This window comes from Stenotrophomonas sp. WED208 (assembly GCF_040984485.1).
GTDB classification, from domain to species: Bacteria; Pseudomonadota; Gammaproteobacteria; order Xanthomonadales; family Xanthomonadaceae; genus Stenotrophomonas; species Stenotrophomonas riyadhensis.
The window spans coordinates 336,162-377,595 of record NZ_JAZARB010000002.1 but is presented as its reverse complement, the minus strand read 5'-3'; the positions used below and the strand labels follow the sequence as shown (position 1 = coordinate 377,595).

Below are 41,434 nucleotides of genomic sequence, written 5' to 3'. Positions count from 1 at the left end.
TTCTGGCAACGTATCGCTTGCTTTAAAACAATTAATAGTTGCTTGATCAAACGTCTGCAAGATGGACAATCATCCTTCCTGCAGGCGCCTTCACAAGATACCTGCGCATACTTTCAAAGATCCGGGGAAGTGGCCTCAGCGCCGTTCCCGTGTGCTGCGAAGTTTCCTTCGTAGCGAGCCGCCCATTATAGCCGGCTTTTCCGCTTCGTCAACACCTTTTTTCAAGGCCGTCTCACCGGAGTGGACGTTGTTGCCGATGCTGCTTCGTCGTTGGACCCGAAGGTCTTTCGTCGTTGCGAGCCGCCTATTATGCCGGACTTTTCGAGTCCGTCAACACCTTCGTTCGATCATCTCGTTCGTCGGTGGTGGCGTTGCTGTTCGCGTGCCGTTTCCGAAGAAGCGGTGCGCTGCAGCAAGGGAGCGAATTCTAGAGATCCTGCAGATTTCGTCAAGCATTTTTTTGCAGGGTGATGACAGAGCCAACGCAACATCACGCATGACGTACGCTCGAAGATCACTGTGGCGTTGACCGCGCGTTGCGCGGTCAACGCCACAAGGGCTATCAATGCACGGATGCACGGTGGAGAGACGGCAATGAACATGCAGGTGCGGCAAGCGTGGTGGCGCGACCTTTCAGTACCGGCCCTCGTTGCCGGCTTCATTACTGTGCTGGTCGGCTTCGCCAGTTCGGCCGTCATCGTGTTCCAGGCGGCACAGGCCGTCGGTGCTGACCAGGCGCAGATCGCCTCATGGATGTGGGCACTGGGACTGGGCATGGGTGTCACCTGCATCGGGCTGTCACTGCGCTATCGGGTACCGGTGGTGACCGCATGGTCGACACCGGGCGCGGCGATGCTGGTGGTCGGTGCCGGCGGCGCATCGCTTTCCGAGGCCACCGGTGCATTCCTGCTCGCCGCGGTGCTGGGCATGCTGGCTGGCTTCTCCGGCATCTTCGCCCGGTTGATGCAGCGGGTGCCGATGGCGCTGGCCGCCGGCATGCTGGCCGGGGTGCTGCTGCGCTTCGGTCTGGACGTGTTCGTGGCCATGAACACCCAGCTGGTACTGGCGCTGGCCATGTTCGCCACCTGGCTGGCCGGACGCCGCCTGTTCCCGCGCTATGCGGTCATCGCCACCCTGCTGGTCGGCATCGCGGTCGCGGCCAGCCGTGGCCTGCTGCACGCACAGCAGGTGCAGCTGCAACTGGCGGTACCGCAATGGGTGACCCCGTCCTTGTCCTGGACCGCCGTGGCTGGCATCGCCCTGCCCCTGTTCGTGGTCACCATGGCCTCGCAGAACATTCCGGGCGTGGCAGTGATGCGTGCGTCCGGTTATGACGCCCCGGTATCACCGCTGATCGGCTGGATCGGTGTGGTCAACACCCTGCTGGCGCCGTTCGGTGCGTATGCGCTGAACCTGGCGGCGATCACCGCCGCGATCTGCATGGGCCGCGATGCACATGAGGACCCGGCACGGCGCTATACCGCGGCCATGGCGGCAGGCGCCTTCTACATCATCATCGGATTGTTCGGTGCCACCGTGGCGGCCCTGTTCGCCGCCTTCCCGAAGGAACTGGTGGCCTGCGTGGCCGGTATCGCGCTGTTCGGCACCATCGCCAACAGTCTGGCCAGTGCGCTGGCGCTTGAGCGGGACCGCGAGGCGGCACTGGTCACCTTCCTGGTGACCGCCTCGGGCGTCTCACTGGCCGGCATCGGCTCGGCGTTCTGGGGCCTGGTAGCCGGTGCGCTGTGCCTGCTGGTGCTGCGGCCCGGTCAGGGCCGCTGACCCGGCCTACCCCGCCAATGCGGCACCCACGATGCTCAGCACCACCGCGATGACGATGGCGACCAGCGTGGCGACCACGCTGGTGCCGCCGCGTGCGCTCAGCTCGCTGCGCAGCCGTGCATCATCGCCGCCGGTCACGGTACGGGCCTGGGCGATCAGGCGCTGGCAGTGTGCCAGGTACCAGCTGTTGCCAAAGATCCCGGTGGTGATGCTGAGCGCGAAGGTGATGACCAGCGACAGGCCATCCGGCACATCCAGCAGGGTCTCGACCACGCTGACCAGCAGCAGCAGGCCAACCCACATCGCCGCCAGGCGGTACATCTTGCGATACATCATCCAGATCAGGCCGAGCAGGAATGCCGGCCAGTGCCAGGTGCCACTGCCCGTGGCGATGCCCTGATCCAACCGCCAACGCTGGCGATAGATCGGGAAGTTGCCACCGACCACACTGGCATACAGCGCCATGTCGCCCTCCAGCCCAGCCGCCGCAGCCGTCTCCGGTGCCGCAACTGGCGCACGATAGGGATCGGACGGATCGCCGACACTCGGCGCAATGCCCTCAGCCGCAGGCGCTGCGTCGATATCCAGGACCGGAGCCACCTCGACCCGCGTTGCGGCCTGATCCAGCTCCGCCAACGGCCGCCACGACGGCATGCCTTCGCACCAGAGCAGCGTGCGCGCCGTCACCGTCCCGTCCTGCTGCAGGCGACGCAGGCCGGCCAGGTCCACCGGTCCTTCGCTCTGCCTGCTGTTGGCATACCACCACTGTGCTTCCTGCATGTTCTCCATCCTTTCGGGTCACTTCTTCAAAACGGGACTGCCGGCCCCCCACTACAGCGGGGTACTGGCCAGGGTCTGTATCAATTGATGGCGCGCGCCCGGCGCAAGCGTGATCTGGTCGGGGCCGGCATTGGCCACCTCCAGGCAGACGTAATCACGCCAGCCCTCGCCGACATCGGCCATTTTCGCTGCCGCCTCCGCACCGGGATTCCAGGCCACCAGCGTCTGGCTGCCTTCGCTGCGGACCTCGATCCGCCGCTGCAGGACCGGATCGCGCAGTACGTAGTGCCCCTTGGCACCGGTATAGATGCGATCACTGCGGCCGGGATCACGTGGATCACGCAGTGACCACGGCCCCTGCTGCTGGCGCGACTGCGCATAGTCCTCGTACTTGTCCAGATACTGCAGGCCATCGAGACCATCGACCTCGACGCGCTCGGCATCGCCTACCCGGAAATAGCTGTGCAGGGCCTGGGTGAAGGTCACCGACGATGTTCCAGCGTTCCCGGTGGTCAACTGCTGGTGCAGCTGGTGGCCGATGCGCAGCTGCATCTGCAGGCACAAGCCGAGATCGGCAGGCAATGGCGGCGCCAGCTGCAGCACCAGCTCTCCCGCGTCGTCCTGCTGTACCTGCTGCAGCTCCCAGCGCGCGGTGCGCACCAGGCCATGCGCGGGCACATCATTGTTCTGGCCCTGGCGGCCAAACCACGGCCAGCACACCGGCACACCACCGCGGATCGGCGTCGGCAGTGCGGCGCGCGTGGGCGACAGCCACAGCAGGTCCGGCTGCCCCTCCGGAATGAACGACAGCAGCTGTCCGCCGAACACGCTGATGACCGCCGTCGCGCTGGGGGTGCGCACGTGCCAGGCCTCCAGCCCGTGATACAGGCCGCTGCTGATGTCCGGATTCGACTGCATGCGATGACGCTCCTTGAAGACCGCGGCGATGATGTCGCGGTCAGCGTGCCTGGGGCAAGGCCTTCTGCGCGCTGGGTGCTGCAGCAGCGGCCTCTTCCTGCAGTGCATGCAGAATGCGTTGCCCGGCACGCCCATCGGCATTGGCCCAGCCGAGGCGCTGCTGCTCGGACTGGATCGCGCGACGGGTGGCAGTACCGATCATGCCGTCGGCGCTGCCGATGTCGTAGCCACGCGCCAGCAGCAGGGCCTGCAGCTGGCGGCGCTCATCGCGGCCCAGGCCCGGGTCGTCGGTCGGCCAGGCGGTGGCCAACCCGCTGCCGCCACGCAGCTGGTCGGCCAGCGTGGCGATCGCCAGCGCATAGCTTTCAGCCGCGTTGTAGCTGTAGATCGCGTCGTAGTTGCGGAACACCAGCAACGCGGGGCCCTTGTTGCCGGCCGGCAGCAGCAGGGCGGCGCGCGCGTCGGCGGGCAGGTTGGCCGGAGCCAGCACGCTGCCGTCCAGCGCGGTCACGCCCTGCGCACGCCAGTCGGCCAGGGCACGACGCTGGGTACGTCCGGCCTGGCTGGCGTTGAAGCCAGCGGGAACGCGAACTTCCATGCCCCACGGCTCGCCACTGCGCCAGCCGGCGCGCTTGAGGTAGTTGGCAGTGGAGGCCAGTGCATCGGGAATGCTACCGACCAGATCGCGGCGGCCATCGCCATCCCCGTCCACGGCAATGCGTGCATAGGTGCTGGGCATGAACTGGGTGTGCCCGAAGGCACCGGCCCAGGAACCGGTGAGCCCCTGTGCCTGCAGGTCTCCGCGGTCGATCAGCTTGAGCAGCGCCAGCAGTTCACCGCGGAAGAACGGCTGGCGACGGCCGGCGCAGGACAGCGTGGCCAGTGACTGCAGCAGGGGACGTTTGCCGAACACGCGGCCGTAGTCGCTCTCCACGCCCCAGACCGCGACGATGGTGGCGGCATCGACACCGTACTGCGCCGACACCCGATCGAGCAGGTCGCGATGCTGCTCCAGCATGGCGCGACCATCAGCCACGCGCTGGCGATCGACCAGCGCGGCCAGGTAGTCCCAGATCGGCGTGGTGAATTCCGGCTGCGCATCGAGCAGGCCAAGCACACTGGGGTCCGGGGTGAGCCCGGCGGTGATTTCATTGAAGCGATCGGCACTGATGCCCTGGCTGGCGGCCGTGGCCTGCAGGCCCGTCAGGCAGCGGCTGAAGGCCGGATCGACGCTGGCATCCGGTGCTGCAGGCAACGCGGGGGGCGAGGCGAGAGCGGCCGCCAGGCCGAGCGTGGTCAGAATGGGCATGGCGTCCTCCGTGTTGCCGTTGCACGGCCATCTTAGGGGCACCGGCGTCGCTGAACCTGAAGCGGCACCCGCTGGCCGTCCGCCCTAGGCGGTGCGCAGCAGGCGCAGGCCATAGGCGGGACTGTCGGCGTCCCAGCGCTGCATGACCTGCAGGCCCGCCTGCTGCAGCAGCGCTTCGAAGCTGTGGTCGGTGTACTTGTGGCTATACTCCACGCGGATCGGTTCGTCGGCGGCAACGTGGAAGCTGCGGCCATCCAGATGCACATCCTGCGCCCAGCGGCTGACCAGATCGGTTTCGATGCGCAGCCGCGCGATGCTGTAACGGGCACGGTGGCGGAAGCCGTCGAGGTCGAAGTCGCTGCCGATCTCGCGGTTGAGCCGGGCCAGCAGGTTGAGGGTGAATGCGGCAGTGACGCCCTGCGCATCGTTGTAGGCCGCTTCGATCAGCGCCGGGTCCTTGTGCAGGTCGATGCCGACCAGGGCCAGGCCGTCGCGGCCCATGGTCTGGCGCATCGCCCGCAGCAGTGCGACCGCGTCTTCGCCTTCAAAGTTGCCCAGCGTGGAACCGGGGAAGAACAGCAGCCGTCGCGCGGGTTCGCGTTCAGGCATGGGCACAGCCACGGGGCGGGTGAAGTCGGCACAGACCGGCAGCATCTCCACCTCGGGCAGCGCCGGTGCCAGATGGTCGATGCTGGACAGCAGCGCGGCCCGCGAGATCTCGATCGGCGTGTAGGCCACAGGGTCGTGCAGTGCGGCCAGCAGCTGCGCGGTCTTGCGTCCGCTGCCGCTGCCCAGCTCCACCACATGCAGGCGTGGTCCAACGGTCCGGGCAATGTCCGGCAGCACACGCGCCAGCAGGGCCAACTCGGTCCGCGTGGGGTAGTACTCGGGAGTCTGGGTGATCTGCTCGAACAGGCGCGAGCCACGCGCATCGTAGAAGTACTTGGACGGCAGCTGCCGGGGCGTGCGCGACAACCCGGCCACCACGTCGGAGAGGATCTGCTGGCGCCCGGGGGTGAGATCGGTCAATGCCTGCAGCGCGTCATGCACGGTGCTCATGTGAGGTCCCTGGCCAGGCGCAGTCCGGAAAACTGCCAGCGCGCCGGCGGCATGAAGAAGTTGCGGTAGCTGGCGCGCACATGGCCGCGGGGCGTGGCGCAGCTGCCACCACGCAGCACCCACTGCCCGCACATGAACTTGCCGTTGTACTCACCGAGGTTGCCGGCGAAGGGGCGGAAGCCCGGGTAGGCGCCATACGCGCTGTGGGTCCATTCCCAGACATCGCCGAACAGCTGCCGCATTCCACTGCCCTGCGCTGCCTGCGGGTGCAGCCGGTCGTCATCGGCGAAATGTCCCCGCAACGGCTGCGACGCGGCAGCGGCTTCCCACTCGTACTCGCTGGGCAGGCGCGCGCCGGCCCAGCGGGCGCAGGCATCGGCCTCGTAGTAGCTGAGGTGGCAGACCGGCGCGTGCGGATCCAGTTCGCGCCAACCGCCCAGGGTGTACTCGCGCTGCAGGACGTCATCCCAGTACAGCGGATGCCGCCAGTCCTCGGCTTCACGCAATGCCCAGCCTTCACTGAGCCACCAGCGCGGTTCGTGGTAGCCGCCGGCGTCGATGAAGGCGCGGTACTCGGCATTGCTGACGGGACGCTCGGCCAATGCATGCGCGGGGAGCAGCACGCGGTGCGCTGGCGCTTCGTTGTCGTAGGCGAACGCGGTGTGCTGCGGCCAGGCTGCGGCGCCGACGGTGACGATGCGCTCGGGTGATTCGACCCAGCCCTGCGCAGTGGCGACGCTGGCGACGGGCCGCAGATCCTCGCGATACGGTGGCTGCAGCGGGTTGCACCAGAACGCATGCTTGATGTCGGTGAGCAGCAGTTCCTGGTGCTGCTGTTCGTGCTGCAGGCCCAACTGCAGGTGCTGCAGCGCCTGCTCATCGAGATCGCCCGCCGCCAACCGCGATTGCACCTGTGCATCGACCTGCTGGCGGTAGTCGCGCACCTGCTGCAGCGAGGGCCGCGACAGCAACCCGCGCTGTGGCCGCGCATGCGCCGGGCCGATGCTCTTGTAGTAGCTGTTGAACAGGTAGTCCCAGGCCGGGTCATGCGCTGGCGCGGTGGCGAAACCCGCCAGCACGAAGCGTTCGAAGAACCAGGTGGTGTGGGCCAGGTGCCATTTGCTCGGGCTGGCGTCAGCCATGCTCTGCAGCATGGCGTCCTCGGCACTGAGCGGCGCGGCCAGCTGCAGGCTGCGCGTCCGTACATGGGCGAACTGGCGGGCGAGATCGTGCTGCGGGGCAGCGACGGCGGCGGGTACGCTGTCCATGTGGGCAGCATCGGCGCAGGGCGGTGAGTGCGATGTCATGGTTCGGCGTCACTTTGTTCACATGGATGGGCCCCCGCATTCAAGATGCAGGCACGCACGCCGCTAACGGCAGTGCTGCGGCCGCGTCGTCACCGCGCTGGAATTCCTGCTTGCCCCTGCATCCGCTCCGCCAGCCTGCGCATTACCTGTTCGTGCTGCCCGCCGTGCTGGTTGCCGTGGTGGTGTGGACCGCATTGGATACCGCGGACGTGGCCAGCTCGGCGCAGCGCGTCCTGCCGTGGCTGCTGGCCTGCCTCGGTGCCGGTCTGGCCCTGCTCTACCACCAGGTGCGCACGCTGTGCCTGCTGCTGGTCGTGGCGGTGATGTTCGCGCTGCTGCACCAGGACGTCGCTGGCTACCTGCGCAGTGGCCATGTCGCCGCGCTGACGCCGCTGCGCTTCCATGCCATCTCGGCCTGGTTGCCGCTGTTGTTCGCCGGGCTGGCGTTGTGGCCGGAGCGCGGGCGCCGACGCCAGGACCTGCTGCTGCGCGGCATTGCCAGCGGCACCGCGTTGATGATCTTCCTGCTGTTGGCCGCGCAGCAGCCACGTGGCATGCACGATCTGCTGTCGAACCGCCACTGGGCGTGGATCCCGGCCGATTGGAACGCGCTCGCGCAGTTGCCGGCAGTGCTGTTGCTGCTGGCCACCGCTGCGCTGGGCTGGCAGGCGTGGCGGCACCCGCGCCCACTGCATACGGCGATGCTGCTGGCCCTGCTGTGCCTGTGGTGGATGCTGCCACGGGTGTTCCTGCACCCGGTGCTGCTACCGGCGCTGAGCAGTGCCGCCCTGCTGCTGATGCTGGGTGCGATGCTGCAGGAGTCCTTCCACATGGCCTTCCGCGATGAGCTGACCGGCCTGCCCGGACGCCGGGCATTCAACGAGACCCTGCAGCGGGCACGCGGCACCTACAGCATCGCGATGGTGGACGTGGACCACTTCAAATCGTTCAACGATACCCACGGCCATGACACCGGCGACGATGTGCTGCGCCTGGTGGCCTCGCGCCTGGCGAAGGTTGGCGACGGTGGGCGGGCGTTCCGCTATGGCGGTGAGGAGTTCGCGGTGGTGTTCCTGGACCGCCTGGCGGCGGCCTGCATGGATGCCGTGGAGGCGCTGCGGCAGAGCATCGAGGAGACCCGCATGCAGCTGCGCGACCGCAGCACCCGCAGCCGCGATGACGAAGCCGGCCGCCAGCAGCGCGGACGCGGTGGCAGCGGCCAGGTGGTACAGGTGACGGTGAGCATCGGCCTGGCCGACAGCCATGTGGATCCGCGCCCGATGGCGGTGGTCAAGGCCGCCGACCAGGCGCTGTACGTGGCCAAGGACGGGGGTCGCAACCAGGTGCACGCGCATGCCGGCCAGCGCGTGCTGGCCATGCGTGGCGGCTGAGGCTCAGACCGCGTCGAGGTAGTACCAGCGGCCGTCGATGCGCTGGAAGCGGCTGTGTTCGGTCATCTTGACCGCACTGCCGCCGCCGACGCGATAGCGCGCGGTGAAGCGGACGTCGGCGCTGTCGGTACCGGTGACGGTGTGCTCGTGTACGGTCAGGCCCAGCCAATGGGTACGCTGGCCGGGCGCATCATCCAGCGACAACTCGGCCGGACGCGTGTCCGGATGCCAGCTCTGGCGCAGGTAGTCGGCCAGACCGCGCACGTAGGCGCTGTAACGCGAACGCATCAGGCGCTCGGCATCGGGCGCGGCCTCACCGGCATGGAAACGGCCGCAGCAGGCAGCATAGTCGGCGGGCAGGCCACAGGGACAGGGATCGGCGGGTTTTCGGCTCATGCCGGCATTGTCGCCGGGTTGCGCGGATTGATCCACGCGCGGCACGGGCCAGCTGAAGCAGGACAGGCGTATGCTGTCGCGCCCCCACCTTGATTGATCGCCGTGCTGGAACTGGTTCCCCCTGAGTTGTGGTGGCTGGTGGTGATCGCCTTCATCGCCGGTCTTGTGGATGCCGCCGTGGGTGGCGGTGGCCTGGTGCAGCTGCCCGGCCTGTTCACGGTGCTGCCGCAGCAGACGCCGGCGATGCTGTTTGGTACCAACAAGTTCAGTTCGATGTTCGGCACCGGTGCGGCTGCCTGGCGCTATGCGCGCAACGTGCGCTTCCCGTGGAAGCCGGTGCTGTTCGCGGCCGGCACCGCCTTCGTCTTCTCCTTCGCCGGGGCCACTGCGGTGAGCCTGCTGCCCAAGGACGCGGTGCGCCCACTGGTGCTGGTGCTGCTGATCGCGATGCTGGCCTACACGTTGTGGAAAAAGGACTTCGGCGCGCTGCACCGGCCGCAGGAAATCGGCCGCCGCGAGCTGGTGATCGCGCTGGCGATCGGTGCAGCGATCGGCTTCTACGATGGCTTCTTCGGGCCGGGCACCGGCAGCTTCCTGATCTTCCTGTTCGTGCGCTTCTTCGGCCTGGATTTCCTGCGCGCCTCGGCGGCGTCGAAGGTGGTGAACCTGGCGACGAATGTTGCAGCGATCTCGTTCTTCGTGCCGACCGGCAACATCCTGTGGCTGTTCGCGCTGCCGATGGCGGCGGCCAACATCATCGGTTCGGTGGTGGGCACGCGGCTGGCGCTGAAGGGCGGTACGCCGTTCATCCGCAAGCTGTTCGTGGGGCTGGTGGTGGTGCTGATCGCGCGGATGGCGTGGGATACGTTCCGCGGAGCGTGAACGAGCGTCATGATCCGGTAGGTGCCAACCTTGGTTGGCACACGGTTTCCGATCGCGAAGAGCAGCCGAGCATGGCTCGGCTCTACAGGTCGCTGGACCGAGGCGGTCAGGCCTCGGCTTCTTCCGGTTCGTTGGCCTGCTGGCGGCTGCGCTCGGGCAGCTTCAGGCGCTTGCCTTCTTCGTCGTACTCGATCAGCAGCACGCCGGAGTCGTGGCGGCCGCTGATTTCGACGAAGCAGGCGCCACCGATGAACGGCTCCAGCGTCATCACCGACTTCAGCGGGGTGGCGACCACCATCTGGAAGCCGAAGTTGTCGAAGATGTTCATCGCCAGTGCGGTGAACTCGTTGTCGGCCTTGTCGAAGGCTTCGTCGAGCACGACGGCGGCGTAGCTGGGCAGCTGGCTGTCGGCACCGCCGAGCTGGTAGCGCAGTGCCGCAGCCAGGCAGGTAGTGGCCAGCTTCTGGCGCTGGCCGCCGGACTTGCCGGCACCGCTGCGGTAGATCTCGACCTGCTGGCGCGTTTCCGCATCCAGCTCGACGCCGATGAACTCCACGTGCATGCGCACGTCCAGCACCAGCTCGCGCCAGCGCTTGTCCTCACCTTCCTGCGAACCAAGGCGGTTGACCAGCTGGCGCAGCACGGTGAACTGCGATTCGGCCAGCTCGCGCTGCTCGGTCTGCTGCTGCGACAGCACCTCGCGCAGCTGCAGGTGGAACTCGCCGACTTCCGGCAGGCGGCGGTCGCTCAGTTCGATGGTCAGCAGCGTGCCACGGTTGAACGGCACCTGTTCCAGGCTGGCGTTCACTTCGTCCAGGCGCTGGCCGATCGACTTGCGGGCCTCGGCGCTGTGGCGCTGCAGGGCCAGCAGGTTGTTCTTGCTCTGGTTCTGCAGCAGGTCGAAGAAGCGCTCTTCGTGCTGCGGCAGGCCATCGCGCTCCAGGCGCTCGAGGCGGGCGAGGAAGTCCTCGGCCGAGGCCACCGAGACTGTGAAGTCGCCCGATTCCTCCGGCCATTGCTGAATGAAGCGACGGAAGCAGCCGATCAGCTGGTTCTCGATGCGGTTGAGGTCCTGCTGCGAGGACGACAGCTGCTCGTTCAGCGCGTTGCTGACCTGGCGCATGTGCGCTTCCAGCGTTTCCAGGCTGAGCGGGCCCTGCTCCTGCAGGCGCTCGGCCAGCCCGGCTTCCTGCTCCTGGGCCAGGCTAGGCAGCACCAGCGCACGGCTCTGCTGGCGGGCGCGGTCGAGGCGATCACGTTCCTTGACCAGCTGGCCACGCTCGACACGGACGTCTTCATAGGTGCGGCGGGATTGTTCGATGTCGGCGCGCACGGCGTCGATCTGCTTGGCCAGCTTGGCGAGGTCGGCGTTGCCTTCGCGCAGGTCGCGCAGGGTCGCTTCGATATCGCTCAGGCGCTGCTGCGGGGCGGCGATGTCGATCTCGTTCCAGCTGATGCTGACCAGCTCGTGGCAGGCCAGGCGGCGCTCATTGTCGCGGTCGCGCTGGCCGCGCAGGCGTGCGATGTCGGTCTCGCAGCTGGCGATGCGCTTGGCCAGTTCCTGTGCTTCGCGCTCGAAGGCGCCCACCTTGTCGTGGTTGTTGAAGCCCAGGATCCAGCGACGACGGTCGCCCACCGCACTGCGGTCGTCCTTCTCGAAGCGGTCGCCCGGATGCTTGACCTGGCCTTCTCGGGTGATGCCGCGGTCGACGTTGCGCAGCTGCTTGGCATCCACGCACTCGTAGTCGAAGCGCTTGCCGAGCTCGCGGCGCAGCCAGCTTTCGAACACGTGCTCGCGCAGTTCCAGCTTGTGCAGCAGCGACTTCGCCGACGGCTCGCGCGCGAACGCATCATCGTTGCGGCGCACGCGGTAGTAGGTGAAGCGCATGCCCAGGTGGGTACGGTTCACCCACTCGGCGACGTCGTTGTAGTGCTTGTCATCGACCAGCAGCGACAGCGCGAAGCCGCCCAGCACGCGCTCGATGGCGCCCTGCCAGCCCTGCTCTTCCGAGCGGACCTGGATCAGCTCGCCGACGAACGGCAGCGCCGCTTCGGCGATGCCGGTTTCCTCGGCCAGGCGCGCACGCAGCTTCTGCATCGGCGCCGGGATGTTGGAGGGGGTGCGCTGCATCGCTTCGAGTTCGCTGCGCACTTCACCGAAGCGGCGCTCGTCGTCGCGCTTGCCGCCGAGGCGATCGCTGATCGCATCGTCCAGTGCCGCCGAGGCACGCTGGCGGTCCTGCAGTTCGTTCTGCGCGCGCTCGACCAGCTCGGCGAAGCCATGGGCATCGTCGGGCAGTTCGGCCTGCAGCTGCTGCGCCGCTTCCTGGGCCTGGTCACGCTTGGCCTTGCGGCGGTCGCGCTCGGCTTCGGCGCGGCCCTGCTCGCGTTCCAGTTCCTCGATGCGTTCACCGCCCTGCTGGCGGCGCTGCAGTTCCAGTTCGGCCAGGCGCTCGGTGTGGTTGTCGAGCGCGGCGCGGCGCTGGGCCTCTTCGCCGAGCAGGCCACGGTCACGCACGTCCATCTCGCGCAGGCGCGCTTCGATCAGCGCCTGGCGGCGGCTTTCGCGGAAGCTGTCGACGCCGAGCTTCAGTGCTTCGTCGTCGCCGCGCTGGCGGTGCATTTCCTTCAGGTCGTTGTAGTAGGCGCGTGCCGGCAGCAGGGTTTCCACCTGGCGGCGCGCGGTGACCACGGCCTGGTGCGCGCCATCGAGCTCGGCGAAGTCGCTGACCAGGCGCTCGGCGGCGTCGAAGGTCTTCGGCGTGTCGAGCATGAAGTCGCGCAGGAAGACGTTGAGGTCGCCCAGGTTCTTCGCCGACTGCGTCTTGTGCAGCAGGCGCAGCGCCATTTCGTTGTCGATACCGAGCAGGTCGCGGAAGCGCTCGGCGTAGCCGGAGAAGGTGTCGAAGTGGTGCAGGTCGGACAGCTTCTGCTTGAGCTTGCGCAGGTCCAGGTCGAAGCCGCCGAGATCCTTGGCGATGTCGAACGGGCGCTCGGCGATCATGTAGTGCTTGCGCACGTCGCCGGCCGAGGTGCCATTGCCGGAGATCCACAGCAGGCGCACCAGGCTGACCACGCGGCCATCGCCGGCGCGGTACTCCAGCACCAGTGCGGTCCAGGTCGCGCCCTTGCGCAGGTACTGGGTGGCGATTTCGCCGGTGCCGCTGTCCTGCTGGTCGGCCCAGGCGCCACGCACATAGGACACCAGGTTGCGGTCGCGGCCACTGCGCTCGGCTTCACGCGCGGCGGCGTTGAAGTCGACGATGGCCGGCGGCGTCAGCAGCGCGGACATGGCATCGAGCAGGGTCGACTTGCCCGAGCCGGAACGGCCGACGAACAGGAAGCCGCGCTCGGCGATCGGCACTTCGGTCAGGCCGTTGAAGGTGCCCCAGTTGTGCACCTGCAGGCGGCGCATGCGGAACTGCTGCAGGCGCGGGTCCGGCAGGCCTTCGTTGAACAGGGCGGGAGTGTGCTTGGAGATAGCCATGCGATGGTCGGGTCTCTCAGGCCTCGGCGGCCGGGGTTTCGCGCAGCTGGCGGTAGACCGCCGAAAGCTGGGACACGTCTTCGGCGGAGAACAGCAGCTTCAGCGCCGGCGAGACTTCGTGGCGGTCTTCCTGGCCGCTGAGGCGGGTCAGGATGTGATTGTCCTTCATCTTCTGCACCGCCGAGGCGACGCGGCGGTTGAAGCCGGCGCGGTCGGTGGACAGGTTCTTCTCGTAAATGGCCAGCGCTTCGGCCATCTCGGCGTCGGCGACCACCGCGCGGTTGCCGCGCGCATCGGCCTCGGCCAGCTGCTGGCGCAGGTACAGCAGCAGCACCGAGTCGATGAAGGTCAGCGGCGAGGTGCGCAGCAGCACCGGCGCATCAACGTCTTCGGTATCGGCCTGGCGGGTGAACGCCACGCCGCTGTCGCGGTCGAGCACCAGTTCCAGGAACAGGTCCGCCAGCGACGAGCGGATGGCCGCCTCGCTGCGGATCAGCGCCGGCCACAGCTTGGCGTGGCGCAGCTGGTCGATGCTGGGGCCGATCAGCAGCTGGCACAGCGCGCGGCGCGCATCCAGCGGCAGGCGCCCGGTATCGCCGAGGTAGTACACGTCGTTGCCACGGCGGGGCTGCGCCACGGCCGCCACCGGTTCGGCTTCGTAGGCGTCTTCCGCCACGTCGGCCTGCGGTGCGTCGATGGGATCTTCATGCCAGCTCATGGCGTCTCTCCTGGGTGAACCAAACCAGCGGGATGCGGGCGCGACGGACCTGGCCGTCGCCACCACGCCATTCGGCAAGCTCCTGCTCGCCGGCGACCACGTTGCCGAAGCGCGTGCCCAGCGACAGATAGCCGATGACGCTGCCAAGACCCTGCGGCGCCTCGCGCTGCGACAGGGCCTGGGCGATGCTGAGCCGCGGCTGTGCATCGAGCAGGTCGTGCAGGTCGCGGCGCAGGGTGCGGAAGTCGATTTCGGACGAAGCGACCAGGTCGCCGACACTTTCCAGGCTGATCGCAGCCGCGTCGTTGTACTCGACGTTGCCATCGACCTGGGCACTGCGTGGATCATGCAGCTTCCACTGCGACCACGAACGCAGGCGGCTGGTGGTCAGCTGCAGGTCACGGCCGATGCCGCGCTGTGCGGGGAACTCGTCGCGCAGTGCCAGCGCTTCGGACTGCGCCTGCTTCAGCAGCTGGTTGAGGCGGCGCTGTTCCAGGTAGCCGCGGCTCTGCACGAAGCCGCGCAGGCTGCGCGCGAAGTTCTGCAGCACATCGTGTACCTGGCCACCGCGCTCGAGCATGGTGCTGGTGAAGCCGCGCAGGAAGTTGCGTTCGTTGCGGTCCAGGCGGCGCGCAAAGCCACGCGCCAGCACCGCTTCCAGCGCAGCATCGAGCTGGGCGCTCTGTTCGGCGTCGTTGAGCAGGCGCCAGAACGCCTGGAAGCTGCGGCCGGCATCGCTCTCGCCGATCACGTCCACGCCTTCGAACAACTGCGACAGCACGTCGCCGCGCTCACCCTCGTCGTCGATGATGCGCTCGCGGAAATCGCGGTTGAGCTGCTCGAAGTCGTCGCGCACGCGGCGGAAGTCCTCGGTCAGCTCGTCGGCCAGGCCGATGATCTGGCGCGCACGTTCCAGCGCGCGCTTGCCGTCCAGCGCGATCACGCGGCCGGCACCAACGCGGGCGATCTCGGCGTCGATGCGGTCGCGCTCGTCGCGCAACGCCGACAGGCGCGCGTCCGGATCGGATTCGGTCTGCGCGGCCAGCTGCGAGAGCTGTTCGATGACCAGCGCCAGGCGGCTTTCGGTGGCAGCCACGCGGGCCTGCTCCAGGCCATCGGCGAAGCGGATCGCCTGCAGCGCTGCGGTCGACAGCTCGTACTGCTCCTGGTCGGCACCTTCGGGCAGGCGGCGTTCGAGCCAGCCCTGGGCCAGCCAGTGCGCGATGTAGGCCTGCGCGGTACGCGGCAGGTCGCGCGACAGTTCGTCGCCGTTGAGCTGGTCCAGCCCACGTTGCAGGCGCTCGTTGAGCACCGACGACGACAGCGTACGCTCGCCGTCCATCAGCAGCCCCTGCAGCAGGCCGATGATTTCCGGAGCGTGGTCGGCGGCGAGCAGCTTCCACTGGGGCTGTTCGCGCAGATGGCGGTAACGGGAGATGCGTTCGCGATGCTTCATGCAGCGAAAGAGGTCTGTTGGGCTGACAGGGACGAGCCGCCACGCACGGCTGCCGCGCGGGCAGCCGTGGGCATGCCGGCCCGCAGCGGCCGGCGGGGTGCGGGCAAGCGGCTCAGCGCTTGCCGCCCACTTCGATGAAGCGCAGGAACTCGGCGCGGGTCCGCGCGTCGTCGCGGAAGCTGCCCAGCATCTTCGAGGTGACCATGCTGACGCCGCGCTTGTGGATGCCGCGGGTGGTCATGCACTCGTGGGCGCCTTCGACGACCACGCCGACACCGATCGGCTGCAGCACATCCTGGATGCACTGGGCGATCTGCGCGGTCATCTTCTCCTGCACCTGGAAACGGCGGGCATAGGCTTCGACGACGCGGGCCAGCTTGCTGATGCCCACCACCTTGCCGGCCGGCAGGTAGCCGACGTGCACGCGGCCGATGATCGGCGCCATGTGGTGCTCGCAGTGGCTTTCGTACTCGATGTCGCGCAGGACGATCAGTTCGTCGTAGCCGGCCACTTCCTCGAAGGTCCGCTCCATGTAGGCGCGGGGGTCGTCGCGGTAACCGCTGAACCAGTCGCCATAGGCTTCGGCGACACGGCGGGGGGTATCCAGCAGGCCTTCACGGGACGGGTCCTCACCGGCCCAGCGCAGCAGGGTGCGCACGGCATCCTCGGCCTGGTCCTGGGTCACGTCGCCCTGCGGGGCGGCCTTTTCGTTGTTCTTGCTCATTGCGTACAGCGTCCCGAACGGGGGGCGAGCATCGTACCCGACCGGGGGGTGGGTCGTCCTGTTGGGACGGTTCATCGGGGGTCGTGTTGGCGCGTCGTTGCTGTCGGTCTGGAGTGGGAGAGGGGGCTGCGCAGGACACGCCGTAAACCCGTCCATGGGGGCTCGATGGCGCCATCCATGGCGCCAACGGTCCTGCGCAGCCCCCTCTCCCCCTCCCTGACGGTTTCCTTCGGGCGCGGCCGGACCCCCCGAAAGCGGGGTCAAAAGCGGGGGTTCATGGCTTCGGAAGCACCCCGCGCGACTGCGCGACTGCTGTGGTGGGTGCGGACCGTTGGTCCGCACTGCTTCTGCTCTTGCTTCTAAGAGCCAACCCTCCGCCACCCCAGCCGATAGCCAGCAGGCGCAACGCTTTCCTCACTACACCCCGCCCATTCATAAAAACCCATTGATAGGAATGAAATTAGTAGTATCCTATCTATATCTTATGGACCGACCCCTCGACGAGCGCACCGTGCTGCAGATGCAGCTCAGCTCCGGCCTGCTGTACGCAGGGCGGCAGTGGCAGCGCCTGGCCGACAGCCGGCTCGGCAGCTACGGCATCTCCACCGCCTGCACCATGCCCCTGCTGATGATCGGCCGCTCCGGCGGTGGCATCCGCCAGGTGGCGCTGGCCCAGCAGCTGGGCATGGAAGGGCCTTCCCTGGTCCGCCTGCTGGACAAGCTGTGCGCCAGCGACCTGGTCCGCCGCGAGAGCGACGCCAGCGACCGCCGCGCCAACCTGCTGTGGCTGACCGACGCGGGACACGCGCTGGTCAGCGAGCTGGAAGACCAGTTGATCGGCCTGCGCCAGGACGTGTTCGGCGAGCTTTCCATGGATGAACTGCACGCCGTGCTGAAGGCATGGCGCCTGCTGGCCGAGGCCGCCGACCGCATCACGTAAGACCGCTGCCCCCGAATACCGCCGCTGCCGTGCACACGCCAGCGGCTTTTGCCCGTTGCTGTTGTTTCGTTGTTCCTCCCCTCCCCCACCTCGCCCCCGCCCCTACCGATGCCCGGTGAATTCAGTCTCCACGGAGTGTTCGTCCCGACCCTGCTCGGGTTGATGTTGTTGGCCTATCTGGTCAACAGCGGCCTGCACGCGCTGCTGCAGCGTGCCGGCGCCTATCGCCATGTATGGCACCCGGCGCTGTTCAACCTGGCCCTGTACGGGATCGTGCTTGGCCTGCTGTTCCACCTCCTGCGTTGGATGCAATCGTGAACAAGATCGTGAAGAAGACCCTGCCGGTGCTGCTCACCAGCGCAGCCGTGATCGTCGCCCTGCTGGTGCTGCGCCAGCTGTGGGTCTATTACATGGATGAGCCGTGGACCCGCGATGCCCATGTCGGCGCCGACGTGGTGCAGGTGGCGCCGGACGTATCCGGACTGGTGGAAACGGTGCAGGTGGCCGACAACCAGGCGGTGAAGAAGGGTGACCTGCTGTTCGTGGTCGACCGTGCCCGTTACCGCATCGCGCTGGAGCAGGCCAAGGCCAGCCTGGGCGAGCGCCAGGCCTCGGTGGCACAGCTGCGCCGCGAGATCGGCCGTGACCGCAGCCTGCAGGACCTGGTCGCCGCCGAGGACGCCGAAGTGCGCCGCGCCAAGCTGCAGGCTGCACAGGCCGCGCTGGCCACCGCGCAGGCCGCGGTCGACCTGGCCGAGCTCAACCTGGGCCGCACCGAGGTGCGCGCACCGGCCGATGGCCGCGTCAACGACCGCACCATGCGCGTGGGCGACTACGTGGTGGCCGGCAAGCCGGTGCTGGCGCTGCTGGATACCGGCTCGTTCCGCATCGATGGCTACTTCGAGGAAACCCGACTGCGTGGCGTGGCGCCGGGGCAGCGTGTGGACATCCGCCTGATGGGTGAATCGACCCCGCTGCGCGGCCATGTCGAGAGCATCGCCGCCGGCATCGAGGACCGCTACCGCAGCAATGGCAGCACCCTGCTGCCGAACGTGACCCCGGCCTTCGACTGGGTGCGGCTGGCGCAGCGCATCCCGGTGCGCATCGCCATCGACGAAGTACCCAAGGGCGTGGAACTGATCGCCGGCCGCACCGCCACGGTCACCGTGGACACCGGCCGCCACCCGCACAACGACAAGGCCGGCGCCGCGCCGACACAGGCGGGCCTGTGAACGCCGCCCTTCCCCGTCTCGGCCTGATCGTCGCGCTGGCCAGCCTGGCCGCGTGCAGGACCGTCGGCCCGGACTATGCATTGCCGGAAGGCTCGGCGTTCAAGCGCCCGCAGGCCAATGCGGCCTTCATCGATACGCAGAACCCGCAGGTGGCCGCCAACCAGGCGCTGCCCGACCGCTGGTGGTCGCTGTACAACGACCCGGTGCTGGATGGCCTGATCACCCAGGCGCTGCGTGACAACGTGGAACTGAAGGCCGCCGATGCGCACCTGCGTCGTGCGGCGGCGGTGTACGAGCAGGCACTGGACGCTGGCGGCTTCGAGTACGAGGCCGAGGCCGGGGTCAGCCGCGCGCAGCTGTCGGCCGAATCGTTCCTGCAGGAACACGAGCTGCCGGTGATCAACCTGGCCGATGGCAAGTTCGCGGTCAGCTACCAGTTCGACCTGTTCGGCAAGCTCAAGCGCGGCGCCGAAGCGGCGCGTGCCGACGAGCAGTCGGTCGCCGCAGCGCGCGACCTGGCCCAGGTCAGCGTGGTCGCCCAGGTGGCCGACAGCTACCTGGAAATCTGCCATGCCAACCACGAACTGCACGTGGCCGAGCATTCGCTGCAGCTGCAGCAGCGCAGCCGCACGGTCACCGAGCGCCTGATCGCGGCCGGCCGCGGCACGCCGCCGGAACTGGCCCGCGCCAATGCCCAGGTGGCGCTGCTGGAAGCTGCATTGCCGCCGCTGCAGGCGCAGCGTTCGGCGGCCGCCTATTCGCTGGCCGCCCTGCTCGGGCAGACCCCGGGCCAGCTGCCGGCCGGTGTGATCGACTGCGCGCACGCCCCCGCCCTGGCGCAGCCGCTGCCGGTCGGTGATGGCCGTGCGCTGCTGCAGCGTCGCCCGGACGTGCGCCAGGCCGAACGCAAGCTGGCCTCGGCCACCGCGCGGATTGGTGTCGCCACCGCCGAGCTGTACCCCGACATCCGCCTGGGTGCCTCGCTCGGTGCCGCCGGCCTGCTGGAGGACTTCGGCACGCCGATGACCCAGCAGTGGTCGATCGGCCCGCTGATCTCGTGGACGTTGCCGTCGTCCGGCACCCACGCGCGCATCCACGCCGCCGAAGCCGGTGCCGATGCAGCCCTGGCCGAGTTCGACCACACCGTGCTGCAGGCGCTGCGCGAGACCCAGACCGCGCTGGACCGCTACGCGCAGGACCTGCGCCGGCTACAGTCGCTGCGCATCGCGCAGGAGCAGGCCGCACTGGCCGCCGAGCAGAACCGCCGGCTGTACCAGGGCGGCCGCACGCCGTACCTGTCCAGCCTGGATGCCGACCGCAGCCTGGCCACCAGCGACGCCACCCTGGCGGCCGCCGAAGCGCAGGTCTCGCGCGACCAGATCCACCTGTTCCTGGTGCTGGGTGGTGGCTGGCAGGCCAGCGCCGCCGCGCCCAACGCCTCGACCGCAGCGAAGTAAGCCATGAACGCGCTGACCGACCGCCAGGCCTGGCTGTTCTCGATCAAGACCTACCTGGCCGCGGTGGCCGCGCTGTACATCGCCATGGCCGGCAACCTGTCGCGCCCCTACTGGGCGATGGGCACGGTGTACATCGTCAGCCAGCCGCTGCTGGGCCCGACCCGGGCCAAGGGCGTGTACCGCATCGTCGGCACCCTGGTGGCCGGCCTGGCCACCTTGCTGGTGCTGCCGGCGCTGGTGGAGACGCCGCTGGTGCTGAGCGCGGCGATGTCGATCTGGCTGGCCGGCTGCCTGTTCATGGCCCTGCTCAACCGCGGCCCGCGCGGCTACGCGTTCCTGCTGGCCGGCTACACCACCGCCTTCATCGGCTTCCCGGCGGTGACCTCGCCGGAAACCATCTTCGACACGGTGGTGGCACGCAGCGAGGAGATCATCCTCGGCACGGTGGTGGCGGTGCTGTTCGCGTCGCTGCTGTTCCCGGCCTCGGTACGCCCGATGCTGCGCGCGCGCATCGGCAACTGGATGGAGGACGCCGCGCAGTGGTGCCGGCAGATCCTTGAACGTGGCCGCGCGCATGCGCCGCGCAACCGGCTGGCCGCCGACCTGGTGCAGTTCGAGGCGCTGATCGAGTTCCTGCGCCGCGATGATCCACGCCATGCCGGTTCGGCGGTGTCGATGGAGCGCCTGCGCGAGCGCATGCTGCTGCTGTTGCCGGTGCTGTCGTCGATTGCCGACCGCCTGAGCGCGTTGCGCAGCGATGGCCAGGCCCTGCCGGAAGGGCTGCCGGCACTGGTCGATGACATCCACGACTGGCTGGACGGGCCGACCAACGCCAGCGAGTACGCCCGCCTGCGCGCGCGCATCAGCGCACTGAAGCCGCAGGTGGACCGCGACCTGCAGCACCTGCAGCTGGCCAGCCTGCTGCTGCGCCTGGAGGAACTGGTGGACCTGTGGCAGGACTGCCGCACGCTGCAGCACGCGATCGACCACGGCACCGCGCCGCTGGACCGCGCGCACTACCGCATCCGCACCGAACGCGTGGCCGCCGACAAGCACGTCGACTACGGCATGGCGCTGTTCTCCGCGCTCAGTGCCGGCGTGGCGCTGATGAGCTACTGCGTGCTGTGGATCGCGCTGGGTTGGGAAGGTGGTGGCAACGGCGCGATGATGGCCGCGGTGACCGCCGCGTTCTTCGCCGCGCAGGACGACCCGGCACCGAGCATGGTGTCGTTCCTGGTGTGGGCGATGGTCGCCTCGGTGGTGGCCGGTGTGTATCTGTTCGGTGTGTTCCCGGCGGTGCACGACTTCGGCCTGCTGGCGCTGGTGCTGGCAGTGGTGTTCCTGCCGCTGGGCTTGATGCTGCACCATCCGAAGAGCGCGCTGTTCGCGCTGCCGCTGACGGTGAACCTGGCAGCGCTGCTGAGCTTGCAGAACACCTACAGCGCCAACATCCAGACCTTCCTCAATTCGTCGATCGCGATGTTCATCGGCATCGGCTTTGCGGTGGTGATGACCCGTCTGTTCCGTTCGGTGGGTGCCGAGTGGACCGCGCGCCGCCTGGTGCGGCAGGGCTGGACCACGCTGGCCGAGGCCGCCGAAGGCCGTGGCCAACAGGACCGGCAGCGCTTCGCCGCACGCATGCTCGACCTGCTGGGCCTGCTCGCACCGCGCCTGGCAGCGACGCCCGAGGGCAGCGACATCGCCTCGGTGGACATGCTCAACGAGGCGCGCATCGGCCTGAACATCCTGCAGCTGCGTCGCGCACGGCTGGAACTGCCCGAACGCAGCCGCGAAGCAGTCGAGCACATCCTGGAAGAGATCGCCGTGCACTACCGCCGGCAGATCGCTGCGCGCAAACCGATTGTGGCGGCCGAAGCGCTGCGCGAGCGGCTGGATACCTCGCTGGGCCGGGTCGGCAGCGTGGCCGCCTGCAAGGCCCGCGATGAAGCCCTGATGGGCCTGATCGGCCTGCGCTTCGCGCTGTTCCCGGAGGCGAAGGCATTGGCGCCGGGGCTGGCGATGCGCACAGCGACGCAGCCGTAGCGCGCTACCCTGTGCGTCCACAGACTCCGCGCAGGGGTCGGATCCTTCGCCCCCGGCGAAGGCTCTGACCCCCGCTCAGCACAGGAAGCTCCAATGAGTTACGACATGATGGTGTTCGAGGCCAGCGCCGCCCCACGCGAGGCGGCGGCCTTCATCGCCTGGTTCGAGAAGCAGACGCAGTGGAACGAGCGCCACGAATACGACGACCCGGCGGTCAGCAGCCCGGCGCTGCAGGCGTGGTTCGCGGAGATGGCGCAGGAGTTCCCGCCGATGAACGGGCCGTTGAGCAATGACGACGATGATCGTGCCGAGGTGACCGAGTACAGCATCGGTAGTCAGGTGATCTACGGTGCATTCGCCTATTCGGTGGCCGAGCGCGCGCACGGGCGGGTGCAGGACCTGGCCGAGAAGCACGGCGTGGGCTTCTTCGACGTGAGTGCTGATGAAGCGGCGATCGTGTTCCCGGATGGGTTGGTACTGATCGCGTAGATCCACGCAATGTGTGGATGAACCCCGAAGCGATCAGAACGCGCTTTTGTAGAGTCGAGCCATGCTCGACTCCATGGCCCATCAGCCGAGCATGGCTCGGCTCCACATTATTGCAGCGCAGTCGAGCATGGCTCGACTCTACAGGGGGCGCATCGCGCCCGATTCAGAACAACGTGCCCTGCACCGTGGGCTGTTCAATGCGCGCCGGTGCTTCGGCCACTGCCTCCGCACCCAGCCGCCAGGCCAGACCACCCAAGCGGCTGGCATGGCGCTTCAACGCCGCTTGCAGCACGTCCGCACTGCCCGCCACATGCAGCACCTGGCGGGCGCGGGTCAGGCCGGTATAGACCAGTTCGCGCGACAGCACGCGGCTGTCCTGGCGTGGCAGCTGCAACCACACTTCATCGAACTCCGAGCCCTGTGCCTTGTGCACGGTCATCGCGAAGGCGCTTTCGTGCGCGGGCAGTGCCGCCGGATGGAAGGCGCGCGGCTGGTCGACGCTGTCGCCAGGGAACCAGGCCACCATCGCGCCGCTACCATCGCGCAGGCAGATGCCGATATCGCCGTTGAACAGACGATGCCGGTAGCTGTTCTCGGTGACCAGCAGCAGCCGGCCCTGGAAATAGCCCGGCGCATTGCCGGCCAGCAGCTGTTCAATGCGGCTGTTGAGCCCGCGTGCGCCTTGCGGGCCTTCGCGCAGTGCGGTCAGCACGCGCAGGCGTCCGGCCTGCTGCAGGGCGAGTACCGGATCGGCGGCGTCGGCCAGCGCGCGCCAGTGGCCCAGCAGGTGCTCGCGCTGGCCACGCAACGGGTCGGCTTCGCCTTCGTGGAAGTGCACGCCGGCCAGTTCACCACTGCGCAGCAGCTGCAGCGCGGTGCTGCTGTCGCCCTCGCGCACGGCATGGGCCAGCGGTGCCAGGTCCAGCGCATTGCTCTGCCGGTAGCCGCGCTGCAGCTGTACGCGACGGCCGGCGAAGGCGCGTGGTGCGGCCTGTGGCTGCAAGGTGGCCGGCGCCAGCAGGCCGTGCAGCGCCTGCGCGTCGTCGGCACGGGTGCCGATGCCGTCGCCGCTGGCACGCAGGATCGCGCTGAGCACATCACCGGCCTCGACCGAGGGCAACTGATCGGGATCGCCGAGCAGGATCAACCGGGTGCCGCTGGCGATTGCGTCGACCAGCTTGGCCATCATCGGCAGATCGATCATCGAGGCTTCGTCGACTACGACCACGTCCACCGGCAGCGGATTGTCGGCGTGGTGACGGAAGCGCGGTGAATCGGGAATCACCCCGAGCAGGCGATGCAGGGTGGTGCCGGTACTGGGCAGCGCCGCGCAGAGCGCCGGGTCCAGTCCTTGTTCCTGCAGGCGCTGCACAGCCACACGCAGGCTCTCGGCCATGCGCTCGGCGGCGCGCCCGGTGGGCGCGGCCAATGCCACCTCAGGCAGCGGCTGGCCGGCGTGCCCGGCCTGCGCGGCCAGCAGCAGCAACAGGCGCGCGATGGTGGTGGTCTTGCCGGTGCCGGGGCCGCCGGTGACCAGTGCCAGCGGATGGCGCAGGGTCACGCCGGCAGCGCGTGCCTGGTGATCCTCGCTGCCCGATGCCTGCGGGAACAGCCGCGCGAACAACGGTGCCAGTGCCGCCATATCCGGCGCCGGCAGCGGATGCCGGCCGATACGCTGCAGGCCGGCCGCCAGCTGACGCTCGTACTCGCGGTAGCGGCGCAGGTAGAGCAGGCCGTTTTCCAGCACCAGCGGCGCATCCTCGGCGATGGCATCGGCCTGCTCGGGTGTCGCGACCCACGGCGATGCGCGCAACTGTGCCAGCCAGTCCTGTGCGGCAGGCCACTCGGATACGCCTTCCAGCAACCGCTGCGGTTGCGCCGGATCGAACGCAGCATGGCCTTGCGATACCGCCAGCGACGCAAGCGCGGCCGCCAGCGCCACGCTCTCGGGCGTGTCGTCGCGCAGCCGCTGCAGGCTGGTCGCCAGTGCATGGTCGAGGGTGCGCAGCAGGCCCTTCTGGTGCAGTTCCTTCAGCAGGCTCATGCACTGGCTCCACGGGCACGCGCGGCCAGTTCGGCCTGGGCCTGTTCGCCACCGGCGAACAACGCATCCAGGGCATCCACCAGCGCCAACGGGAAGCGGTCCACATGCACACCGTTGCCGGCGGCATCCAGGCCGCGGCAGAACAGGTAGCGGATGCCGCCCATGTCGCGCTCGTAGTCGTAGGCCGCACCCAGGCGGAAACGCAGCCAGCGATGCAGGGCCACGGTGTAGATCAGTGCCTGCAGGTCGTACTCGCTGTGGCGCATGGCAATGGCCAGCAGGTCCGGGCTGTAACCGGGCAGGCGGTTGGACTTGTAGTCGAGCACGTACCAGCGCCCGTCGCGCACGTAGGTCAGGTCGATCATGCCGGTCATCAGCCCTTCCAACCGGCGGCGCTGGCCGAAGCCGCGTCGCGTGCTGGAAACACCGTGCGCATGCAGCACCTGCAGCAGCGCCGGCACCGTGGTCGGCTCGATGGCGAAATGGAAGTCGATTTCCGCGCGACGCTCGCCTTCACCCAGGCTGTGCAGCGCGCCGCCTTCGGGTAGCGGCACGGTAAGCGTGTGGCCGACCAGCGGCACCAGTACGGCCACGCCATCGTCCAGATCGACGTCGGCATAGCCTTCGTCGTGCAGTGCCTTGCGCAGCACCTCGGCCTGGCCCTCAGGGGCTTGCAGGCCTGGCTGCCAGTCACCCCATGCGGCGAAGTCGACGTTCTCCATCGCTTCGTGCAGCACGTTGCCGAAGCGACTACCCATGAAGCGCGGGTCGACCGGTGTGCTGTCTTCGGCCGCCGCGGCGGGTTCCGGCAGTGCCGGTTCCAGCGGCAGTTCCGGGCCCGCGGGTTCGTCGGCGGCGGGTGCCGGCAGCTCGGTAGCGGCGGCTTCGATATCACTGTCAGCGCCCGCATCGGCATGCGCCAGCTGGGTGAAGCTGTATACCCACCAGTCGTGCGGGACGCGCCGGGTCAGGGCACGCACCGCCGGAAGGTCACCTTCCACTTCGGCCGCCAGCTGCGGCAGCGCGGCCGCTGTCTCGCTGTCATCGAGGTGCACGTCGGCATGCGCGCGCAGCGCCTGCAGGTCGCCCAGCAACGGCGCCAGCCGTGTCCTGCCGAGCCCGGCCAGATCACCCACGGCGATCCACAACGCGTGTTCGGCACGAGTCAGGCCGACATACAGCAGGCGCGCATCCTCGGCGCGCTGCTCGCGCTCACGTTGGCTGCTGGCCGCTTCCCAGGCCTCATCCTTGTCCAGCTTCCAGTGCAGCTGGCGCTGGCCGCCGACGTGCACGGTGCAGTGCGAAGCGGTGTTCGGTGCGCCGCCGTCGATGCCGACGAAGGGCAGGAACACCAGCGGGTACTCCAGGCCCTTGCTCTTGTGCAGGGTGATGATCTGCACGCGGCGCGCATCCGATTCCAGGCGCAGCAGCTGCTGCTCGTCATCCTGGTCGGCGCTGGCCATCTGCCCCTGCAGCCAGTCCAGCAGGCCATGCATGCCCAGCGCCTGCGCCGAGGCTTCCTGCAGGAGTTCACCCAGCTGCAGGTAATTGGTCAGGCGGCGCTCGCCATCGATCAGCGCCAGCAGGCGTTCGCCCTGCGCGGCACAGACATCGGCGATCACCGCGAACGGTCCACCGCGCTGCCAGCGCTCGCGCCAGTGCAGCAGCTGCGCCTGGAACTCGCGTTGCAGGTCGCCCTCGCGCTCCATCGCGGCGATCGCACTTGCCCGCTGGCCAAGCAGCACGGTGGCCAGCACCGCACGCAGGCGGCCTTCGTCGGCCGGTTGCAGCAGCGCCAGCAGCAGCGCGCGCAGATCACGCGCTTCGCTGGTGGCGAACAGGCTCTGCTTGCCGGCCGCCACGGCGGGAATGCCGACCGCGGCCAGCGCGCGCTGCACCAGCGTCGCCTCGCGATGCGAGCGCACCAGCACCGCGATGTCACCGGGCTGCACCGGGCGCCCACGCAACACGGCATTGCCCGCACGCGCCTCGACCAGGATCTGGTGAATCGCAGCCACGCAGGCCTGGGTCGCGGCCTCACGCGAGGCGTCGGCGCTCATCGCCTTGTCACCGCCACTGCGCAGCACGCGCAGGGTAAGTGCCGTGGCGGTATGGCCATCACGCTGGTAGTCCTCGTCGATGCGCACGCCACCGGGACGCACCGGCTCGAACTGGATGTCGCGCTCGAGGAAGGCGTCTTCGCCACCGTTGTCGTACAGCGCCTGCAGCGCGCGCAATACAGCCGGTCGCGAGCGGAAGTTCTGGTCCAGCACCGGCGCCTGTTGCGCCACCTGCTTGGCCTTCAGGTAGGTGTGGATATCACCGCCGCGGAAACCGTAGATCGCCTGCTTGGGGTCGCCGATCAGGAACAGCGCCGGCGCCAGGCCGAGTTCGCGCACCTCCGGCGAATCGCCGAACACGGTGTGGAAGATGCCCCACTGGCGATCGTCGGTGTCCTGGAACTCATCGACCAGCGCGATGCGGTACTGCGCACGCAGTTGCTTGACCAGCATCAGCCGCTGCGGGCCTTCCAGGGCGAGCGCTACGCCATCGATCAGATCGTCGTAGGTCTGTACCCGGCGCGCGCGCTTCAGCGCCTGCAGGCGCTGCGTGGCTTCGGCGCGAAGCGTGTGCAGGAAATTCAGCGCGGTACCACGCAACCAGGCATCGCGTTCGGCCAGCAGCGCGACATAGCGCGCCAACGGCGCCTGCAATGGCGACGACGGCGTGCGGTCGGGGAACTTCTTGTTGGTCTTGTCGGCCAGCACCTCCGGCAGCAGCGCCGGCAGGCGCTCGCCGGCCAGCAGCTCGCGCGGGTCGGCGCGCTCGGCCCAGTCCAGCAGCTGGCGGCCCAGAGGGTGCAGCCAGCCCAGCTTGTAGGACACGCCATTGATCCACTTGTTGTCGACGGCATCGCAGAGGTCGATGAAGAACTGCTCGCCATGTTCGCGCACGCTTGCGGACAGTGCCTCGGCCGCGCTCTGCAGCGCCGCGTGTGGATCAGCCAACGTCACCGGCTGTGGCAACGGGTGCAGTGGCGGCGTGCCCAGCAGCGCGCGCAGATCGGCGGCCAGCGCGTCCGGGTTGGACCACAACCAGGTCAGCGGCTCCAATGTGGCCGGGTCATTGGCATGCACCCGCCACAGATCAGCGGCCAGCTCCTCCAGTAGTTCACGATCGCTGGCCAGCAGTTCCGGCGGATCAAAGGTGTGGCCGCTTTCCAGCGCATGCTCGCGCAGCACGCGGGTGCAGAAGCCGTGGATGGTGAAGATGGACGCCAGGTCGATTTCGTCGGCAGCCACCTGCAGGCGGCGCTTCAGTGCAGCGGCGCTCTCGGAGCCGCCCTGCAGATGACGCTGCAGCACGTCGCGGGTCAATCTCGCGTCGGGTGCTTCACCCTCGGCCGGTTCCAGATCGACCAGGCGCGCGGCCAACGCCAGGCGCTCACGGATGCGCTTGCGCAGTTCCTGGGTGGCAGCGTCGGTGAAGGTCACCGCCAGGATCTGGCCGATGCGCAGGCCCTGCTCCACCACCAGGCGGGTGAACAGCGTCGCCAGGGTGAAGGTCTTGCCGGTACCGGCGCTGGCCTCGATCAGGCGGATGCCATCCAGCGGCAGGGCCAGGTAGGGATCGCCCGCCATGCGCTGGGTTTCCTCATCTGCGATGGCGGGGGTCATGCGCTGCCCTCCTGGCTGGTGTCGGCGCCAAGGGCGCGGCCTTCACGCACCGCACTGAAGACCAGCTGGCTGTTGCGCAGCAGGTCGGCATAGCTGGCGTCGGTGGCAAACGGGTCGGCACCGCGCAACAGCAGCTGCCAGGCGTCGCTGCTGGATTCGCCCCAGCTGCGGTCGCTGCCATGCCACTGCTTCCAGCCTTCGCTGCGTTGTTTTTCTGCCGGCGCGTTGTACAGCACCCAGCCGGTGTACGGGGCAAAGCGCAGCGGCTCGCGCAGGCCACGCTGGCGCAGCTGCAGCAGTGCACGCAGTGCGGCGCGTGCAGCGGGAGCGCTCAGTGCCGGCAGCACATGCGGGCCGGGACCGGCGTCACCGCCATCGTGGAACTGCACCAGCGGCAGCGCATCGCCGGCGGCGTTGGCCAGCAGCCAATCCAGGCCCTGGCGGATCACCGCATTGCCATTGAGGGTACCGGCGCGCAGGCGCACCAGGCCCTCGGGATGCCGATCGGCCACGCGGCCATGCAGGCGCACGCCGTCGATGTCCACTTCGTAGCGACGGCTTTCCAGCGGTTCGCCCTGCATCCAGCCCAGCAACGCACTGGCATACGGACGGGTCTTCAACTGCTCCACCTCGAACTGGCGCTCGCCCAATGGGCCCGACGGCAGCAGGCCACGCGCGCGCAGCCGCGGGTACAACGGCTCGGTATCGCCGCTGAGCGTGGCGCGCACCACCGCCGCCTGTACGCTGCGCTTCTCCGGCCCGCGCGAGGACAGCACCAGCGGTTCCAGGTCATCGACGTCCTCGACATCGTCGGCCAGGCGCAGGCCCAGCGACTGTGCGAGGAACTGCCCGGCCGGGTCGCACAGGAAGCGGCGCAGGGTATCGAGTGCGACGTCGTCTTCCACCGCATCGTCGAGCGGCGGCGGCAAGGGGGCATCGAACCACGGCTGCAGGCCCCCACGCTGGCCGGTGAGGCGACCGGCGGCCGGATGCCATTGGCGGCGATAGCTGAAGCGGCGTGGATCACCGTCACCGAACGCGGCTGGCGAGAACGGCTGCAGTGCGTGGCGCACGGTGAAGTCGCGGACCGCCGCAGGCGGATCGAGGTGATACGTGGCGGCGGCATCGATCAGTTCACTGACCAGCACCGACGGCTCGCGCACGCTGCCATCGCGCGGATCGGCACCGAGGTAGCTGAGGTAGAACACCTCCTGCGCGGCGGCGAACAGCTGCAGGAACAGGAAACGATCGTCTTCGCGGGTGGAGCGGTCGCCCGGACGGCGGCGCGGCGTGTCCAGCTCGGCGGTGAGCTGGTTGAGACCGGCCGCCGGGTCACGGCGCGGGAAATCGCCATCATTGAGACCGAGCACGCAGATCACCCGGAACGGCAGCAGGCGCATCGGCACCATGCGGCCGAAGCTGATGCCACCGGTCAGCAGCGGTGCGCGCGTATCCGCCTCGCCCAGCGCGCCGGCGAAGTGCGCGCGCACCACCTCCGGCGGCACCCCGTCCGCGAAACCGGCCTTGGCGGCATCATCGGCGAACTGGTTGAGCAGCTTGCGCAGGCGCTCCAGCGCGCGCTGGCTGTTGGGCGAGCTGGGCGCAGTCGGCAGCAGCGCGTCCAGCAGCGACAGCAGGCGTTGCCGCCACTGCGCCGGGGTCAGCAGCTCACCGAGGCGGCGCTGGTAGACCGCCAATACGCGCAACAGGCGCAGCAGCCGGTCCAGCGCTTCCAATGCGCCGCCCTCCAGCTCGATCCACGGTGCGACACCGGCCAGATCGGCCTCGCTGCCGGTCGCGTGACCGAGCACCAGGCGGTCCAGCGCGAACTGCCAGGTGTAGGCGTCGTCGGCCGGTGCCTGGTGCTGGTTGCGGTGCTTCGCATCCAGGCCCCAGCGTGCGCCCGCCTGCTGCAACCAGCCATGCAGGCGGTCGAAGTCCACCGCTTCCAGACCGGCCGCTTCGGCCAGCGGTGCACTGGCCAGCAGGTCCAGCACTTCGTTCAAGCCGAAGCGCGAGACCGGCAGGCCCAGCAGGTGCACGAACACATCGGCCAGCGGTTCACCGGCCAGCGGGCTGCTGTCGGCCAGCGCATAGGGGATGTGCTCCTCCTCGCCACCACGGCCGCCGAACACCGCTTCCAGGTACGGCACGTAGGGATCGATGTCCGGCGCCAGCACCGCGATCTCGCGCGCCTGCAGCGGCGGGTCGAAGCGCGGGTCCTGCAGCAGGCTGCGCAGCTGGTCGTGCAGCACCTGCAGTTCGCGCAGGCGGGTATGGCAGGCGTGTACCTGCAGGCTGGGGTCGTCGCTGCGCAGCCCGTCACGCAGCTCGCCGGAGGGCAGTGCGCGGCGGTGGAACAGGTCACGCTGCAGGCGATGCAGCAGGCTGTCGGACAGGCCGCCTTCATCCAGGCTCGGGCGGGTGTCCTCCTCCGGATCGGAATAGGCGGCGATCTCGCCAGCAGGGTGCACCACCTCGTAGCTGCCCAGCACCGCCATGAAGTCGCGGCCGGCTGCGCCCCAGGCTTCCAGCAGGCGGTTTTCGCCGGCTGCTTCGCCGAAGGGATCGGGCGCGCCGCTGCGCAGGCGCTCGGCCAGTGTCTGCAGGTCACCCCAGTACGACTGCACCGGGGTGGGCATATAGAAATGCAGCTCGCCCACCCGCGCCTGGGTGGCCATCACCCGCAGCACGTCGGGCGAGATGTTGAGCGTCGCGAACGCAGACATGCGCGGCGGCAAGCCCTGTGGCAACGGCTGGCCGGCCCCTTCGAAACGGTCCAGGTATTCCTGGATGCGGCGCGCGCGATAGTCGTGGCCGTGGGTGATGGTGCGCCACAGGATCGCCTGCGGATCGGCCGGATCGGCACCGGCCGCCCAGCGCAGCAGCCAGTCGCGGCGCCAGGCCTGGTACTTCTCGAACACCGAGGCCAGCTCGCCGGCCAGCGCCCACGGCTTCAATGCGTCATCGCCGGCAAGATAGGACTGCAGCGCACGCATCGGTGGCTGCGCCAGTAACGCCGGGTCGCGCAGGGCCTGGTACAGCTTCCAGCGCAGGCCGGCCGCGTCCAGGTCATCCTGCTCGCCGCTGACGTTGGCCTTCAGTGCGCGGGCCACGAACTCGCCCGGGGTCAGGAATTCGAGGTTGGCGGCGACGCCGAATTCCGCAGCCAGTGTCGCTTGCAGCCAGCGGCGCATCGCCACCTGCGGGATCAGCACCACTTCCGGTGCCAGCAGCGGCTGGCCAGGAACGGGCGCGCGCACGTTGCGTGCCAGCAGCGCGGCCAGCACGTCCAGGGAATTGGAATGGTAGAGGCGGAAATCGCTGCCTGGGTCACTCATCATGCACAGTGTGCAGGACGGCAGGCAGTATTCAATGGTTGGCCCGCCAGCGGTACGGATTGTTCCGGGATGCCGGCCGATTGTCCCGGCCTGCGCCAGGACGTGTCGTGCAACAATACTGCACCGTCCAGTCTGCTTATGTTCAGCCGGCTGGCCCGATCCTTCGATGTCTAAAAAACGTTAATGGTGCCCATGTCGGCTTCCTCCTCCAGTCTGGTGCAGTTATCCAACGTCCGCATCGACCGGAGCGGGCGCTCGATCCTGCGCGACGTGTCGCTGCAGGTGCCCAAGGGCAGCATCACCGCCGTGCTCGGTCCGTCCGGCAGCGGCAAGTCGACCCTGCTGGCGGCGCTGACCGGCGAACTGCGCCCGGTCGCTGGCGAGGTCACCCTGTTCGGCAAGCCGATCCCGCATGACAGCACCGCGCTGCTTGAAATGCGCAAGAGCGTGGGCGTGCTGCTGCAGGGCAATGGGCTGCTGACCGACCTGACCGTGGCGGAGAACGTCGCGCTGCCGCTGCGCACGCACACCCGCCTGCCGGCCGCCGTGCTGCGCCGGCTGGTGCAGATGAAGCTGCATTCGGTGGGCCTGCTGGCCGCCGCCGACGCCTGGCCGCGCGAGCTGTCCGGTGGCATGGCGCGCCGCGTGGCGCTGGCCCGCGCACTGGCACTGGACCCGCCGCTGATGATCTACGACGAGCCGCTGACCGGGCTGGACCCGATCGCCTCCGGCGTGATCATGAGCCTGATCCAGCGCCTCAACCACAGCCTGGGCCTGACCAGCATCATCGTCAGCCACCACGTGCACGAGACCCTGCCGATCTGCGACCAGGTGATCGCGATCGCCAATGGCGGCATCGTGTTCCAGGGCACGCCCGAGGCGCTGCAGTCCAGCCAGGACCCGCTGCTGCGGCAGTTCCTGCACGGCCAGCCCGATGGCCCCATCCCGTTCGATGCCGCGCCGCGCGCGAGGGTCGCCTGATGCCGTTCGTCCAAGCCACCCGCTCGCTGGGTCGCGCCGGCCTGTTCTCGCTGACCGTGCTGCGCGGTTCGCTGCCAACCCGTGATTTCCTGGCCGAGCTGACCCGCGAGATCTACAAGATCGGTGCGCGCTCGTTGCCGATCATCGCCGTCGGCGGTGCCTTCGTCGGCCTGGTGCTGACCCTGCAGGGCTACCGCACGCTGACCACCTTCGGTGCGGCCGACGCGCTGTCGACCCTGCTCGGGCTGTCGCTGTACCGCGAGCTGGCGCCGGTGCTGACCGCGCTGCTGTTCATCGGCCGCGCCGGCAGTTCGATCGCCGCCGAACTCGGCCTGATGCGTGCCACCGACCAGATCAAGGCGCTTGAGCTGATGGCGATCGACCCGGTGGCCAAGGCGGTGGCGCCGCGCTTCTGGGCGGCGGTGCTGACCGTGCCGCTGCTGACCGGCATCTTCTGTTCGCTGGCGATCAGTGCCAGCTACTTCGAAGCGGTGCACGTGCTGGGCCTGGACAACGGCGTGTTCTGGTCGGCGCTGCGCAACAGCGTGGACTTCTGGGACGACTTCGGCGTGGCAATGCTGAAGTCGGCGATCTTCGGCGGCACTGCCGCGCTGGTTGCCGCCTATGTGGGTTTCCACGCCGAGCCCACCATTGAAGGCACTTCGGTGGCGACCACCCGTGCGGTGGTCAATGCTTCGCTGCTGGTGCTGATGTTCAACTTCGTGCTGTCGGCAATGTTGTTCACCTAACCCCTCCACCGGCGGTGCGCAGGCGCGCGCGGCCACAACGACTCGATCAGGTAATCCACATGGCCATCCGCGGTCCCAGACTCGAATTTTCCGTCGGCGCGTTCCTGTTGCTGGCCCTGGCCTCGCTGATGGTGCTGGCCGTGGCCTCGACCAACCAGCGCTGGAGCTGGGGCAGCGAAGGCTACGAGCTGAAGGCACGCTTCTCCCAGGTCGGCCAGCTGCGCAAGCAGGCGCCGGTGAAGATCGGCGGCGTCACTGTCGGCCAGGTCGCCGCGATCGACCTGGACCCGGTGAAGTTCGAGTCCATCGTCACCCTGCGCATGGACAACAAGGTCAAGGACCTGCCGGCGGATACCTCGGCCGGCATCTTCACCAGTGGTTTGCTCGGCGAGAGCTATATCGGTCTGCAGCCGGGCGGTGATCCGGACGTGCTGAAGGCCGGCGACGAGATCGTCTTCACCCAGCCGGCGGTGGACCTGATCCAGCTGGTCGGCAAGTACATGTTCAGTGGCGGCGCCGGTGGCGGCGCTGCTCAGAAGCCCAACGATGGCGCGCAGGCGCCTGCAACGGAACCGCAACCATGAAGATGAAACTGATCCCGGCCCTGCTCGCCTCGGCGCTGCTGGCAGCCACTCCGTTCCTTGCCCAGGCACAGGCCGCCGCTCCCGCCGCTGCCACGACGCAGGGCCAGGCCGGCAAGGTGGTGATCGATGCCAGCAGCCGCATCCTGTCCACGCTGCAGCAGCGCAAGAGCGAGTTCACCAGCAACCCGGCCAGCCTGCGCAGCTACATCGACAGCGAGCTGACCCGCACCTTCGATCGCGACTACGCCGCGCGCCTGGTGCTGGGCCCGCACGCCCGTGGCGCCTCCGACGCCGACATCAAGCTGTTCGCCGATGCCATGGCCGACAGCCTGATGCAGCGCTACGGCTCGACCCTGCTCAACATCCAGGGCAAGCCGAGCTTCCGCCTGAAGGGTGAAAGCCCGCTGCCGGGCAACCGCGGCGTGCGCGTAAGCACCGAGCTGGTCCGCGCCGGCAACGAGCCGACCCCGGTCGAGTACTGGATGCGCAACGTGAACGGCCAGTGGAAGATCTTCGACGTCAACATCGAAGGCATCTCCTACGTACAGACCTTCCGCAACCAGTTCGACACCCCGCTGCGCCAGAAGGGCATCAAGCAGGTGGCCACCGAGCTGCACAGCGGCAGCATGCAGGCCGGGCCCGCGGGCAATGGCAAGTAACGCACTGGCATTGCTGGAAGGCGACACCCTGCGCCTGCGCGGGGTGCTCGACCGTGCCGCGGTGATCGCGCTGTGGCCACAGCTGCAGGCGCTGCCGGCACAGCTGGCACGACTGGAACTGGGCGAGGTCGAGCGCGTGGACAGCGCCGGCCTGGCCCTGCTGGCCGAACTGGCGGCACGTGCACGCAAGGCCGGCCATCCGCTGGCGATCTCCGGCGCACCGGCCGGTTACAACGAGCTGAGCGCGGCCTACCGGCTGTCGCCCGACCTGGATTTCAACGCTACTTCTGCTGCGAGCTGACATGAACGTCGTACGCACTCTCCCCCTGATCGTCCTGGCCACCGCCCTGACCGCCTGTGCCGGCAAGCCCGCGCGCAGCGATGCGCCGGCGGCCAGCACCGTGGTCCCGGCCAGTGCCGCAACCGAGGCCCCGGCCGTGGTCGCCGACACCGGCACGGTTGACGCTGCACCGGTCGCCCCGGTGGCCAATCCACCGGCCGCCACTGCATCTGCACCCGCCCCTGCGGCGGTCAGTGCCGAGGCTGACGCGGCGAAGACCGCAGCCGCCACCGCACCCGGCGGTGACGACGACTTCGATGCCCTCTACGGCGGTCCCGGTAACACCGGCAGTGCAGCGGCCTACGACCCGTGGGAACCGTTCAACCGCAAGGTGCACACGTTCAACAACGCGGTCGACCGTGGTATCGCCCGTCCGCTGGCCACCGCCTATACCCACGTGGTGCCACGCTTCGCGCGTACCGGCGTCAGCAACTTCTTCAGCAACCTGCGCGCACCGGTGACCATCACCAACCAGCTGCTGCAGGGCCGCGGTGCCGATGCCTGGGACAGCCTTGGCCGCTTCCTGATGAACAGCACGCTGGGTATCGGCGGCCTGTTCGATCCGGCCAGCAAGGCGATGGTGCCGCGTCGCAATGAAGACTTCGGCCAGACCCTGGGTGTCTGGGGCTGGCGTCGCTCGCGTTACGTGGAACTGCCGTTCTTCGGCCCGCGTACGGTGCGCGATGTGTTCGGACTGGCCGGCGACATCCCGCTGTCGCCGATGCGCCGCATCGAGGAAGACAAGATCCGCATCGGCCTGCAGGGCCTGCAGCTGGTCGACACCCGCGCACAGCTGCTGGCGATCGACGACCTGCGTGACACCGCCGTGGACGAATACTCGCTGGTACGCGATGCGTGGATGCAGCGCCGCAACTACCAGATCGAGAACGATCTGCGCAGCAAGCGCGACCGTGGCCACGACGATGCCAATTCGCCGATCCCGGTCGATGCGATGCCGATGCCGCAGTGGACGCACTGAGTCCGGTCTGCAGCGCATGAAAAACCCCGCCAAGGCGGGGTTTTTCTTTTCCGGTAGGTGCCAACCTTGGTTGGCACGCGTTCCTCAGGCGGCCAGCGCTGCCTCGATGGCTTCGCGCAGGCGCGCGTCATCGGCAGCCACGTCGGGGGCAAAACGCGCGATGACCTTGCCGTCGCGGCCAACCAGGAACTTCTCGAAGTTCCACAGCACCGCCGGTGCTGCGTGGATCGGGATCTCCTTGCTGGCCAGGCGCTCACGCAGCGGGCCTTCGCCGATCGACTGCGGCTGGGCGGCGGTCAGCTGCTGGTACAGCGGATGGGTATCGTCACCGGCCACGCTGATCTTGGAGAACATCGGGAAGCTGACGTCGTAGGTGAGCTGGCAGAACTGCTGGATCTCTGCCTCGCTGCCCGGCTCCTGGCCGAGGAAGTTGTTGGCGGGGAAGCCCAGTACTTCCAGACCCTGCGCGTGCTTTTCCGCATACAGCGCCTGCAGGCCTTCGTACTGCGGGGTCAGGCCGCACTTGGAGGCGACGTTGACCAGCAGCAGTACCTTGCCCTGGTAGTCGGCAAGCGAGGACGGCTGGCCGTCGATGGTGGTGAGGGAAATGTCCTGGATCGGGGTGCTCACGCGGGGGCTCCGGCAACAGCGGGGAATGGCCCACCAGCATAGCGCCGCGCGATGGCGGTAGTGCCGGCCGCTGGCCGGCAATCGTGCGACCGTTCGCAAGGGTTCATGCGGTTGCCGGCCAGCGGCCGGCACTACGATCAGTCCACGCAGATCGTGCCCTGCGCCTTGCCGTCATCAATGCGCTGGCGGCAGCCGAAGCTCTGGCGCACATCGCGCTGGCAGGTGCCTGTGGCGACACTGCCAGCGGCCACCTCGGCACCGGCCAGGCACTGGCCGGTGCAGTCGCTTTTGCGGCTGCAGGCCTTGCCGGCGTCGGCATAGGGAATCACGCACTGCTCGCGTTGCAGGCGGCCCAGCCGCTGCAGGGTGCCGCCGGCGGCCTGGCAGTCGACGTCACGTGCTTCGCGGTAGGCCTCGGTGGCTTCCGGCGTGGGAGCGGCCGTGGTGGTGTCGACAACCGGGGGCGTGCTGCTGCACGCAGCCAGCAACGCAGCGAGGACAAGAACGGCACAGGAGCGAAAGCGCATGTCGATACCCGCCACGGAGCCAGGGCGCCCAGCATAGCCAGGCGCAGGTGCACGGGTCGTGTCAGCCCGCATTGCCGTCCTCCTCGTCCTCCGGCGCGCTCAGCTGCTGCATCGGGTCCGGGGTAAGTTCCGGCGGCAGCGCGCGCTTGGCCTTGCTGCCCAGTTCGGCAAGCCGACGGGCGCGGCTGATGGCCGACTGCGGCGAATCGATCAGGCGATTGCGCGCATCGGCGTAGGCCTTGCCGGCATCGTCCAGCTTCTTGCCCATGGCGGTGAAGTCCTGCAGGAACCCGGTCAGCGCGTCCAGCACCAAGCCACCGGCTTCGCTGATCTTCAGCGCCTGCTTCTGCACCTTGTCGCGCGTCCACAGGCGCTCGGCCACGCGCAGCAGCGCCATCAGGGTATTGGGCGAGGCGAACACCACGCGGTTGTCGAAGGCGAACGCCTGCAGGCTGCCGTCGGCGCCCAGTGCAGCCGACAAGGCCCCTTCGATGGGAACGAAGGCGATGGTGATGTCCAGTGTCTCGCTGCCCAGTGCCTTGGGATAGTTTTTCTCGCCCAGGTCCTTCACGTGCTGGCGCAGCGCAACCGCGTGCCGGCGCAACGCGTCTTCCGACTGCTCCGGGGTGGCGGCATTCATGGCTTCCTGCCAGGCGATCAGGTTCACCTTGCTGTCGATCACCACGCTGCGTTCGTCGGGGAACTGCACCACCACGTCCGGTCGCAGGCGCGCACCTTCGTCATCCACGGCATGCTTCTGCCGCTGGTAGTGCACGCCCTCTTCCAGCCCTGATCCGCGCAGTACGTTGTCGAGCATCAGCTCGCCCCAGTCGCCGCGGACCTTGGCATTGCCCTTCAGCGCGTTGGTCAGCGCCGATGCCTGCGCAGCCATGTCCTGGTTGAGCGTCTTCAGTTCGCCCACCGCACCCAGCAGGCTGGCGCGCTGCCGCGCTTCCTCGCCGTACAGGGTATCGATGCGGGTGCGGAAGTCGCCCAGCTTGTCCGCGAACGGCTTGAGCAGTCCCTCGATATCCGCGCGCGACTGCACCGTCGCCTGCCGCACGTTCTTCTCGAACTGCTGCCCACGTTCGTCGAACACCTTGCCGGCCAGTTCGGCGAAGGCGCCGGACAACTTTTCCTTGGCCGTATCCAGATAGCTGCGCAGTTCGGCACTGGCGCGTTCGGAGTGCTGCAGATTGGCCACCGCGCGGGCGTGTTCACCGTGCAGCTGCTGGTAGCGCTGCTGCGCCTGCTGCAGTTCGCTGCTGGTATCGGCAACGGCAGCGCGCGCCTGCGCGAGGGCCGCTTCACGTTCGGCCAGCTGTGCTTCGCGACTGGCCGACAGCGCCGCTTCGCGCTCCACCCGGGCGGTCAGCGTGGTGACCGCCTGTGCGTGCTGCTGGCTGCGGCCCCGTTCGCTTTCCAGTTCCGCGCCCAGCGCATCGAGGCGGCCGCGCAGCTGGCCGGCATCGACCAGGGCGAGGCGATGCTGTTCGCGCTCGTTGTCCAGTTGCCGCTGCAGTTCACCGGACGGTGCACCGCCGGCACTGCGACGCCACAGCAGCAACAGCGTGACCAAGGTCGCCAGCAGCAGGACCACTGCCAGGATCATGAGGACTTCGATATTCATGCGATCAGTTTAGCCCCGCTGCGCTAGGCTGGGTCGGTCTGCCCCGGAAGCCCCCATGCTCGCTCTTTACGGAAAGCCCACCTCCATCAACGTGCGCAAGGTGCTGTGGCTGTGCGTCGGGCTCGACCTGCCACTTCACCATGAGCCAAAACCGCCGGCGGACATGCTGGCCACGCTGAACCCGAACCGGCAGGTGCCGGTGCTGCGCGATGGCGACTTCGTGCTGTGGGAGTCCAACAGCATCTGCCGCTACCTGGCCACACGCGGCGGACGCGAGGACCTGCTGCCCGCCACGGCGCAGGCCCGTGCACGGGTGGAGCAATGGATGGACTGGCAGGCCAGCGACCTCAACAGCGCCTGGCGCCATGTATTCATGGCGCGCGTGCGCCAGCATCCGGACTATCCGGATGACGCCCGCGCCGAGGCCAGCCTGGCGCAGTGGAACCGGCTGATGGGTGTGCTTGATGCACAGCTGGCCGCTACCAGCGGCCATGTGGCGGGCACCACCTTCACTCTGGCCGACATCGTGCTCGGGCTGTCGACCCAACGCTGGCGCAGCACGCCCGGCCACAAGCCCGTGCTGCCACACCTCGCGGCGTGGTTCGAACGCCTGCGCCAGCAGCCCGGTTTCGCCGAACACGTCGACAACGGCGTGGCCTGAGGCAGGGGTCAGATCCCTTTCCCAACGGGAAAGGGATCTGACCCCAAGGGCGCGGGAACAACCTGCGTTACCAGCCTTCCAGCACGATCTTGCCCTTGGCGCGGTGGCTCTCCAGCAGCGCGTGGGCACGCCGCAGGTTGGCGGCTTCGATGCGCCCGAAGTGCTCGCCCAGGGTGGTCTGCAGCACGCCCGTGTCGATCAGCTCGGCCACCCGGTTCAACAGGTCGTGCTGGCGCTGCATGTCGGCGGTCTTGTACAGCGGCCGGGTGAACATCGATTCCCAGTGCAGGGACAGGGCCTTGCGCTTGAGCGCCATCACATCGACCTGGCCGGGATCATCGATCAGGCCCAGCTGGCCCTGCGGCGCCAGCAGTTCCACGATCTGCGCGTAGTGCTGGTCGGAATGGGTCAGGCTGGCCACGTGCTGCACCTCGCTGAAGCCCAGTCGTGCCAGGCCCTCGGCCAGTGGCAGGCTGTGGTCGATCACGTGGTGCGCGCCCATTGCGTACACCCAGTCCTGGGTATCCGGACGCGAGGCGGTGCCGATCACCGTCAGTCGGGTCAGCTTCCGCGCCAGCTGCACCAGGATCGAACCAACACCACCGGCCGCGCCGATCACCAGCAGGGTCTGGCCTTCGCCGCCGCCCTCGGGAATTCTCAGGCGGTCGAACAACAGCTCCCAGGCGGTGATCGCGGTCAGTGGCAGCGCGGCGGCGGCGGCGTCATCCAGACTGGCCGGCTTGCGGCCGACGCTGCGTTCGTCCACCAGCTGGTACTCGGCATTGCTGCCCGGGCGATCGATGACACCAGCGTAGTAGACCGCATCGCCGGGCTGGAACAGGGTCACCTCGCTGCCCACCGCGTCGACGATGCCGACCGCATCCCAGCCCAGCACGCGCGGGCCATCGGTGGCCATGCCGCGACGGACCTTGGTGTCGACCGGGTTCACCGCCACCGCGCGTACCGCCACGCGCAGGTCACGCGGGCCGGGCTGCGGCAGCTCCAGTTCGATGTCGATCAGGGCCTGGGCATCATCGATCGGCAGGCCGGCTTGGGTGTAGGCAATGGCGCGCATGGCAGCGGTCCAGTGGGGAAGGAGGCGACAGGTTGCGCCGCACGCGCTCCCGCAGAAAGGCGCAGAATCGGGCAGCACTTTCACTCTGGCAATGAAGATGATCCGCTTCGACGATCTGCAGCTGTTCGTCCGCACCGCCGCACTGGGCAGCTTCTCGCAGGCGGCGCGCGAGGCCGACCTGCTGCCCGGGCAGGTCGCCGCGGCGGTGGCGCGGCTGGAACGCGAACTGGACCTGCGCCTGTTCGTGCGCACCACCCGCAGCCTGCGCCTCACCGGCGAGGGCGCGCTGTACCTGCCGTACGCGCAGGACGTGCTGTCCACCCTGCGCGAGGGCCAGGCGCGCGTGCAGGGAGAGGACACCGAGCTGCACGGCACCCTGCAGCTGTCGGCCCCCTCGGACCTCGGCCGCAACCTGCTGCTGCCCTGGCTGAGCGCCTTCCGCGCTGCGCACCCGCGGCTACGCCTGCACCTGCGCCTGTCCGACGAGGTGGCCGATGTGTTCCGCGATCCGGTCGATGTGGCCATCCGCATCGGCCACTTCGACGACGCCAGCTACGTCGCCCTGCCGCTGCTGGAAGGCAACCGGCGCGTACTCGCAGCCTCGCCCGATTACCTGCAGCGGCGTGGCACGCCCACCCGCCTGGAGGATCTGCGCGAGCACGACTGCCTGGTCTATCAACTCAACGGCCGCGCCTACGATCGCTGGTCATTCGAGGTCGAAGGGCGTCGCAACGTGATCCCGGTGCGCGGCCCCCTGGTCTGCGACGATGCCGACGTCGTCCGGCGCTGGGCCGTGGCCGGCGAAGGCATCACCTACAAGTCCTGGCTGGACCTGCGCGAGGACGTGCAGGCCGGGCGCCTGCAGCTGCTGCTCGACGGTGTTGGCAGCAGCATTCCGCTGCAGCTGGTGTGCCCGCACCGCAAGCAGTTCTCACCGGCCGTGCGGCAGCTGCACGCGCAACTGCGCCAGCACCTGCAACCGCTGCTGTCTGGCATGCCCACTGGCCTCACCCGCCCCCTGTCGCCAACGGCAGCACTGGCCGACAATGGCGGCCCCCCGTAACAAGAGAACGCCGCCATGCCGTGGATGGGCATCCAGGACCTGTGGACGTTTCTGGTCGCTGTGCTGGTGTTTCTCGCCCTGCCCGGCCCCGGTACCTTCACGCTGCTCACCGCCACCGGCCGTG

General features: G+C 68.5%; 34 protein-coding genes and 1 pseudogene (1 of these 35 running past the window's edge). 18 read left to right on the top strand and 17 right to left on the bottom strand.

Going from position 1 to position 41,434, the window contains the following annotated elements; genetic code table 11:
• Positions 1–594: 594 nt before the first annotated feature.
• Positions 595–1,782 carry a benzoate/H(+) symporter BenE family transporter gene (locus VPH47_RS21260; RefSeq protein ID WP_110714198.1) on the top strand — a complete coding sequence of 396 codons (1,188 nt, stop codon included), beginning with the start codon at positions 595–597 and terminating at the stop codon, positions 1,780–1,782.
• Positions 1,783–1,788: 6 nt separating this feature from the next.
• Here the strand turns inward: VPH47_RS21260 and VPH47_RS21255 are convergent, their stop codons facing one another.
• The 5 genes from VPH47_RS21255 to egtB form a co-directional block, all read right to left on the bottom strand.
• Complete coding sequence (locus VPH47_RS21255) at positions 1,789–2,562, bottom strand: DUF2628 domain-containing protein (RefSeq protein ID WP_368851759.1); 774 nt, start codon at positions 2,560–2,562, stop codon at positions 1,789–1,791.
• 51 nt (positions 2,563–2,613) lie between these two features.
• Positions 2,614–3,480 carry a D-hexose-6-phosphate mutarotase gene (locus tag VPH47_RS21250; protein ID WP_197611670.1) on the bottom strand — a complete coding sequence of 289 codons (867 nt, stop codon included), beginning with the start codon at positions 3,478–3,480 and terminating at the stop codon, positions 2,614–2,616.
• 40 nt (positions 3,481–3,520) lie between these two features.
• The gene (locus VPH47_RS21245; RefSeq protein WP_180860972.1) at positions 3,521–4,789 is read right to left on the bottom strand and encodes a lytic murein transglycosylase; all 1,269 of its coding nucleotides are present in this window, start codon (positions 4,787–4,789) and stop codon (positions 3,521–3,523) included.
• Between the two features lie 84 nt (positions 4,790–4,873).
• Positions 4,874–5,848: an L-histidine N(alpha)-methyltransferase gene (gene egtD / locus VPH47_RS21240; protein ID WP_368851758.1), complete on the bottom strand. Its 975-nt coding sequence runs from the start codon at positions 5,846–5,848 to the stop codon at positions 4,874–4,876.
• A complete protein-coding gene (gene egtB, locus VPH47_RS21235) occupies positions 5,845–7,116 on the bottom strand; it encodes an ergothioneine biosynthesis protein EgtB (RefSeq protein WP_368851757.1) in 1,272 nt (423 codons plus the stop codon). Before egtB ends, egtD begins: the two co-directional genes overlap by 4 nt.
• 149 nt (positions 7,117–7,265) lie before the next feature.
• Here egtB and VPH47_RS21230 point away from each other — a divergent pair, with 149 nt between their 5' ends.
• A complete protein-coding gene (locus tag VPH47_RS21230; RefSeq protein WP_368851756.1) occupies positions 7,266–8,546 on the top strand; it encodes a diguanylate cyclase in 1,281 nt (426 codons plus the stop codon).
• Positions 8,547–8,549: 3 nt separating this feature from the next.
• Here the strand turns inward: VPH47_RS21230 and VPH47_RS21225 are convergent, their stop codons facing one another.
• Positions 8,550–8,942: a YchJ family protein gene (locus VPH47_RS21225; RefSeq protein ID WP_180854316.1), complete on the bottom strand. Its 393-nt coding sequence runs from the start codon at positions 8,940–8,942 to the stop codon at positions 8,550–8,552.
• 102 nt (positions 8,943–9,044) lie between these two features.
• Here VPH47_RS21225 and VPH47_RS21220 point away from each other — a divergent pair, with 102 nt between their 5' ends.
• Positions 9,045–9,824, top strand: coding sequence for a TSUP family transporter (locus tag VPH47_RS21220; RefSeq protein ID WP_164162829.1), 780 nt, complete (start codon positions 9,045–9,047; stop codon positions 9,822–9,824).
• 106 nt (positions 9,825–9,930) lie between these two features.
• Here the strand turns inward: VPH47_RS21220 and VPH47_RS21215 are convergent, their stop codons facing one another.
• From VPH47_RS21215 to folE, 4 genes are all read right to left on the bottom strand, one after another.
• The gene (locus VPH47_RS21215) at positions 9,931–13,311 is read right to left on the bottom strand and encodes an ATP-binding protein (RefSeq protein ID WP_049446864.1); all 3,381 of its coding nucleotides are present in this window, start codon (positions 13,309–13,311) and stop codon (positions 9,931–9,933) included.
• A gap of 16 nt (positions 13,312–13,327) precedes the next feature.
• On the bottom strand, positions 13,328–14,029 hold the full coding sequence (locus VPH47_RS21210) for a DUF4194 domain-containing protein (protein WP_005421303.1): 702 nt from the start codon (positions 14,027–14,029) through the stop codon (positions 13,328–13,330).
• Entirely contained in the window at positions 14,016–15,485 is a 1,470-nt protein-coding gene (locus VPH47_RS21205; RefSeq protein ID WP_368851755.1) for a DUF3375 domain-containing protein, read from the bottom strand. Before VPH47_RS21205 ends, VPH47_RS21210 begins: the two co-directional genes overlap by 14 nt.
• Before the next feature lie 112 nt (positions 15,486–15,597).
• On the bottom strand, positions 15,598–16,209 hold the full coding sequence (gene folE / locus VPH47_RS21200; protein ID WP_004141296.1) for a GTP cyclohydrolase I FolE: 612 nt from the start codon (positions 16,207–16,209) through the stop codon (positions 15,598–15,600).
• A gap of 484 nt (positions 16,210–16,693) precedes the next feature.
• On the opposite strand from folE, the gene VPH47_RS21195 reads away from it, so the two are divergent.
• From VPH47_RS21195 to VPH47_RS21170, 6 genes are all read left to right on the top strand, one after another.
• Entirely contained in the window at positions 16,694–17,149 is a 456-nt protein-coding gene (locus VPH47_RS21195; protein ID WP_012481667.1) for a MarR family winged helix-turn-helix transcriptional regulator, read from the top strand.
• 108 nt (positions 17,150–17,257) lie between these two features.
• Entirely contained in the window at positions 17,258–17,467 is a 210-nt protein-coding gene (locus VPH47_RS21190) for a DUF1656 domain-containing protein (RefSeq protein ID WP_010487502.1), read from the top strand.
• Entirely contained in the window at positions 17,464–18,381 is a 918-nt protein-coding gene (locus VPH47_RS21185; RefSeq protein ID WP_324187357.1) for an HlyD family secretion protein, read from the top strand. The genes VPH47_RS21190 and VPH47_RS21185 overlap by 4 nt, the downstream gene beginning before the upstream one ends.
• Positions 18,378–19,838: an efflux transporter outer membrane subunit gene (locus tag VPH47_RS21180; protein ID WP_350259708.1), complete on the top strand. Its 1,461-nt coding sequence runs from the start codon at positions 18,378–18,380 to the stop codon at positions 19,836–19,838. The genes VPH47_RS21185 and VPH47_RS21180 overlap by 4 nt, the downstream gene beginning before the upstream one ends.
• Before the next feature lie 3 nt (positions 19,839–19,841).
• The gene (locus VPH47_RS21175) at positions 19,842–21,881 is read left to right on the top strand and encodes an FUSC family protein (protein WP_110714209.1); all 2,040 of its coding nucleotides are present in this window, start codon (positions 19,842–19,844) and stop codon (positions 21,879–21,881) included.
• Positions 21,882–21,974: 93 nt separating this feature from the next.
• Positions 21,975–22,370: a hypothetical protein gene (locus VPH47_RS21170; protein ID WP_049446855.1), complete on the top strand. Its 396-nt coding sequence runs from the start codon at positions 21,975–21,977 to the stop codon at positions 22,368–22,370.
• A gap of 163 nt (positions 22,371–22,533) precedes the next feature.
• Here the strand turns inward: VPH47_RS21170 and recD are convergent, their stop codons facing one another.
• From recD to recC, 3 genes are read right to left on the bottom strand one after another with little or no spacing between them, the layout of a single operon-like run.
• Complete coding sequence (recD, locus tag VPH47_RS21165; RefSeq protein WP_368851754.1) at positions 22,534–24,414, bottom strand: exodeoxyribonuclease V subunit alpha; 1,881 nt, start codon at positions 24,412–24,414, stop codon at positions 22,534–22,536.
• Positions 24,411–28,091, bottom strand: a complete 3,681-nt coding sequence (recB, locus tag VPH47_RS21160) for an exodeoxyribonuclease V subunit beta (RefSeq protein ID WP_368851753.1) — start codon at positions 28,089–28,091, stop codon at positions 24,411–24,413. The genes recD and recB overlap by 4 nt, the downstream gene beginning before the upstream one ends.
• Positions 28,088–31,435 (bottom strand): exodeoxyribonuclease V subunit gamma, encoded by a 3,348-nt coding sequence (gene recC / locus VPH47_RS21155; protein WP_368851752.1) that lies wholly within the window; start codon positions 31,433–31,435, stop codon positions 28,088–28,090. Before recC ends, recB begins: the two co-directional genes overlap by 4 nt.
• 189 nt (positions 31,436–31,624) lie before the next feature.
• On the opposite strand from recC, the gene VPH47_RS21150 reads away from it, so the two are divergent.
• The 6 genes and pseudogenes from VPH47_RS21150 (at position 31,625) to VPH47_RS21125 (ending at position 35,724) form a co-directional block, all read left to right on the top strand.
• A complete protein-coding gene (locus VPH47_RS21150; protein WP_368851751.1) occupies positions 31,625–32,413 on the top strand; it encodes an ABC transporter ATP-binding protein in 789 nt (262 codons plus the stop codon).
• Positions 32,413–33,162 (top strand): MlaE family lipid ABC transporter permease subunit, encoded by a 750-nt coding sequence (locus tag VPH47_RS21145; RefSeq protein WP_005414955.1) that lies wholly within the window; start codon positions 32,413–32,415, stop codon positions 33,160–33,162. The genes VPH47_RS21150 and VPH47_RS21145 overlap by 1 nt, the downstream gene beginning before the upstream one ends.
• 59 nt (positions 33,163–33,221) lie before the next feature.
• Positions 33,222–33,686, top strand: a pseudogene (gene mlaD / locus VPH47_RS21140) (outer membrane lipid asymmetry maintenance protein MlaD); the annotation flags it as partial.
• A gap of 56 nt (positions 33,687–33,742) precedes the next feature.
• Positions 33,743–34,405 carry a phospholipid-binding protein MlaC gene (locus VPH47_RS21135; protein WP_368851750.1) on the top strand — a complete coding sequence of 221 codons (663 nt, stop codon included), beginning with the start codon at positions 33,743–33,745 and terminating at the stop codon, positions 34,403–34,405.
• Positions 34,395–34,706 carry a lipid asymmetry maintenance protein MlaB gene (locus tag VPH47_RS21130; RefSeq protein ID WP_008266246.1) on the top strand — a complete coding sequence of 104 codons (312 nt, stop codon included), beginning with the start codon at positions 34,395–34,397 and terminating at the stop codon, positions 34,704–34,706. Before VPH47_RS21135 ends, VPH47_RS21130 begins: the two co-directional genes overlap by 11 nt.
• 1 nt (position 34,707) lies before the next feature.
• On the top strand, positions 34,708–35,724 hold the full coding sequence (locus tag VPH47_RS21125) for a VacJ family lipoprotein (protein ID WP_164161476.1): 1,017 nt from the start codon (positions 34,708–34,710) through the stop codon (positions 35,722–35,724).
• Positions 35,725–35,808: 84 nt separating this feature from the next.
• Here VPH47_RS21125 and VPH47_RS21120 read toward each other — a convergent pair whose 3' ends face one another.
• The 3 genes from VPH47_RS21120 to rmuC form a co-directional block, all read right to left on the bottom strand.
• Positions 35,809–36,354 carry a glutathione peroxidase gene (locus tag VPH47_RS21120; RefSeq protein WP_010487473.1) on the bottom strand — a complete coding sequence of 182 codons (546 nt, stop codon included), beginning with the start codon at positions 36,352–36,354 and terminating at the stop codon, positions 35,809–35,811.
• A 137-nt stretch (positions 36,355–36,491) separates the two neighbouring features.
• On the bottom strand, positions 36,492–36,881 hold the full coding sequence (locus VPH47_RS21115; protein WP_368851749.1) for a hypothetical protein: 390 nt from the start codon (positions 36,879–36,881) through the stop codon (positions 36,492–36,494).
• Between the two features lie 61 nt (positions 36,882–36,942).
• On the bottom strand, positions 36,943–38,511 hold the full coding sequence (gene rmuC, locus VPH47_RS21110) for a DNA recombination protein RmuC (protein WP_368851747.1): 1,569 nt from the start codon (positions 38,509–38,511) through the stop codon (positions 36,943–36,945).
• A gap of 55 nt (positions 38,512–38,566) precedes the next feature.
• On the opposite strand from rmuC, the gene VPH47_RS21105 reads away from it, so the two are divergent.
• Complete coding sequence (locus VPH47_RS21105) at positions 38,567–39,172, top strand: glutathione S-transferase family protein (RefSeq protein WP_368851746.1); 606 nt, start codon at positions 38,567–38,569, stop codon at positions 39,170–39,172.
• 67 nt (positions 39,173–39,239) lie between these two features.
• Here the strand turns inward: VPH47_RS21105 and VPH47_RS21100 are convergent, their stop codons facing one another.
• Positions 39,240–40,247, bottom strand: a complete 1,008-nt coding sequence (locus tag VPH47_RS21100; protein WP_368851745.1) for a zinc-binding alcohol dehydrogenase family protein — start codon at positions 40,245–40,247, stop codon at positions 39,240–39,242.
• 91 nt (positions 40,248–40,338) lie between these two features.
• On the opposite strand from VPH47_RS21100, the gene VPH47_RS21095 reads away from it, so the two are divergent.
• The gene (locus tag VPH47_RS21095; protein WP_110714220.1) at positions 40,339–41,310 is read left to right on the top strand and encodes a LysR family transcriptional regulator; all 972 of its coding nucleotides are present in this window, start codon (positions 40,339–40,341) and stop codon (positions 41,308–41,310) included.
• Positions 41,311–41,325: 15 nt separating this feature from the next.
• Positions 41,326–41,434: the 5' end (the start) of a leucine efflux protein LeuE gene (gene leuE / locus VPH47_RS21090; RefSeq protein ID WP_049420930.1), read on the top strand. The gene runs 521 nt beyond the window's last position; 109 of the gene's 630 nt are visible here — the first part of the coding sequence; it begins with the start codon at positions 41,326–41,328; its stop codon lies beyond the right edge, outside the window.

Bases quoted from the DNA above. Each gene is read 5' to 3' on its own strand.
- VPH47_RS21260 (WP_110714198.1), top strand. From the start codon at position 595: ATGAACATGCAGGTGCGGCAAGCGTGGTGGCGCGACCTTTCAGTACCG.
- VPH47_RS21255 (WP_368851759.1), bottom strand. From the start codon at position 2,562: ATGCAGGAAGCACAGTGGTGGTATGCCAACAGCAGGCAGAGCGAAGGA.
- VPH47_RS21250 (WP_197611670.1), bottom strand. From the start codon at position 3,480: ATGCAGTCGAATCCGGACATCAGCAGCGGCCTGTATCACGGGCTGGAG.
- VPH47_RS21245 (WP_180860972.1), bottom strand. From the start codon at position 4,789: ATGCCCATTCTGACCACGCTCGGCCTGGCGGCCGCTCTCGCCTCGCCC.
- egtD (WP_368851758.1), bottom strand. From the start codon at position 5,848: ATGAGCACCGTGCATGACGCGCTGCAGGCATTGACCGATCTCACCCCC.
- egtB (WP_368851757.1), bottom strand. From the start codon at position 7,116: ATGGACAGCGTACCCGCCGCCGTCGCTGCCCCGCAGCACGATCTCGCC.
- VPH47_RS21225 (WP_180854316.1), bottom strand. From the start codon at position 8,942: ATGAGCCGAAAACCCGCCGATCCCTGTCCCTGTGGCCTGCCCGCCGAC.
- VPH47_RS21215 (WP_049446864.1), bottom strand. From the start codon at position 13,311: ATGGCTATCTCCAAGCACACTCCCGCCCTGTTCAACGAAGGCCTGCCG.
- VPH47_RS21210 (WP_005421303.1), bottom strand. From the start codon at position 14,029: ATGAGCTGGCATGAAGATCCCATCGACGCACCGCAGGCCGACGTGGCG.
- VPH47_RS21205 (WP_368851755.1), bottom strand. From the start codon at position 15,485: ATGAAGCATCGCGAACGCATCTCCCGTTACCGCCATCTGCGCGAACAG.
- folE (WP_004141296.1), bottom strand. From the start codon at position 16,209: ATGAGCAAGAACAACGAAAAGGCCGCCCCGCAGGGCGACGTGACCCAG.
- VPH47_RS21195 (WP_012481667.1), top strand. From the start codon at position 16,694: ATGGACCGACCCCTCGACGAGCGCACCGTGCTGCAGATGCAGCTCAGC.
- VPH47_RS21190 (WP_010487502.1), top strand. From the start codon at position 17,258: ATGCCCGGTGAATTCAGTCTCCACGGAGTGTTCGTCCCGACCCTGCTC.
- VPH47_RS21175 (WP_110714209.1), top strand. From the start codon at position 19,842: ATGAACGCGCTGACCGACCGCCAGGCCTGGCTGTTCTCGATCAAGACC.
- VPH47_RS21170 (WP_049446855.1), top strand. From the start codon at position 21,975: ATGAGTTACGACATGATGGTGTTCGAGGCCAGCGCCGCCCCACGCGAG.
- recD (WP_368851754.1), bottom strand. From the start codon at position 24,414: ATGAGCCTGCTGAAGGAACTGCACCAGAAGGGCCTGCTGCGCACCCTC.
- recB (WP_368851753.1), bottom strand. From the start codon at position 28,091: ATGACCCCCGCCATCGCAGATGAGGAAACCCAGCGCATGGCGGGCGAT.
- recC (WP_368851752.1), bottom strand. From the start codon at position 31,435: ATGATGAGTGACCCAGGCAGCGATTTCCGCCTCTACCATTCCAATTCC.
- VPH47_RS21150 (WP_368851751.1), top strand. From the start codon at position 31,625: ATGTCGGCTTCCTCCTCCAGTCTGGTGCAGTTATCCAACGTCCGCATC.
- VPH47_RS21145 (WP_005414955.1), top strand. From the start codon at position 32,413: ATGCCGTTCGTCCAAGCCACCCGCTCGCTGGGTCGCGCCGGCCTGTTC.
- VPH47_RS21135 (WP_368851750.1), top strand. From the start codon at position 33,743: ATGAAGATGAAACTGATCCCGGCCCTGCTCGCCTCGGCGCTGCTGGCA.
- VPH47_RS21130 (WP_008266246.1), top strand. From the start codon at position 34,395: ATGGCAAGTAACGCACTGGCATTGCTGGAAGGCGACACCCTGCGCCTG.
- VPH47_RS21125 (WP_164161476.1), top strand. From the start codon at position 34,708: ATGAACGTCGTACGCACTCTCCCCCTGATCGTCCTGGCCACCGCCCTG.
- VPH47_RS21115 (WP_368851749.1), bottom strand. From the start codon at position 36,881: ATGCGCTTTCGCTCCTGTGCCGTTCTTGTCCTCGCTGCGTTGCTGGCT.
- rmuC (WP_368851747.1), bottom strand. From the start codon at position 38,511: ATGAATATCGAAGTCCTCATGATCCTGGCAGTGGTCCTGCTGCTGGCG.
- VPH47_RS21105 (WP_368851746.1), top strand. From the start codon at position 38,567: ATGCTCGCTCTTTACGGAAAGCCCACCTCCATCAACGTGCGCAAGGTG.
- VPH47_RS21100 (WP_368851745.1), bottom strand. From the start codon at position 40,247: ATGCGCGCCATTGCCTACACCCAAGCCGGCCTGCCGATCGATGATGCC.
- VPH47_RS21095 (WP_110714220.1), top strand. From the start codon at position 40,339: ATGAAGATGATCCGCTTCGACGATCTGCAGCTGTTCGTCCGCACCGCC.